At 45.8% G+C, this 47,340-nt stretch carries 38 protein-coding genes (1 of these 38 cut by a window edge); 17 read left to right on the top strand and 21 right to left on the bottom strand.

The window, feature by feature from the left end:
* Positions 1-224 precede the first annotated feature (224 nt).
* From secE to rpoC, 8 genes are all read left to right on the top strand, one after another.
* Positions 225-602, top strand: coding sequence for a preprotein translocase subunit SecE (gene secE, locus OW495_RS23810; RefSeq protein ID WP_017096511.1), 378 nt, complete (start codon positions 225-227; stop codon positions 600-602).
* 13 nt (positions 603-615) lie between these two features.
* The gene (gene nusG / locus OW495_RS23805) at positions 616-1,164 is read left to right on the top strand and encodes a transcription termination/antitermination protein NusG (RefSeq protein WP_012605006.1); all 549 of its coding nucleotides are present in this window, start codon (positions 616-618) and stop codon (positions 1,162-1,164) included.
* Between the two features lie 213 nt (positions 1,165-1,377).
* Positions 1,378-1,806, top strand: a complete 429-nt coding sequence (gene rplK, locus OW495_RS23800) for a 50S ribosomal protein L11 (RefSeq protein ID WP_010435555.1) — start codon at positions 1,378-1,380, stop codon at positions 1,804-1,806.
* A 4-nt stretch (positions 1,807-1,810) separates the two neighbouring features.
* On the top strand, positions 1,811-2,515 hold the full coding sequence (rplA, locus tag OW495_RS23795; protein WP_017104577.1) for a 50S ribosomal protein L1: 705 nt from the start codon (positions 1,811-1,813) through the stop codon (positions 2,513-2,515).
* A gap of 251 nt (positions 2,516-2,766) precedes the next feature.
* Positions 2,767-3,261, top strand: coding sequence for a 50S ribosomal protein L10 (gene rplJ, locus OW495_RS23790; protein ID WP_010435550.1), 495 nt, complete (start codon positions 2,767-2,769; stop codon positions 3,259-3,261).
* A 57-nt stretch (positions 3,262-3,318) separates the two neighbouring features.
* Positions 3,319-3,684, top strand: coding sequence for a 50S ribosomal protein L7/L12 (rplL, locus tag OW495_RS23785; protein WP_004729770.1), 366 nt, complete (start codon positions 3,319-3,321; stop codon positions 3,682-3,684).
* A gap of 234 nt (positions 3,685-3,918) precedes the next feature.
* Positions 3,919-7,947: a DNA-directed RNA polymerase subunit beta gene (rpoB, locus tag OW495_RS23780; RefSeq protein WP_017104578.1), complete on the top strand. Its 4,029-nt coding sequence runs from the start codon at positions 3,919-3,921 to the stop codon at positions 7,945-7,947.
* An 89-nt stretch (positions 7,948-8,036) separates the two neighbouring features.
* Entirely contained in the window at positions 8,037-12,239 is a 4,203-nt protein-coding gene (rpoC, locus tag OW495_RS23775; RefSeq protein ID WP_029223217.1) for a DNA-directed RNA polymerase subunit beta', read from the top strand.
* Between the two features lie 376 nt (positions 12,240-12,615).
* On the opposite strand, the gene OW495_RS23770 is transcribed toward rpoC, so the two are convergent.
* A complete protein-coding gene (locus tag OW495_RS23770) occupies positions 12,616-13,113 on the bottom strand; it encodes an Rsd/AlgQ family anti-sigma factor (protein WP_017104580.1) in 498 nt (165 codons plus the stop codon).
* A gap of 165 nt (positions 13,114-13,278) precedes the next feature.
* On the opposite strand from OW495_RS23770, the gene nudC reads away from it, so the two are divergent.
* A complete protein-coding gene (gene nudC / locus OW495_RS23765; protein WP_102279269.1) occupies positions 13,279-14,088 on the top strand; it encodes an NAD(+) diphosphatase in 810 nt (269 codons plus the stop codon).
* 299 nt (positions 14,089-14,387) lie between these two features.
* On the top strand, positions 14,388-15,455 hold the full coding sequence (hemE, locus tag OW495_RS23760) for a uroporphyrinogen decarboxylase (protein ID WP_029223216.1): 1,068 nt from the start codon (positions 14,388-14,390) through the stop codon (positions 15,453-15,455).
* Positions 15,456-15,562: 107 nt separating this feature from the next.
* Here the strand turns inward: hemE and OW495_RS23755 are convergent, their stop codons facing one another.
* Together OW495_RS23755 and OW495_RS23750 are read right to left on the bottom strand one after the other, a co-directional pair.
* A complete protein-coding gene (locus OW495_RS23755; RefSeq protein ID WP_102514317.1) occupies positions 15,563-16,156 on the bottom strand; it encodes a uracil-DNA glycosylase family protein in 594 nt (197 codons plus the stop codon).
* On the bottom strand, positions 16,156-17,082 hold the full coding sequence (locus OW495_RS23750) for a D-2-hydroxyacid dehydrogenase (protein WP_102514316.1): 927 nt from the start codon (positions 17,080-17,082) through the stop codon (positions 16,156-16,158). The genes OW495_RS23755 and OW495_RS23750 overlap by 1 nt, the downstream gene beginning before the upstream one ends.
* A gap of 71 nt (positions 17,083-17,153) precedes the next feature.
* On the opposite strand from OW495_RS23750, the gene OW495_RS23745 reads away from it, so the two are divergent.
* Complete coding sequence (locus OW495_RS23745; RefSeq protein WP_029223215.1) at positions 17,154-17,741, top strand: DUF416 family protein; 588 nt, start codon at positions 17,154-17,156, stop codon at positions 17,739-17,741.
* Positions 17,742-17,855: 114 nt separating this feature from the next.
* Here the strand turns inward: OW495_RS23745 and OW495_RS23740 are convergent, their stop codons facing one another.
* Positions 17,856-19,019 (bottom strand): hemolysin family protein, encoded by a 1,164-nt coding sequence (locus OW495_RS23740; RefSeq protein WP_017108608.1) that lies wholly within the window; start codon positions 19,017-19,019, stop codon positions 17,856-17,858.
* Between the two features lie 270 nt (positions 19,020-19,289).
* Here OW495_RS23740 and hupA point away from each other — a divergent pair, with 270 nt between their 5' ends.
* Together hupA and OW495_RS23730 are read left to right on the top strand one after the other, a co-directional pair.
* On the top strand, positions 19,290-19,562 hold the full coding sequence (hupA, locus tag OW495_RS23735; RefSeq protein ID WP_017108607.1) for a nucleoid-associated protein HU-alpha: 273 nt from the start codon (positions 19,290-19,292) through the stop codon (positions 19,560-19,562).
* 47 nt (positions 19,563-19,609) lie between these two features.
* On the top strand, positions 19,610-20,308 hold the full coding sequence (locus tag OW495_RS23730; RefSeq protein ID WP_017108606.1) for a DUF1481 domain-containing protein: 699 nt from the start codon (positions 19,610-19,612) through the stop codon (positions 20,306-20,308).
* Positions 20,309-20,443: 135 nt separating this feature from the next.
* Here the strand turns inward: OW495_RS23730 and purD are convergent, their stop codons facing one another.
* Positions 20,444-21,733, bottom strand: a complete 1,290-nt coding sequence (gene purD, locus OW495_RS23725) for a phosphoribosylamine--glycine ligase (RefSeq protein ID WP_017108605.1) — start codon at positions 21,731-21,733, stop codon at positions 20,444-20,446.
* 283 nt (positions 21,734-22,016) lie between these two features.
* Positions 22,017-23,609, bottom strand: coding sequence for a bifunctional phosphoribosylaminoimidazolecarboxamide formyltransferase/IMP cyclohydrolase (purH, locus tag OW495_RS23720; RefSeq protein WP_102514499.1), 1,593 nt, complete (start codon positions 23,607-23,609; stop codon positions 22,017-22,019).
* 323 nt (positions 23,610-23,932) lie between these two features.
* Here purH and zntR point away from each other — a divergent pair, with 323 nt between their 5' ends.
* Positions 23,933-24,364 carry a Zn(2+)-responsive transcriptional regulator gene (zntR, locus tag OW495_RS23715; protein ID WP_029223214.1) on the top strand — a complete coding sequence of 144 codons (432 nt, stop codon included), beginning with the start codon at positions 23,933-23,935 and terminating at the stop codon, positions 24,362-24,364.
* A 192-nt stretch (positions 24,365-24,556) separates the two neighbouring features.
* Here zntR and fis read toward each other — a convergent pair whose 3' ends face one another.
* From fis to OW495_RS23670, 9 genes are all read right to left on the bottom strand, one after another.
* Positions 24,557-24,853, bottom strand: a complete 297-nt coding sequence (fis, locus tag OW495_RS23710; RefSeq protein ID WP_004729744.1) for a DNA-binding transcriptional regulator Fis — start codon at positions 24,851-24,853, stop codon at positions 24,557-24,559.
* A gap of 23 nt (positions 24,854-24,876) precedes the next feature.
* Positions 24,877-25,845, bottom strand: a complete 969-nt coding sequence (gene dusB, locus OW495_RS23705; protein WP_017104592.1) for a tRNA dihydrouridine synthase DusB — start codon at positions 25,843-25,845, stop codon at positions 24,877-24,879.
* A gap of 141 nt (positions 25,846-25,986) precedes the next feature.
* Positions 25,987-26,874: a 50S ribosomal protein L11 methyltransferase gene (prmA, locus tag OW495_RS23700; protein WP_065113620.1), complete on the bottom strand. Its 888-nt coding sequence runs from the start codon at positions 26,872-26,874 to the stop codon at positions 25,987-25,989.
* A gap of 206 nt (positions 26,875-27,080) precedes the next feature.
* Positions 27,081-28,424, bottom strand: a complete 1,344-nt coding sequence (accC, locus tag OW495_RS23695; protein WP_017104594.1) for an acetyl-CoA carboxylase biotin carboxylase subunit — start codon at positions 28,422-28,424, stop codon at positions 27,081-27,083.
* 15 nt (positions 28,425-28,439) lie between these two features.
* Positions 28,440-28,892, bottom strand: a complete 453-nt coding sequence (gene accB, locus OW495_RS23690; RefSeq protein WP_004729736.1) for an acetyl-CoA carboxylase biotin carboxyl carrier protein — start codon at positions 28,890-28,892, stop codon at positions 28,440-28,442.
* 74 nt (positions 28,893-28,966) lie between these two features.
* Complete coding sequence (gene aroQ / locus OW495_RS23685; RefSeq protein WP_004729735.1) at positions 28,967-29,416, bottom strand: type II 3-dehydroquinate dehydratase; 450 nt, start codon at positions 29,414-29,416, stop codon at positions 28,967-28,969.
* 322 nt (positions 29,417-29,738) lie between these two features.
* The gene (gene acs / locus OW495_RS23680) at positions 29,739-31,688 is read right to left on the bottom strand and encodes an acetate--CoA ligase (RefSeq protein WP_017108601.1); all 1,950 of its coding nucleotides are present in this window, start codon (positions 31,686-31,688) and stop codon (positions 29,739-29,741) included.
* Between the two features lie 218 nt (positions 31,689-31,906).
* Entirely contained in the window at positions 31,907-32,539 is a 633-nt protein-coding gene (locus OW495_RS23675; RefSeq protein ID WP_102514498.1) for a 3'-5' exonuclease, read from the bottom strand.
* A gap of 11 nt (positions 32,540-32,550) precedes the next feature.
* The gene (locus OW495_RS23670) at positions 32,551-34,383 is read right to left on the bottom strand and encodes a DUF294 nucleotidyltransferase-like domain-containing protein (protein WP_289888654.1); all 1,833 of its coding nucleotides are present in this window, start codon (positions 34,381-34,383) and stop codon (positions 32,551-32,553) included.
* Between the two features lie 229 nt (positions 34,384-34,612).
* On the opposite strand from OW495_RS23670, the gene OW495_RS23665 reads away from it, so the two are divergent.
* Both OW495_RS23665 and OW495_RS23660 read left to right on the top strand, forming a co-directional pair.
* The gene (locus OW495_RS23665; protein WP_065104154.1) at positions 34,613-35,803 is read left to right on the top strand and encodes a 3-phenylpropionate MFS transporter; all 1,191 of its coding nucleotides are present in this window, start codon (positions 34,613-34,615) and stop codon (positions 35,801-35,803) included.
* Positions 35,804-35,914: 111 nt separating this feature from the next.
* Positions 35,915-39,346: a PAS domain-containing hybrid sensor histidine kinase/response regulator gene (locus OW495_RS23660; protein ID WP_076668812.1), complete on the top strand. Its 3,432-nt coding sequence runs from the start codon at positions 35,915-35,917 to the stop codon at positions 39,344-39,346.
* A gap of 112 nt (positions 39,347-39,458) precedes the next feature.
* On the opposite strand, the gene OW495_RS23655 is transcribed toward OW495_RS23660, so the two are convergent.
* From OW495_RS23655 to OW495_RS23640, 4 genes are all read right to left on the bottom strand, one after another.
* Positions 39,459-40,844: a class II fumarate hydratase gene (locus OW495_RS23655; RefSeq protein ID WP_102267873.1), complete on the bottom strand. Its 1,386-nt coding sequence runs from the start codon at positions 40,842-40,844 to the stop codon at positions 39,459-39,461.
* Between the two features lie 12 nt (positions 40,845-40,856).
* Complete coding sequence (locus OW495_RS23650) at positions 40,857-41,243, bottom strand: hypothetical protein (protein WP_017108595.1); 387 nt, start codon at positions 41,241-41,243, stop codon at positions 40,857-40,859.
* 189 nt (positions 41,244-41,432) lie between these two features.
* Positions 41,433-43,136: a sodium:solute symporter family protein gene (locus OW495_RS23645; RefSeq protein ID WP_017108594.1), complete on the bottom strand. Its 1,704-nt coding sequence runs from the start codon at positions 43,134-43,136 to the stop codon at positions 41,433-41,435.
* A 10-nt stretch (positions 43,137-43,146) separates the two neighbouring features.
* Positions 43,147-43,413, bottom strand: a complete 267-nt coding sequence (locus tag OW495_RS23640; protein WP_009844701.1) for a DUF4212 domain-containing protein — start codon at positions 43,411-43,413, stop codon at positions 43,147-43,149.
* 449 nt (positions 43,414-43,862) lie between these two features.
* Here OW495_RS23640 and OW495_RS23635 point away from each other — a divergent pair, with 449 nt between their 5' ends.
* Positions 43,863-45,614 (top strand): potassium/proton antiporter, encoded by a 1,752-nt coding sequence (locus OW495_RS23635; protein ID WP_102250552.1) that lies wholly within the window; start codon positions 43,863-43,865, stop codon positions 45,612-45,614.
* On the opposite strand, the gene OW495_RS23630 is transcribed toward OW495_RS23635, so the two are convergent.
* Both OW495_RS23630 and OW495_RS23625 read right to left on the bottom strand, forming a co-directional pair.
* Entirely contained in the window at positions 45,611-46,240 is a 630-nt protein-coding gene (locus OW495_RS23630) for a response regulator transcription factor (RefSeq protein WP_012604978.1), read from the bottom strand. The two genes, OW495_RS23635 and OW495_RS23630, sit on opposite strands and share 4 nt — an antisense overlap.
* A 212-nt stretch (positions 46,241-46,452) precedes the next feature.
* Positions 46,453-47,340: the 3' end of a protein-disulfide reductase DsbD gene (locus tag OW495_RS23625; RefSeq protein ID WP_102514496.1), read on the bottom strand. The gene runs 978 nt beyond the window's last position; only the last 888 of its 1,866 coding nucleotides appear in the window; the start codon falls outside the window, past its right edge; it ends in the stop codon at positions 46,453-46,455.

The following is a 47,340-nucleotide window of genomic DNA, read 5'->3' as shown; positions in this document are numbered from 1 at the left end:
AGATTTGACGAACCACTAGTAAAAAGGGCATCATTTGATGCCCTTTTTCTGCGCTGAAAAAAGAGTTGGGTGTTTTGACATCAATTTTAGCTCTTAGCAAAGAATTAAACGGTCTTTTTGACTAAAATGACTGTTAGATGTGTTGTTTTGCAACGCAAAGGAATGTGCCCTGCAACAGCGGGGTTATTGTCGTCTATATTTAAGACTTATCACAGGTTGGTTTTATGAAAGCAAACGCTGAAACTCCTGATAGCTCAGGTGCAGCAGATACAATGAAGTGGGTAGTCGCTTTTGTACTGTTGGCTGCTGCTGTTGTGGGTAATTACCTGTATGGTGAATTGTCTGTTGTAATTCGCGCTGCAGGTGTAGTTGTGCTGATTGCTGCCGCACTAGGCGTTGCAGCAACAACAACTAAAGGTAAAGCTGCGATCGATTTTGCAAAAGAATCTCGTATGGAGATTCGTAAAGTTGTTTGGCCTACTCGCCAAGAAACTATGCAAACTACATTGATCGTTTTAGCTGTATGTATTGTTATGTCTCTAGTGCTTTGGGGAATTGACGGCATTATGGTCCGTTTAGTTTCTCTAGCGACTGGGGTGTAGAGGGTTCTGATTCATGAGTGAAGCTCCAAAAAAACGTTGGTATGTAGTTCAAGCCTTTTCTGGCTATGAAGGTCGTGTATCTCAATCGTTACGCGAACATATTAAAATGCACGACATGGAAGAATTCTTTGGTGACGTTTTAGTACCTACTGAAGAAGTAGTGGAAATGCGTGCAGGTCAACGCCGTAAAAGCGAACGTAAGTTCTTCCCTGGCTACGTATTAGTGCAAATGATCATGAATGATGAATCATGGCACTTAGTACGCAGCATTCCTCGTGTTATGGGCTTCATTGGTGGTACCTCTGATCGTCCTGCACCAATCACTGACAAAGAAGCTGATGCTATCTTGAACCGTCTAGAGAAAGCGAGCGAGTCTCCACGTCCTAAGACAATGTTCGAAGCGGGTGAAGTGGTTCGTGTGAACGATGGTCCATTTGCTGACTTTAACGGTACTGTTGAAGAAGTGGATTACGAGAAGAGCCGCATTAAGGTATCTGTATCGATCTTTGGTCGTGCAACACCTGTTGAGCTTGAATTCGGTCAGGTTGAAAAACTAGACTAAGACTCGGTTAGTTTGAGTAAGCTGTTGATAACTATTTAACAAGCTGTTCAAAATGAAAGAGTATAAAAAATCACCTTTTTAGGGTTGTTAAAGGCGCGAATTATGATTATAATTTCGCGCCTTTTTACTTCTTAGGAAGTGAAAAGTAATTTATGAAATTAAGGGGAGCTCGCCTAAAGGCTAGCGCATGTACCCAAATATTTAGGAAATATCATGGCTAAGAAAGTTGAAGCTTATATCAAACTGCAAGTTGCAGCTGGTATGGCAAACCCAAGTCCACCGGTTGGTCCTGCTCTAGGTCAACACGGCGTGAACATCATGGAATTCTGTAAAGCGTTCAACGCAAAAACAGAATCTGTTGAGAAAGGTCTACCTACTCCAGTAGTTATTACTGTATACAACGACCGTTCTTTCACGTTCGTAACTAAGACTCCACCTGCTGCTGTTCTTCTTAAGAAAGCTGCTGGCGTTAAGTCTGGTTCTGGTCGTCCAAACACTGAAAAAGTGGGCACAGTAACTGACGCTCAAGTACAGGAAATCGCAGAAACTAAAGCTGCTGATATGACTGGTGCTGACATCGAAGCAATGAAGCGTTCTATTGCTGGTACTGCTCGTTCAATGGGCCTAGTGGTAGAGGGATAAGATCATGGCAAAACTTACTAAGCGTATGCGCGTAATCCGCGACAAAGTTGAAGTAACTAAAGAATACGAAATCAACGAAGCTATTGCTCTTCTTAAAGAACTAGCAACTGCTAAATTCGTTGAGTCTGTAGATGTTGCTGTTAACCTAGGCATCGATGCTCGTAAATCTGACCAAAACGTACGTGGCGCAACTGTGCTACCTCACGGTACTGGCCGTGAAATCCGCGTTGCTGTGTTCACTCAAGGTGCAAACGCAGAAGCAGCTAAAGAAGCTGGCGCAGATATCGTTGGTATGGAAGATCTTGCTGAGCAAGTGAAAAAAGGCGTAATGGACTTTGACGTTGTTGTTGCTTCTCCAGATGCAATGCGCGTTGTTGGTCAACTAGGTACAATCCTAGGTCCACGCGGTCTAATGCCAAACCCTAAAGTTGGTACTGTAACTCCTAACGTTGCTGAAGCAGTTAAAAATGCTAAAGCTGGTCAGGTTCGTTACCGTAACGACAAGAACGGCATCATCCACACTACTATCGGTAAAGCAACTTTCGAAGCTAACCAGCTTCAAGAGAACCTAGAAGCACTTCTAGTTGCTCTTAAGAAAGCTAAGCCTTCTTCAGCGAAAGGTACTTTCCTGAAGAAAGTAAGCATCTCTACTACGATGGGTGCTGGTGTTGCTGTTGATCAAGCTAGTCTTGACACACAAGCAAACTAATTTGCTTAGGCGCAGATTTAGTGTATACTTCTGCGCCTAATATTTGTGGTTGGGTGATTTTTGAAGCAATTCATAATCGTCTATCCCAAGACCGTAGGCGCTGTCGATTTTCTTTAGATTATTGATGGCTTAATAAAACCTACGTAGGCGATGTTGTGGTTTGAAGTGAATTTATTCATTTTTAAATAACATCGTAAACGCTCAATACATTTTGTATTGAGTGCTGTAATCACAACCAGAGGTTAATCCAAATGGCTTTAAATCTTCAAGACAAAAAAGCAATTGTTGCTGAAGTCAACGAAGCTGCCAGTGGTGCACTTTCTGCAGTTGTAGCTGATTCTCGTGGCGTTGAAGTTGGCGCAATGACTTCTCTACGTAAACAAGCTCGCGAAGCGGGTGTTTACATGAAAGTTGTTCGTAACACACTAGCACGCCGTGCGGTTCAGGGTACAGACTACGAGTGTCTAGTAGACACTTTCACTGGTCCAACTCTGATCGCATTCTCTAATGAGCACCCTGGTGCTGCTGCGCGTCTTTTCAAAGACTTCGCTAAAGAGAATAAAGATTTCGAGATCAAAGCTGCTGCATTTGAAGGCGCAGTTACTGATGCTGAAGTACTAGCGACACTACCAACTTACGACGAAGCTATCGCACGCCTAATGATGTGCATGAAAGAAGCTTCTGCTGGCAAGCTGGTTCGTACTATCGCTGCTGTTCGCGACCAAAAAGAAGAAGCTGCGGCATAAGCCTTGCTTTTCACTGGTTGCTATTTAAACTTATTGTTGACTTAAAAGAGAATTGTTATGTCTATTACTAACGAGCAAATCCTAGACGCAGTTGCAGAAATGTCTGTAATGCAAGTTGTTGAGCTTATCGAAGCTATGGAAGAAAAATTCGGTGTTACTGCTGCTGCTGCAGTTGTAGCTGGTGGTGCTTCTGCTGAAGCTGCTGCTGAGCAAACTGAATTCGACGTTATCCTTACTGGCGCTGGCGCAAACAAAGTACAAGTTATCAAAGCTGTACGTGGCGCAACTGGCCTAGGTCTTAAAGAAGCTAAAGGTCTTGTAGACTCAGCTCCTGCAGCGCTTAAAGAAGGCGTTGACAAAGCTGAAGCTGAAGCTCTTAAAGCACAGCTAGAAGAAGTTGGCGCTTCTGTTGAAATCAAGTAATTATTACTTAATTTCCTAGCCGCAAGGCTATTGGCTGGTGGTTTATTAACCACCGGCCTTTTTGCGCTGTAGGGCTATGATGAATTTCCCGCTGTTTAAGCGTCATAGTCTGAGCAAAAAAACGGTTATTTCTTCGAAATAATTGTTAACCACAATAAACAGCTGTTAGTCACTGTCCCACTCTAATGAGCGTTTGGACAGTTTGGGTCACTTATCAGCGAGCTGAGGAACCCCATGGTTTACTCTTATACCGAGAAAAAGCGCATCCGTAAGGATTTTGGTACTCGTCCACAAGTTTTGGACATTCCATACCTGTTATCGATCCAGCTTGATTCTTTCGATAAATTCATCGAACAGGATCCAGAAGGTCAATACGGTCTTGAGGCTGCTTTTCGTTCTGTATTTCCAATTCAGAGCTACAACGGCAATTCTGAGCTGCAATACGTTAGCTACCGTCTTGGTGAGCCAGTATTTGATGTTAAAGAATGTCAAATTCGTGGTGTAACTTACTCAAAGCCACTACGCGTTAAACTGCGCCTAGTTATCTTTGATAGAGATGCGCCTGCAGGTACTGTAAAAGACATTAAAGAACAAGAAGTCTACATGGGCGAAATTCCGCTTATGACAGACAATGGTACTTTCGTAATTAATGGTACCGAGAGGGTTATCGTATCCCAGCTGCACCGAAGCCCAGGCGTGTTCTTCGACAGTGATAAGGGTAAGACCCACTCATCTGGTAAAGTTCTTTATAACGCACGTGTAATTCCTTACCGTGGCTCATGGTTAGACTTTGAGTTCGATCCTAAGGATAACTTATTCGTACGTATCGACCGTCGTCGTAAGCTACCAGCATCGATTATCCTTCGTGCACTTGGTAAATCGACAGAAGAGATCCTAGATCTGTTCTTCGACAAAGTGAACTTCGAAGTGAAAGACCAAACTCTACTTATGGAGTTGGTTCCTGATCGTCTACGTGGTGAAACTGCGTCATTCGACATCGAATCAAATGGTAAGACTTACGTTGAGACTGGTCGTCGTGTAACTGCTCGCCATATCCGTCAGCTTGAAAAAGATGGCGTTGAGCACATCGAAGTACCTGTAGAGTACATCGTTGAAAAGATTGCTGCGAAAGATTACATCAACGAAGCAACTGGCGAGATCATCGTTGGCGCGAACCAAGAGATCAGCCTAGAGGCACTTGCTAACTTATCTCAAGCAGGTCACAAATCTCTAGAAACTCTGTTCACGAATGACCTAGACCATGGTCCATTCATGTCAGACACTCTACGTGCAGATAGCACAGTAGATCGCATCTCTGCATTGGTAGAAATCTACCGCATGATGCGTCCTGGCGAGCCACCAACAAAAGAAGCTGCAGAATCATTATTCGAAAGCCTATTCTTCTCTGAAGATCGTTACGACCTATCAACTGTAGGCCGTATGAAATTCAACAGCTCTATTGAGCGTGAAGAAGAAGAAGAGCGCGGTACTCTGGATGAATCAGACATCATTGAAGTGATGAAGAAACTGATTGGCATCCGTAACGGTAAAGGCGAAGTGGACGATATCGACCACCTTGGCAACCGTCGTATCCGTTCTGTAGGTGAAATGGCAGAAAACCAATTCCGTGTTGGTCTAGTTCGTGTAGAACGTGCCGTTAAAGAACGTCTAAGCCTTGGTGACCTTGATGCAATCATGCCTCAAGACCTTATCAACGCTAAGCCGATCTCTGCTGCAGTTAAAGAATTCTTTGGCTCTTCACAGCTTTCACAGTTTATGGACCAAAACAACCCATTGTCAGAAGTTACGCACAAACGTCGTATCTCTGCTTTAGGTCCAGGCGGTCTAACTCGTGAACGCGCAGGCTTTGAAGTACGTGACGTTCACGTAACTCACTACGGTCGTCTATGTCCGATCGAAACGCCTGAAGGTCCAAACATCGGTCTGATTAACTCGCTATCTGCGTTTGCGCGTTGTAACGATTACGGTTTCCTAGAAACTCCGTACCGTCGCGTTGTAGATGGTGTAGTAACAGAAGAAGTTGATTACCTGTCTGCAATCCAGGAAGGTCAATTCGTTATCGCACAGGCAAACACGGTTCTTACTGAAGAAGCGACGTTTGCTGATGAGCTAATCACTGCTCGTCAAAAAGGTGAATCTGGTCTTCACCCACGCGATCACGTTGACTACATGGACGTTGCGACAAACCAAGTAGTATCTATCGCTGCTTCGCTTATCCCGTTCCTAGAACACGATGATGCGAACCGTGCATTGATGGGTGCGAACATGCAACGTCAAGCTGTACCAACACTTAGAGCTGATAAGCCTCTAGTAGGTACTGGTATTGAACGTAACATCGCAGTTGACTCTGGTGTTACAGCGGTTGCTAAACGTGGTGGTCAAGTTCAGTCTGTTGACGCTTCTCGTATCGTAGTTAAGGTTAACGAAGATGAATTGGTACCTGGCGAAGCTGGTATCGATATCTACAACCTAACTAAGTACACGCGTTCGAACCAAAACACATGTATTAACCAACGTCCAACTGTACTTCCTGGTGAACCAGTTGCACGCGGCGATGTTCTAGCTGATGGTCCTTCAACTGACCTTGGTGAACTTGCTCTTGGCCAAAACATGCGTATCGCGTTCATGCCTTGGAATGGTTACAACTTCGAAGACTCGATCTTAGTATCTGAGCGCGTAGTTCAAGAAGACCGCTTCACGACAATCCACATCCAAGAACTATCTTGTGTGGCTCGTGATACTAAGCTGGGCTCTGAAGAGATCACAGCTGATATTCCAAACGTAGGTGAGTCTGCTCTGTCTAAACTAGACGAGTCAGGTATCGTTTACATTGGTGCTGAAGTTAAGGGTGGCGACATCCTAGTTGGTAAAGTGACACCTAAAGGTGAAACTCAACTGACTCCTGAAGAGAAGCTACTACGTGCTATCTTCGGTGAGAAAGCATCTGATGTTAAAGATACTTCTCTACGTGTACCAAACTCTGTTTCGGGTACTATCATCGATGTACAAGTCTTCACTCGCGATGGCGTAGAGAAAGACAAACGTGCACTTGAAATCGAACAGATGCAGCTTAAAGAAGCTAAGAAAGACCTTACTGAAGAGTTCCAAATTCTTGAGGGTGGTCTTCTTAACCGCGTTAAAGCTGTACTTCTGTCTGGTGGTTACTCTGAAGCTAAGCTTGATACGATCGGTCGTAAGCAATGGCTAGAGCAAGTTCTAGAAGACGATGCGCTACAAACACAGCTTGAGCAACTTGCTGAGCAGTGGGATGAGCTAAAAGCAGACTTCGATAAGAAGTTTGAAACTAAGCGTCGTAAAATCACTCAAGGTGATGATCTAGCGCCTGGCGTTCTTAAGATTGTTAAAGTTTACCTAGCGGTTAAACGTCGTATCCAGCCTGGCGATAAGATGGCCGGTCGTCACGGTAACAAAGGTGTAATCTCTAAGATTAACCCTGTTGAAGACATGCCATACGATGAAAAAGGTCAGCCTGTAGACATCGTACTTAACCCACTGGGTGTACCATCGCGTATGAACATCGGTCAAATCCTAGAAGTACACTTAGGTTTGGCTGCTAAAGGTATCGGTGACAAGATCAACCAAATGGTTAAGGAACAACAAGAACTGCATAAGTTCCGTGAGTTCCTACAGAAGGTTTATGATCTTGGTGATACTCGTCAGAAAGTTGATATTGCTGAACTGTCTGATGATCAAGTTCGTACACTGATCAAGAACCTACGTGGCGGTCTACCGATTGCTACTCCTGTGTTCGACGGTGCTTCAGAAGCGTTAATCAAAGAACTACTTAAACTGGGTGATCTGCCAGAATCTGGTCAGCTTAAACTGTTTGATGGTCGTACTGGTGATTCGTTTGAGCGTCCTGTAACTGTTGGTTACATGTACATGCTGAAACTGAACCACTTGGTTGATGACAAGATGCATGCTCGTTCAACTGGTTCTTACAGCCTAGTAACTCAGCAACCACTTGGTGGTAAAGCTCAGTTCGGTGGTCAGCGTTTCGGTGAGATGGAAGTATGGGCACTAGAAGCATACGGTGCTGCATATACTCTACAAGAAATGCTAACAGTTAAGTCAGATGACGTTAACGGCCGTACTAAGATGTATAAGAACATCGTAGATGGTAACCATAGCATGGAACCTGGCATGCCAGAGTCGTTCAACGTACTGTTGAAAGAGATTCGCTCGCTAGGTATCAACATCGAGCTAGAAGACGAAGAGTAATCCCTCTTTTTTAAAAGAAGATTGGATTACTTGGTAAAGGGGGCTCACTTTAGTCGGTGAGCTCCTTTAACTCCTTACAGGAGCTGAACGTGAAAGACTTATTAAACTTTCTAAAAGCACAGCATAAGACCGAAGAATTTGATGCAATCAAAATCGGTCTATCTTCACCAGACACGATCCGTTCGTGGTCTTTTGGTGAAGTTAAAAAGCCAGAAACAATTAACTATCGTACGTTCAAACCTGAACGTGATGGTCTGTTCTGTGCTCGTATTTTTGGTCCAGTTAAAGATTACGAATGTCTTTGTGGCAAATACAAGCGCCTGAAGCACCGTGGTGTTATCTGTGAGAAGTGTGGCGTTGAAGTTACACAGACTAAAGTTCGTCGTGACCGTATGGGCCACATCGAGCTAGCTTCACCAGTTGCTCACATCTGGTTCCTAAAATCACTACCGTCTCGTATCGGTCTACTAATGGATATCCCTCTGCGTGATATCGAACGTGTTCTTTACTTCGAAATGTACGTAGTAACTGAACCGGGTATGACTGATCTAGAAAAATCTCAGATGCTTACTGAAGAAGAGTATCTGGATCGTCTAGAAGAGTGGGGTGACGAATTCACTGCTAAGATGGGTGCTGAAGCGATCAAAGATCTGCTTTCAACAATGGACCTTCATCAAGAAGTGGAAGAAATGCGCGAAGAGTTAGAAACAACTAACTCAGAAACTAAGCGTAAGAAAGTTACTAAGCGTTTGAAGCTAGTTGAAGCATTCATCTCTTCAGGCAACAAGCCTGAGTGGATGATCTTAACTGTACTTCCAGTGCTACCGCCAGATCTACGTCCTCTAGTTCCACTAGATGGCGGTCGTTTTGCGACTTCAGATCTGAACGACCTTTACCGTCGTGTGATCAACCGTAACAACCGTTTGAAGCGTCTTCTAGAGCTAGCTGCTCCGGACATCATCGTACGTAACGAAAAGCGTATGCTGCAAGAGTCTGTTGATGCACTTCTAGATAACGGTCGTCGCGGTCGTGCGATCACTGGCTCTAACAAGCGTCCTCTGAAATCTCTTGCTGATATGATCAAGGGTAAACAAGGTCGTTTCCGTCAGAACCTTCTAGGTAAACGTGTAGACTACTCTGGCCGTTCTGTAATCACAGTTGGTCCATACCTTCGTCTACACCAGTGTGGTCTTCCTAAGAAGATGGCACTTGAGCTATTTAAACCATTCATCTACAGCAAGTTAGAAACTCGTGGCATGGCTACGACAATCAAAGCTGCTAAGAAAATGGTAGAGCGCGAAGAAGCGATCGTTTGGGATATCCTAGACGAAGTTATCCGCGAACACCCAGTACTGCTTAACCGTGCACCTACACTTCACCGTCTAGGTATCCAAGCGTTTGAACCAGTACTAATCGAAGGTAAAGCGATTCAGCTTCACCCACTAGTTTGTGCGGCATACAACGCCGACTTCGATGGTGACCAAATGGCTGTACACGTGCCTCTAACTTTAGAAGCACAGCTAGAAGCTCGTACCCTAATGATGTCGACGAATAACATTCTGTCGCCAGCATCAGGTGATCCGATCATCGTTCCTTCTCAGGATGTTGTATTGGGTCTTTACTACATGACACGTGACAAGATCAACGTGAAAGGTGAAGGTATGTACCTTGCTGGCCCTGAAGAGGCTGAAAAGGCATACCGTACTAAGACTGCTGAGCTACACGCTCGCGTTAAAGTACGTATCACTGAAACTGTAGTAGACGAAGACGGCAACAGCACAACGAACACTGGCCTAGTTGATACGACTGTAGGTCGTGCAATGCTTTGGCAGATCGTTCCTAGAGGCCTTCCGTACAGCATCGTTAACCAAAAGTTAGGTAAGAAGCAGATCTCTACTCTTCTTAACGAGTGTTACCGTAAGCTTGGTCTAAAAGACACAGTAGTCTTTGCTGACCAAATCATGTACGCAGGTTTTGCATACGCAGCACTTTCAGGTGTTTCTGTTGGTATCGACGATATGGTTGTTCCAGCGGCTAAGTACACTGAAATTTCTGATGCAGAAGAAGAAGTTCGCGAAATCCAAGAGCAATTCCAATCTGGTCTTGTTACTGCGGGTGAGCGTTACAACAAAGTTATCGATATCTGGGCGTCTACGAACGACCGTGTTGCGAAAGCAATGATGGATAACCTTTCTTCTGAAACAGTTATTAACCGTGACGGCGAAGAAGAACAGCAAGAATCGTTCAACAGCATCTACATGATGGCCGATTCAGGCGCACGTGGTTCTGCAGCTCAGATTCGTCAGCTGGCAGGTATGCGTGGTCTGATGGCGCGTCCAGATGGTTCTATCATCGAAACGCCGATCACTGCGAACTTTAAAGAAGGTCTAAACGTCCTTCAGTACTTTATCTCAACGCACGGTGCTCGTAAGGGTCTTGCGGATACAGCACTGAAAACAGCTAACTCGGGTTACCTAACTCGTCGTCTAGTAGACGTAGCACAAGACGTTGTAGTACACGAACATGACTGTGGCACGCATGAAGGTATCGACATGATGCCTCACATCGAAGGTGGTGACGTTAAAGTTGCACTTTCTGAGCTTGCTCTTGGTCGTGTAGTTGCTGAAGATGTTCTTAAGCCTGGTACTGAAGATGTACTGATTCCACGTAATACTCTGATTGATGAGAAGTGGTGTCAAATCATGGAAGACAACTCTGTAGATAGCATGAAAGTGCGCTCAGTTGTTACCTGTGATGCAGACTTCGGTTGTTGTGCACAGTGTTACGGTCGTGACCTAGCACGTGGCCACCTAGTGAACCAAGGTGAAGCAGTTGGTGTTATCGCTGCACAATCTATCGGTGAACCGGGTACACAGCTTACAATGCGTACGTTCCACATCGGTGGTGCGGCATCTACTGCAGCAGCAGAGAACAGCATCCAAGCTAAGACAACTGGTACTGTGAAACTTCACAATGCTAAGTTTGTAGTTAACAAAGATAAGAAACTGGTTATCACTTCTCGTGCATCTGAGATGACGATTATTGATGAATTCGGCCGTACGAAAGAGAAGCACAAACTTCCTTACGGTTCGATGCTAACCAAAGGCGACAACGCAGCAGTTACTGCTGGTGAAGTTGTAGCTAACTGGGAAGCGCATACCATGCCAATCATCACTGAAGTGGCAGGTCGTATCCAATTCGTAGATATGATCGATGGTATTACAGTTTCTCGTCAAACTGACGATCTAACTGGTCTTTCTTCAAGTGAAGTAACAGACGCAGCAGCTCGCCCAGCAGCAGGTAAAGATATGCGTCCAGCTATCAAACTTGTTGATGAGCAAGGTAACGATGTAATGATCCCTGGTACTGATATGCCAGCTCACTACTTCCTACCTGGCAAAGCGATTGTAAACATCGAAGATGGCGCTGAAGTTGGCATTGGTGACACACTATCTCGTATCCCTCAAAAATCGAGCGGAAACAAAGATATCACCGGTGGTCTACCACGCGTAGCTGACCTATTCGAAGCTCGTAAGCCTAAAGAGCCTGCGATCCTTGCTGAGCACACAGGTACTGTGTCGTTTGGTAAAGAAACGAAAGGTAAGCGTCGTCTAGTAATCACTCGTGAAGGCGGTGACGCTTACGAAGAGATGATTCCTAAGCACCGTCAATTGAACGTGTTCGAAGGTGAGAAGATTGAACGTGGTGATGTAATCGCCGACGGTCCTGAAACTCCACACGATATCCTGCGCCTACGTGGTATCCACGCAGTAACTCAGTACATCGCGAACGAAGTTCAAGAAGTTTACCGCTTACAAGGCGTAAAGATTAACGATAAGCACATCGAGACTATCGTTCGTCAAATGCTACGTAAGTGTACAATCACTCATTCTGGTGACTCTCCGTTCCTACCTGGCGAACAAGTTGAGTACCACAATGTCAAGATTGCTAACCGTAAGCTAGAAGCTGAAGGTAAAGAACTAGTACGTTTCGAACGTGATCTACTAGGTATTACTAAAGCATCTCTTGCAACTGAGTCATTCATCTCAGCTGCATCGTTCCAAGAAACGACTCGCGTACTAACAGAAGCTGCGGTTTCTGGTAAGCGTGATGACCTTCGCGGTCTGAAAGAGAACGTAATTGTTGGTCGTCTGATCCCAGCTGGTACTGGTTTCGCATACCACCAAGAGCGTCAAAAGCAACGTGAAGAAGAGCAAGAAGGTCCTTCAGCTGAACAAGCTACTGACAATCTAGCAGCACTTCTAAACGCTGGTTTCTCTTCAGAAGAGTAAGCTCTACGAGTAGTCTCTAAGAGATAAGAAAAAAGGCACCTTCGGGTGCCTTTTTTGTATCTGTCGTTTGGCTTAAATTGGATTCATCTTGCAGGGGGGCAAGCTTGTCTCTTTGGTACAAGTTCCAAGTGAGTTATGTGTTTCATGTCTGGAATGGGGTTAATTACGTTGCTGTCTCTACGGATTTATATAGAGAATCGTAAGCTAGATGCGTAAGTTGCTGATATGCGGGAATGTGCGCGGATAGATAGCAATAGGAGAGTATCAATGGGTTGCAGGCTATCAAGCTCTAGGCTTCTGGAGATAGATGATGTTCATGATTCATAGACAAAACAAAAAGCTTGCACAGAGGCAAGCTTACAAGATAGTTAGCCAACTATGCTCCTGGCGGAACCGCTAGGCTATCGGCAATTTGCTGTATCAGTTGATCTTCAACCTCAAACCTCGCCTCAATAATCTCACCAATCAAAGATAAATCACTGTCAAAGCTCTCTAATGCATCGCTGGCTTTGATGGCGGCGTACTTATCGGTAAAGTTAAGTAGTGGCTCTGTGGTAAGGACGATATGACCATAAGATTGGTTAATTTCGTCTGTTGCTTTGAAGCCTGTAGACTGCCACTTGTCCATCACCATGTCATAGATTTTGAAATGACCTTCGGAGATGTAATCAACAAGATGTTGGCTGAATTTTTGGAGCGCTTCTGGAGAAGGCAGTTCGGTAATTGCCGTTGCTTTCGACGATGAAGGCTGTAGAGCGGCAAGCTTACAATACTCAACGATTAGAGACTGTCGAGTTTCGAGCCAATGATCGATGACCTCATTAGAGCCACCCCATTGTTCTTGTATTTGTTTGAATTTATTTAGCATGACCATGTCCTCATGATCTGATCACAACCTTGTGATCATGGTAATTGCCTAAGCAAGGTCCGTTTATTGGTAACTACTAAAAGTAATAGCTTGAAATATTCTCTGCTACAACTCTAGTATGAAATTAGATTGCCAGTAAAATGAACGAACTGCAAGCAATGAGGCATAGGGATGTTAAAAAAAAGTGATACAAAAATGACAGAGCAAGCTTACTGGTGCGTCGTTTCTGGTAGTGATATTTGGGTTAATAATGATCAGTTTCCTTATGGCTCGGCTGATGAGTTAGGGCTCAGTGTTGAACACGCTATCTGTATTGGTCAGCATCAAGGTCGTCAGGTCTATTGGCTCAACGACTGCGATGTCGAGAGTGAACTGACCATGGTCAACCTACGTGAGTTATTGCACTGGTCTGAATCGAGCTTTCTTATGGCAAGTAAGGCTATCCAGTACGGGCACATGACTCAAAGTATGCGTTTTTGTCCACAGTGCGGCGGTCGCAATCACCTGAATCACAATCAGGTTGCGATGCAGTGCGGAGACTGTCGAACTCTTCATTACCCTCGTATCTTTCCGTGCATCATTGTCGCTGTGCGAAACGACAACAAGATATTGCTTGCGCAGCACCCAAGGCATAAAACAGGCATGTATACCGTGATAGCGGGCTTCCTAGAGGTTGGAGAAACACTAGAGCAGTGTGTGGCGCGAGAAGTCAAAGAAGAAACGGGTATCGATGTGAGTAATATTCGTTACTTTGGTAGCCAGCCATGGGCGTTTCCATCGAGTATGATGATGGCCTTTCTTGCTGACTATGCTGGTGGAACGCTCAAACCAGATTACAGTGAACTGTCGGATGCCCAATGGTTTGACGTAACAAGCCTGCCGGATGTCGCTCCAGTTGGAACCATTGCGAGACAATTGATTGAGAAAACAGTCGATGACGTGATGAAAGATACAGTGACGGAGCAGGCGCTCGAGCACTAATTGGCCTGTGATGGTATTTGGCCTATGGGTGGTCAAAAGCTAAAAAAAACCCTCCACAAGTGGAGGGGGTAAGTAAGATGTCGTTATGAGATGCTGAGTAGTGACTACTCAGATGTTATAATTGTAATTTTCGCTAGCGGACAAATTTTTAACATGCGCCTGCAATTGGGTGCAAATTAAGCATTGATTTAAAAGTTAATAACTTGATCTAGGTTGCAAAGCACACAGCTTTTACCCCTCAATCAGTGTTAGAATACTTGCCATCAAAACTAGACAAGATTGAATTGGAATTGAACGGAATGACCGAATTAAAAAATGATCGCTATTTACGCGCACTTTTAAAGCAGCCTGTTGATTGCACTCCTGTATGGATGATGCGCCAAGCGGGTCGCTATCTTCCTGAATACAAAGCAACGCGTGCAGAAGCAGGCGATTTCATGTCTTTGTGCAAGAACGCGGAACTAGCATCAGAAGTAACACTTCAGCCTTTGCGTCGTTTCCCTCTTGATGCGGCAATCTTGTTCTCTGACATCCTAACTATCCCAGATGCGATGGGTTTAGGTTTGTACTTCGAAACAGGTGAAGGCCCTAAATTTGAGCGTCCGATTACTTGTAAAGCTGACGTAGAGAAAATTGGCCTACCTGATCCAGAAGGTGAACTTCAATACGTAATGAACGCTGTTCGTCAGATCCGTAAAGACCTGAAAGGCGAAGTACCACTGATTGGTTTCTCTGGTAGCCCTTGGACATTGGCGACTTACATGGTTGAAGGCAGTAGCTCGAAGGCGTTTACTAAAATCAAGAAGATGATGTATGCAGAACCACAAACGCTGCACTTACTTCTCGATAAGCTTGCTGACACTGTTATTGAATACCTGAACGCGCAAATTAAAGCGGGTGCACAATCGGTAATGGTATTCGACACATGGGGTGGTGTACTTACTCCGCGTGACTACAACCTGTTCTCACTGCAGTACATGCACAAAATTGTCGATGGCCTAATCCGTGAAAACGAAGGTCGCCGTGTACCGGTTACTCTGTTCACTAAGAACGGTGGCATGTGGCTAGAATCTATCGCAGCGACTGGCTGTGATGCAGTTGGCCTAGACTGGACAATCAATATTGCTGATGCAAAAGCACGTATTGGCGATAAAGTGGCTCTACAAGGCAACATGGACCCATCAGTACTTTACGCGCAACCTGAGCGTATTCGTGAAGAAGTCGGCACTATCCTTGAAGGTTTTGGTGACGGCGGTACTGGCCACGTATTTAACCTTGGCCATGGTATTCACCTAGATGTGCCACCAGAAAATGCTGGTGTATTTGTGGACGCAGTTCACGACCTATCTAAGCCATACCACAAGTAATTCAGTATGTGTTTTTAGAAAAAGCGCTGTCGAGAAATCGGCAGCGCTTTTTATTATCTTTTTATCCGCACCCAATATCGGCTTAATCATCGTTGATGTGCAGCTAATTAGGTATTTGGATCATGGTAGGCCAAATGCTCTGATACGTGCTTCCTGATATAGGGAATGACTTCACTTTCGAACCATGGGTTTTTCTTGAGCCAGATATTATTACGTGGTGAAGGGTGGGGAAGTGGCAAAAATTCTGGAGCCCAAGCCTGCCAGTTACGCACCGTTTCAGTGAGTGTGCTGGTGGCTTTATCTTTTAGATAATAGTTTTGCGCATACTGACCAATCAGCAAGGTCATTTGGATGCTGGGCAGTGATTGCAGCACTTTTTGGTGCCATAGCGCGGCGCACTCTTTTCGTGGCGGTAGATCGCCACTTTTGCCCTTCCCTGGATAACAAAAGCCCATCGGGACAATCGCGACTTTTTGTTCGTCATAAAACGTATCGCTATCCATTCCTAGCCATTCTCTTAATCGCTCGCCACTGGTATCATTCCAAGGGATAGATGATTCATGAACCTTGATACCGGGCGCTTGGCCTATGATTAACAAGCGCGCGTTTGGGTGTGCCTGAATTACTGGATTTGCACCGTGTGATAAATGAGGCTCACAAGCGGTGCATTGTCGTATCTCGGTGAGCAGTGACGAGAACATCAGTAGCCTTTATCAAAATCAATGGTGTGATTAAGTGTAAAACCATCTCGCCATTGTTGGTAATTATTGGCGAAGATCTCCACGACCTGTCTTGGCTCACTTAGAGCCGCAATGTGTGGTGTGATGGTGACTTGCGGTAATTTCCAAAACGGGTGTTCTTGGGTGAGAGGTTCGCATTCAAAGACATCCAAGAAAGCGTGTTCAACCCATTTATTCTTAATCGCAAGCAGTAACGCTTTATTGTCTACGCCTTCTCCTCGACCCACATTAAACAGCAATACGTTAGAGCAGTAGCTTAAGGTGGTTTGATTCAGTAGTTGGTAGGTCTCATCCGTTGATGGCAGTGTGTTCACCACAATATCCGCTTGTTTGAGGGCGGCTTCTAATTCATTAATGTGGAAAGTGTCTTTGAAGGTTTCTTGCTTTGATGGGATACCTGTCCGGTTGACCCCAATGGTATGGATACCAAACGCAGAAGCGGCTTTCGCCAAATGGCTGCCAATTGAACCTGTTCCCAAAATCACCATGGTTTTGTCGGTTAGGCTGGTATAAAGCTGCGGCTGCCAGTTTCGTTGTTGTTGTTGTTGGTGGTAATGAGTGAAGTGTCTAAAGTGGCTGATTGTGTAACCCAATACGTATTCGGCAATGGCAGGGCCGAAGATGCCTTTGACGTTGGTCAACGTGTAGTCCTGACGCAAATTCGGTTGGGTTAATTTGTTGATCCCTGCATAGGTACTTTGCACCCAATCCAGATTCTTAAACTCATCAAGACGTTCTGCTATGAGGGGAGGAGAGGCCAAGACGATCTCCGCTAACTCTGGGTTTGTGGTGATTTCTAGGTCAGGTAAATCTCGGTTTACAATCAGTTGCGTGTAAGTATCGTCATGCTCGGTAAGAATATAGAGCTTATTCGTAAAATTGTTCATCGGCTTACCTTTTCCCCCCAGGGTTTATCAAGTACACTTTCGCTGTCTTTTTCTGCAATTATTGAGTGACTATGCTTCAGAATCCATTGCAGGTTCGTCTTGAAAAGTTAGAACCTTGGCAACAAATTACCTTTATGGCGTGTCTATGTGAGCGTATGTATCCTAACTATGCCATGTTTTGTGAGAATACAGAATTTGCGGAAGCTCGAATCTATCGTGATGTTTTGGATAGCATTTGGGAAATCCTAACGGTTAAAACGGCAAAGGTGAACTTTGAGCGTCAACTTGAGAAAGTAGAAGAGCTATTCCCTAGCGGTGATGATTTTGATTTTTATGGTGTTTATCCAGCAATGGACGCATGCCAAGGCTTAGCAACGTTAATACATGGTCTGCTTGATCGTGAACACATGCTTGAATCGGTAATTAAAGTGAGCCAACAGTCGGTGAAGACGGTTGCAGAACTTGAATTCGCTCAAGGTGCTGAAGAAGTCACGAACGAAAACCAGAAAGAAAATGAAGCGGTATGTGAAGAGTGGGACGTTCAATGGGCGATCTTCCGACCACTTCGTGAAACGACAGAGCGCGACCTTGAATTGATTAAAGATCTGCGTCATGAACTGCGTGAAGACCCAGTGAGCAACATTGGTGTTGCGTTATAACGGATGTTGAGTTGTAGCGAATAGAATAAAAAACAAAGGCTCCCTAGGGAGCCTTTGTTGTATCTGACGCTATCAAGTTTCGATTAAGCGTTTTTTTCTTTTGTTTCTTAGCTGTTAGTTCTGAGCTTTGTCTTTTGAGGCATTATCTTTTGATGCGTCGTCATCATCCGCTGATTTTGAATCTGAGGCATCGTTGTCTGCTGGAGTTTCTTTTTCTAGCTCGTCCTCTTCATCGCGGTTTTCGATAACACCGTGTGTCTCTTTCCATTTTTCCCAACGCTGAAACGCAAGTTCTTGCATGTCTGTGGTCTTGTCCGCTTCATCAACGATCTCTTCGCCAACTAAATGCTCAAAGATGTCTTCTAGGGTGATGATGCCCTGAATTGTGCCGTATTCATCAACAACCAAAGACAATTGCAGGCGATTTGCCATCATTTGGTCAAAGGCTTTAGCGAGGCCCATGTTGTTCAATAAAACGTGGATAGGGCGCATGACTTCGCCTAACGCTTTTTCGCCGCAACCCGCTTGTTGTAATCTAAACAGCTCCAGACGGTGAACAAAACCAATGATATTGTCACTTTGTTCGCTGTAGACCAAAGGACGTGAGAACGGCGTGTCTTTGTGTTTTTCAAGGAACACATTGACGCTCATCTCTGCATCTACACGGAATACAACCGGTCGAGGTGTCATGACCTGGGTAACAGGAACGTCTTGAATGCCTAATAAGTTGCTTAGGATTTTTGATTCGCCTTCTGCGAACTCGCCACTCTCTTTTGCCAAAATAGCCATCGCTGATAGCTCGTCACGCATCTTAGGTGCTTGGTGACCACGAGCTAGACGTTTAGTAATTTGCTCTGAGAACCAAACAAATGGCGTTAGGAAGAACACCATCCAACGGAGTACCGTTGACGATGCTGGAGCAAGTTGACGCCAGTAGGTCGCACCAATCGTTTTTGGAACAATCTCAGACAACACCAGAATGCCCAGAGTGAGCACGGCAGAGAAAACACCTAGCCATTGGCTACCAAAAACAACGGCGGCTTGTGCACCTGCGGTTGCCGCACCAATAGTATGTGCGATGGTGTTGAGCGTTAAAATTGACGCGAGCGGGCGATCAATATCTGTTTTCAGTTTGTCTAAAGACGCGGCTGCAGGGTGCCCATTTTGTTTTAGTTGAGCGATGTAGCTCGGACTAATACTCAAAAGTACAGCTTCCAAAACAGAACAAATGAAAGAAACTCCAATAGCAATGGAGACGTAAATAGTTAGCAGCAGCATGTTTGCCCTTAAATTAAATTGTACGCTTTGTCAGCGATTCAAGATGGATTATAGAGAATAAGTAGTGGCTAGGTCATCATTAATTTCACTCTCAGCCCCTTTTAAACAAGGGCTTACTCAATAAAATCAGTAACAAATTGTGAGTTATTACTCATATTATGGCTAAAACTACGGCATTAGAGCTAAAGATCGACGACAAACCTTTGCCAGATAGGGCATTTATGTTTTAGAGTTAATTGAATTCGAAAATACTAAGAAGGGAAACCTAAAATGAACAAGACTCAATTAATCGACTTTATTGCTGAAAAAGCGGACCTTTCGAAAGCACAAGCTAAAGCGGCTCTAGAAGCAACTCTTGGCGGCGTGACTGAGACTCTTAAAGATGGCGATCAAGTACAGCTAATTGGTTTTGGTACTTTTAAAGTAAACCACCGTGCAGCTCGCACTGGTCGTAACCCAAAAACTGGTGATGAGATCCAAATCGCTGCTGCAAATGTTCCAGCATTTGTTGCAGGTAAAGCGCTGAAAGATTCAGTAAAATAATCTAAACTGTACCGAGGTAGTTTTACTCTCACCTCGGTACAGGTTTTATGAAAAAAGCATTTCTTCTCGTTTCACTCTTATCTACATTTCTTCTCGGCTGTTCTTCAACAAGCCCCGGCAAAAACCTAGAGCAATTTGAAACCTATACCGGCGGCCAAGTCATGGGCGACGCGACAAGTTTCTTCTGGGTCACCAACAAGCTAACACAACCACACACTTCTGCTGATTACGTCACAATGGGCGACTATGGTTGGTACAAAACCGATTATGCTTGGTCCGGTGGTGTACTGCGTGAATTTATTCGTGAAGGCGAGCTACGTGACGATTCACAAGCGTTAGCACCTTATCGTGTTCATGTGCGCTTTAATCAGTCTGGCGAGGCCGTGTATCAACAATACCGAATCGGTAGCAAAATCTTGCCACTTCAATCAGAGCAGCTGGATAACTACCAAAAGCAGGCGATTTCGGTTCTCGATATCACAGAGAAGCAAAATGATGAAGGATTAGAGCTTCTTCAGGGCTACTGGAATGGTGAGATTTTTGAGACGTGTTCTGGCGATCAATTCGAGTACTTTGAATTTAACAAGACCTTACCAAGAATCGTTGTCAATCGTCTTGCTTCAGTAGAGAGTTATGGTGCTCTTGTGGGTAAAGTGTCGTCACGTAAAGTGTCGGTTGCTGAGTTATTGGTATTAGCCGATGAAAACCATCAATGTATTCAAAGGCCATCACTTCTCAGTGAGTAGAGAGCTTTTGACCTACGATAGGCCAAACGCTTGGTAAGCGAACATAATGTATTTTAAATATTAAAAAAGGCGCCCTAGGCGCCTTTTTTGATTCCACTAACTGCAATGAGTTAGAGATAGATTGTTCGAGAGAGATTACTGCTCTTGCTCGCGCGCAATCGCACGGTAACCAATGTCATTGCGGTGGAACATACCATTCCAGCTAACTTGCTTAGTTAACGCGTAAGCGCGCTCCTGAGCTTCAGAAACCGTGTTGCCCAGTGCAGTTGCACATAGCACGCGGCCGCCGTTTGTAACAACGTCGCCAGCTTCGTTATTTGTGGTACCTGCATGGAAAACCTTTTGGCCTTCAACTTCGCTTGTCGGCAGTGAAATAACGTCACCTTTTGCGTAATCAGCAGGGTAACCGCCAGCCGCAAGAACAACACCGATAGAAGCGCGTGGATCCCACTTAGATTCTGCTTCGTCGAGTTTCTCGTCGATAGCCATTAGGCAAAGCTCAACAAGGTCTGACTCCATACGCATCATGATAGGTTGCGTTTCTGGATCGCCGAAGCGGCAGTTGTATTCGATAACTTTAGGTGTGCCGTCAGCATCGATCATTAGGCCAGCGTAAAGGAAACCAGTGTAAGGTGCGCCTTCTGCATCCATACCACGTACCGTTGGGTAGATAACTTCCTCAAGGATGCGGTTATGAATTTCTGGAGTTACCACTGGAGCTGGGGAGTAAGCACCCATACCGCCAGTATTAGGGCCAGTGTCTTTGTCGCCAACACGTTTGTGGTCTTGGCTGGTGGCCATAGGAAGAACGCTAGAACCGTCAACCATAACGATGAAGCTTGCTTCTTCGCCTTCAAGGAACTCTTCGATAACCACGCGGCTGCCTGCTTCGCCAAATGCGTTGCCTGCTAGCATGTCTTTGATTGCGTCTTCTGCTTCTTCAAGGGTCATCGCAACGATAACGCCTTTACCTGCAGCAAGGCCGTCAGCTTTTACTACGATTGGAGCACCTTGCTCGCGAACGTAAGCGATAGCTGGCTCAATCTCAGTGAAGTTTGAGTAGTAACCTGTTGGGATCTCATGACGAGCTAGGAAGTCTTTGGTGAATGCTTTAGAGCCTTCAAGCTGTGCTGCCGCTTGAGTTGGGCCAAAGATTGGTAGGCCGACTTCGCGGAATGCATCAACCACACCAATAACCAATGGTGCTTCAGGACCAACGATAGTCAGTTCGATTTTTTTCTCTTGAGCAAACGCCACTAAACCTGCGATGTCTTCAACACCGATGTTTACGTTCTCAAGTTTAGGCTCAAGCGCAGTACCTGCGTTACCTGGAGCAATGAATACTGTTTCAACGTTTGGGTTTTGTGCCGCTTTCCAGCCAAGTGCATGCTCACGACCGCCTGCACCGATAATCAATACATTCATGTTTTAAAATCCTTATAGCTGCTTCAGAGCCTTTATTTCTGTGTCAAACATGCTTACTTATGGTCATAAGCTCCGCGTGTTTTCCTTGAACTAAAGTCACTGACTTGCTCTACGTATTTCAAATATCGGAATATTCAAAAAAACAAAATTATAAGTCTTGCTCAAAGTAGCTGGTGATGTGGCTAGCCAGCAATTGAGCCCATCCCCGGGAGCATAGCCAGCTATGTGACCGGGGTGGGCGAAAGCAGCTAACGACGCCACAGTGCCAAATACGAAGAGGAAATTAGTGGCGGAAGTGACGCATGCCCGTAAAGATCATCGCCATGCCGTGTTCGTCTGCTGCTGCGATAACTTCGTCATCACGCATAGAGCCGCCCGGCTGGATAACACACTTGATGCCAGCTTCTGCTGCCGCGTCGATACCGTCACGGAATGGGAAGAATGCATCTGATGCCATCACGCAACCTTCAACCTGTAGACCTTCGTCTGCCGCTTTGATGCCTGCGATTTTCGCAGAGTAAACGCGGCTCATTTGGCCAGCGCCCACACCAACCGTCATGTCACCTTTCGAGTAAACGATAGCGTTAGACTTAACGTACTTCGCTACTTTCCAGCAGAATAGAGCATCTTTTAGCTCTTCAGCCGTTGGTTGACGCTTAGAAACTACTTTTAGGTCGTCTTCAGAAACCATGCCTTGGTCGCGGTCTTGAACTAGCAAACCACCGTTAACGCGTTTCACGTCAAAACCAGTTGTCTTAGTTGTCCACTCACCACACTCAAGCAGACGAAGATTTTTCTTAGCCGCTACGATTGCTACTGCTTCAGCAGAAACAGATGGTGCAATGATAACTTCAACGAATTGACGCTCAGTGATAGCCGTTGCTGTTGCAGCGTCTAGTTCACGGTTGAATGCGATGATGCCGCCAAATGCAGACGTTGGGTCTGTTTTGAATGCGCGGTCGTAAGCTTCTAGGATGTCTTCACCTAGTGCAACACCACATGGGTTAGCGTGCTTAACAATTACACATGCTGGCTGGTCGAACTCTTTCACACATTCAAGCGCTGCATCAGTGTCAGCGATGTTGTTGTAAGAAAGCGCCTTGCCTTGGATTTGGCGAGCCGTAGAAACTGATGCTTCTTCAGGGTTTGCTTCAACGTAGAAAGCTGCTGCTTGGTGGCTGTTCTCACCGTAGCGCATGTCTTGCTTCTTCTCGAACTGTTGGTTGAACGTGCGAGGGAATTTAGACTCTTCGTCGCCTTCTTTGTTCTCGCCGTAGCTAGGAACCATAGTGCCGAAGTAGTTAGCGATCATGCCGTCGTAAGAAGCCGTGTGTTCGAATGCTGCGATAGCGAGGTCGAAGCGAGTCTCTAGTGTTAGAGATTTCTCGTTCGCGTCCATTTCAGCCACAACGCGCTCGTAGTCGTGTGCGTTTACAACGATCGTTACGTCTTTGTGGTTTTTAGCAGCAGAGCGAACCATTGTTGGGCCACCGATGTCGATGTTCTCAACAGCGTCAGCAAGGGTACAACCTTCTTTAGCAACGGTTTCTGCGAATGGGTATAGGTTTACAACAACCATATCGATAGGGTTGATACCGTGAGTTTCCATCACGCCATCATCTTGACCACGACGGCCTAGAACACCACCATGAACTTTCGGGTGCAGAGTCTTAACACGGCCATCCATCATTTCTGGGAAGCCAGTGTAGTCAGATACTTCTGTTACAGAGATGCCTTTTTCAGCAAGCAGGCGAGCAGTGCCACCAGTAGATAAGATATCTACACCACGGTTAGCAAGAGCTTGTGCAAATTCAACGATACCAGTTTTGTCTGATACGCTGATGAGAGCGCGGCGAATTGGACGAGCGTTATTCATGCTTCCATTTCCTCAAATTCATGGGGTTAAAATAAAGATATTTGCCAAAAAAGAACTTGTTTCTATCTTCTCAGCGTGGAGTATCTTAGATACCAGTAAGAGATAAAATATTGGCCAGTTTTGGTAAAGACCTTTTGGGTGTTCTTATAATCAAGCTATAAGATAACCAACTCCAAATTTGATGGCGCAGATTCTAACTAATTTATTACAAAAAAGCTCGCGCAATCGTTTGGCATCTCAAAATTAATTATGAAAAGTGCCATTTCAGCCTGAAAAGTAACAACAAGGTAAATAGTGGAATGGATGAAAGAATAGGAAAAAACATGTTTCAGATTGGTGAATTGGCGAAAAGATGCGGTGTGACAGCCGATACCTTGCGTTTTTATGAGAAGAATAACCTGATTGCACCAGCCAGTCGCAGTGAGTCGGGTTATCGTCTGTATGATGAAAATAACCAAAAGCAGGTGACGTTTATTCTCAAATCTAAAGAGTTAGGGCTGAGTTTAGATGAAATCAAAGAATTGTTAGAGATTCGTCTTGAAGCGACTCAACACAGTTGCGCTGAAGTGAAGTCGATTACTTCTTCTAAGTTAGAGATGATTGATGAAAAGATAACGGAGCTTACTAAGATTCGAACGGCCCTCAAAAAGATTAATGATGCTTGTTGTGGCCACATAGATGACGATGCGAGCCATTGTTCGATTCTGGCTGCCTTGGACTCAGCAAACCTTGAGAAGGGACGTTGTTGTAGCTAACCAGGCCGATAGCAGCTGATTTGCATTCGTTAGGTATGTTGCTTTGTTGTCTTACAGCGTTATTACCTATTGTCTTACTACCTGGTTACTCAGCGAGGCAGTCTTGTTCAGCGACATAATCAATAAGCCAAAAAAAAAGCCAAACTCAATAAATGAGCTTGGCTTTCAATTCAATTAATTACGAAAGAACGATTAGTTCATGCCGTATTTTTTAAGTTTCTTGCGAAGAGTACCGCGGTTAATACCCATCATGGTTGCTGCGCGAGTTTGGTTACCGCGAGTGTACTGCATGATAGTGTCTAGTAGTGGCTGTTCAACTTCAGCTAATACTAATTCGTATAACTCGCTGACTTCTTGACCGTTTAATTGAGCAAGGTAATTTTTCAATGATGCTTTAACTGAGTCACGTAGAGGCTTCTGCGTGATTTGGTCTTGTGATGTAACTGTAGTTACTGTCAATGCTTCTGAAGTCAGATTTTGTTCGAACATATTCGGTCTAGCTCTTCTCGTAATTATGGTGCAACGTTATCAAAAAAACCTTCTAGCGCTTCAAGCTGCAGATCACCTGCTTCGAATGCGTTGAAGGTACGGCGAAACTCACTCGCTTGTTCATGTTCTTTTAGGTACCAACCCACATGCTTACGAGCAATACGGGGGCCTAAAAACTCGCCATAAAATTCATGTAGAGCGTTAACATGGCCAAGCATGATGTCTTTCACTTCCGAAGTCGGGAGCGGGTCCATCGTGGTGCCGTTTTCCAAATAGTGTAGGATTTCGTTAAAAATCCAAGGGCGTCCTTGGGCAGGTCGACCTATCATTAAAGCATCAGCGCCAGTGTACTCCAGCACAAACTTAGCTTTTTCCGGGCTATCGATATCACCGTTAGCGATAACCGGAATAGATACTGCTTGTTTTGCTGCTTTAATGTGTTTGTATTCTGCCTCACCTTTGTACATACAAGCGCGGGTTCTCCCGTGAAGGGCAAGAGCTTGTATGCCGCAGTCTTCGGCTATTTTAGCGATTTGGACACAGTTTCTATTGTCTGTATCCCAGCCTGTGCGCGTTTTCAACGTTACTGGAACGTCGACAGCATTTACCACAGCCTTCAGAATATCTTCAATGAGTTCTGGATGCTGAAGTAGGGCTGAGCCCGCAAGCTTCTTATTCACTTTTTTGGCTGGACAACCCATATTGATATCGATGATTTGCGCACCGTTAGCAACATTGAATTGAGCAGCCTCGGCCATAAGCTGTGGATCTGCACCAGCGATTTGTACTGAACGAATGCCCGATTCGCCTTCATGTACCATACGCTGCTGAGACTTTGACGTTTTCCAAACTTTCGGATTGGAGGACATCATTTCACTGACTGCCATCCCCGCACCGTAACGAAGACACAACTCACGGAATGGTCTATCCGTTACGCCAGCCATAGGAGCGACGATTAGATTGTTCTTAAGTTGATAATTTCCGATTTTCAAAAAATGTCATCACAGTTCTGTACCAGCAAGGGCGCGCATTTTACGCATTTTTTCGCTGCGTGAAAAGACTAATATTTGAGCATTTACAATTTGTTTTTGTAATTTGCTTAAAATTCAGTCAATTAGCGCCCAAAGTCTTGTCTAGCCTTGCTTGCGACCAGAGATTCGACACCATTCTTGTTGTTCAATGATTGGATCAATGTGAAGCTCATCACGATAATAAGTCGCAACATCTTCTGCTTGTGTATCCAAAACACCCGACATCGCAAGCACGCCAGTTGGCTTAATTAGGCCTTTAATGATGCCTGAAAGGTCGCGTAACGGACCTGCAAGAATGTTAGCAACGACAACGTCAGCAATCAGACCTTCAGGTTGATCTTGAGGTAGGAACACCTCTAACTGCTCAGCAACACCATTGCGTTGTGCGTTGTCTTTTGAAGCAAGCAGAGCTTGAGGATCAATGTCGATCCCGACAACTTTTGCAGCGCCCAGTTTGATCGCAGCGATCGCAAGAATGCCTGAACCACAACCGAAGTCGATCACGGTTTTACCTGTCAGGTCTAAGCCTTCCAGCCATTCAAGACACAATGCTGTTGTTGGGTGAGTACCCGTACCAAATGCAAGACCAGGGTCTAGCATGACGTTCACAGCGTCAGGTTCTGGGATATCACGCCAGCTCGGGCAGATCCAAAGACGCTCACCAAACTTCATTGGGTGGAAGTTATCCATCCATTCACGTTCCCAGTCCTTGTCTTCAATTTGCTCTACTTTATGAGCAAAGTCTGCAGGGAACATGTTGCTTGCTTTAATCTGCGCTAGAACGACACCAGTATCAGTCTCAGCATCGTAAAGCGCGAGAATGTCAGTATCACCCCAAAGGCGAGTTTCACCCGGCAGAGGCTCAAATACAGGGGTATCTTGTGCATCCAGGAAAGTTACAGAAAGAGCACCAGTCTCTTCCATTAACATGTCGCCGATTTGTTCGGCATTTTCATTGGTCGCATTAAGCTTGATTTGAATCCAAGGCATGGCTGCATCTTCTATATGAGAAAAATTGGATGGGGAGTCTAGCAGAAAATATGAGCAAATTCACCAAAACACCGCGGATTATAAGAGGGATTATCGATTGATTTTTGCGAGTGTTTAAAAACAAAAATGCCCACCGAAGTGAGCATTTATTACTGTTCTACAGAGAACGTATTATGGAAGACCTGCTTCTGTTGCAGACCAAGCTTCTATTGCAGACCAAGCTTCTTCTCAAGGTAGTGGATGTTTGCACCACCGTGTTGGAAGTTTTCGTCGTTCATAATCGCTAATTGCAGCTCAGTATTGACGTTGATACCTTCAACAATCATTTCTGCTAGAGCGTTCTTCATACGTGCAATCGCTACGTCACGGTTCTCACCGTAAGTGATCAGCTTGCCAATCATTGAATCGTAATGCGGTGGCACTGTGTAGCCAGTGTAGATATGAGATTCCCAACGAACACCCATGCCGCCTGGTGCGTGGAAACGTTCAATCTTACCTGGTGAAGGTAGGAAGCGAACTGGATCTTCAGCATTGATACGACATTCGATTGAGTGGCCGCGCAGCTTAATATCATCCTGTGTGAATGATAGAGGCTGACCAGCAGCAATGCGAAGTTGCTCTTTCACTAGATCGATACCCGTTACCATTTCAGTAATCGTGTGCTCAACCTGAATACGAGTGTTCATTTCGATGAAGTAGAACTCACCGTTCTCGTATAGGAATTCAAATGTACCTGCGCCGCGGTAACCAATCTCAAGACATGCACGAGTACAACGGTCGCCGATGTATTTACGCATTTCTTCAGTGATACCTGGAGCTGGCGCTTCTTCCACAACTTTCTGGTGACGACGCTGCATTGAACAGTCACGCTCACCTAGGTGGATAGCATTGCCTTGGCCATCTGCAAGCACTTGTACTTCAATGTGACGTGGGTTTTCTAGGAATTTCTCCATGTAAACCATGTCGTTGTTGAAACATGCTTTTGCTTCAGCACGAGTCATCGCGATAGCTTCTGTTAGTTCTGCTTCAGAACGAACAACACGCATACCACGACCGCCGCCGCCGCCAGATGCCTTGATGATAACTGGGAAGCCAATGCGCTTAGCGTGCGCTTTGTTTTTTGCTTCGTCGTCGTCAAGAGGGCCGTCAGAACCTGGTACACAAGGTACGCCAGCTTTCTTCATTGACGTGATAGCTGACACTTTGTCACCCATCATGCGAATGGTTTCAGCTTTAGGGCCAACGAAGATAAAACCACTGCGCTCTACCTGTTCTGCAAAGTCTGCATTTTCAGATAGGAAGCCGTAGCCTGGGTGAATAGCGACTGCACCTGTAACTTCAGCTGCGCTGATGATACGAGGGATGTTCAGGTAGCTATCGATACCGCGAGCTGGACCAATACAAATGGTTTCGTCAGCAAGAAGTACGTGCTTAAGATCACGGTCAGCGGTTGAGTGAACCGCTACCGTTTTGATGCCAAGCTCTTTACATGCTCGCAGAATACGCAGTGCAATTTCACCACGGTTCGCGATTACTAATTTATCTAACATAATAAGTGCTCTCTATTATTCGATAATTACTAGAGCTTGGTCGAATTCTACTGGTTGACCGTCTTCAACTAGGATTGCTGTTACAACACCAGACTTATCAGCTTCGATTTGGTTCATCATTTTCATTGCTTCAACGATACATAGAGTTTCGCCAGCAGTTACAGATTGACCAACTTTAACGAATGGTTTTGCATCTGGGCTTGGAGCGCCGTAGAAAGTACCAACCATTGGAGAAAGAACTTGGTGACCAGCTGGAACTGCAGGAGCTGCTGCTTCTGCTGCTACAGGTGCCGCCGCAGGTGCTGCTGCCGCTACAGGAGCTGGAGCCGCTGCATATTGAATAGGCGCTGCAGATACAGGGCTGTTACGACTGATTCGTACTGACTCTTCACCTTCAGAGATCTCTAGCTCAGAAATGCCAGACTCTTCAACCAATTCGATTAGCTTTTTGATTTTGCGAATATCCATTGTTTCTTTCTCTTTATCTGTTGATTGAACTTACTCTTTGACTGAGTAGGTTAGTAATAGTTCGTTGTTTTTATTTACTTTGCGTTGAGCTTGTTGAGCGCAGCCGTCAAAGCAAATTGATAACCTTGGGCACCTAAGCCACAAATCACACCTTCTGCTTTATCAGATAGGTATGAGTGGTGACGGAATGGTTCACGTGCGTGAACATTCGATAGATGAACCTCAATAAATGGGATAGCAACACCAAGTAGTGCATCACGCAACGCCACACTGGTATGTGTAAAGGCCGCTGGGTTGATAATAATAAAATCAACATTTTGATAAGCACTATGGATAGCTTCAATCAGTTCATACTCACGATTTGACTGTAAGTGAGACAGCTCAACATCTTGTGTTTTCGCTTGCTCGGTCAAAGAGCTAATAATCTGGTCAAGTGTTTGAGAACCGTAGTGTGCAGGCTCTCTAAGGCCTAACAGGTTAAGGTTTGGGCCATTTAAAACTAGAATGCGAAACTTTGTAGACATTGTGGGGCTATCTTCCTTTATCGTGTTTACGAATGTGAATGTTGCCATTTTATTGAAAATTTGGGGTTAATTTCCAGTAAGAAAAACCCAAATTTAAAAATTAGAACCAGATTATAGCTAATTCAGCGCAAATCGCAGCAATTTACTGGTCTAATCTCCTATAAGTACGGTATGGAATTGTTATCAACTTAACAAAAAACCGCGATTGCCTTAATTTTATCGAAGATATTTGAGATCAAGATCAGCCATAAAAAAACCGCCACATAGGTGACGGTTTATTAATGGCTGTTTTAAACAGTGATAAGCTAATGTAACGGGTTGCTTATGCCAATTCTGCTTTCTCTGCAATCAGCTTATCGACCACGCTTGGGTCTGCCAGTGTCGACGTATCGCCTAGGTTGCCAGTATCGCCAGTGGCAATCTTACGCAAGATACGACGCATGATTTTACCTGAACGAGTTTTCGGCAGAGAGTCTGTCCAATGCAGAACGTCTGGTGTTGCGATTGGGCCAATCTCTTTACGTACCCAGTCTTTCACTTCTTTATGAAGCTCTGCGGTTGGGAACTCACCATCATTAAGCGTGATGTAAGCGTAAATTGCTTGGCCTTTAATATCGTGAGGAATGCCCACAATCGCTGCTTCTGCAATCTTATCGAACGCCACTAGCGCAGATTCAATCTCAGCGGTACCCATACGGTGACCTGATACGTTAAGCACGTCATCGACACGGCCCGTAATCCAGTAATAACCGTCTTCATCACGACGAGCACCATCACTGGTAAAGTACATACCTTTAAAGGTAGAGAAGTAAGTTTGTTCGAAACGGTCATGATCGCCATGTACGGTACGCATTTGTCCCGGCCAAGAGTCAAGAATCACAAGGTTGCCGTCAGTCGCGCCTTCAATGATGTTGCCCATGTTGTCGACAAGCGCGGGTTGCACACCGAAGAATGGACGAGTCGCTGAACCCGGTTTTAGGTCTGTTGCGCCCGGTAGTGGAGCGATTAAGATGCCGCCCGTTTCTGTTTGCCACCATGTATCGACAATTGGAGACTGTTCGTTACCAATTGTTTTGTAGTACCACTCCCACGCTTCTGGGTTGATAGGTTCACCTACCGAGCCCATGACTCTTAGGCTGTCACGAGAAGTGCCTTCAACGGCTTCATTGCCTTTCGCCATCAATGCACGAATAGCCGTTGGCGCAGTATAAAGAATATTAACTTGATGCTTATCAACCACTTCACTCATTCGGCTTGTGTTCGGGTAATTCGGCACGCCTTCAAACAGGATGGTTTTCGCACCATTGGCAAGAGGTCCGTAAACAAGGTAAGTGTGACCGGTAATCCAGCCCACATCGGCTGTACACCAGAAGGTTTCACCTTCTTGGTAATCGAATACGTATTTGAAGGTCATGGCTGCATAAACAAGGTAACCACCTGTGGTGTGCATTACACCCTTAGGTTTGCCTGTTGAGCCTGATGTATAAAGAATGAATAATGGATCTTCTGCATTCATCTCTTCTGGTGGGCAATCTGCCGATACGTTTGCGATAGCATCATGCCACCACACATCACGGTGTTCGTGCCAAGCAACATCGCCGCCAGTACGTTTGAAGACCACAACCTTTTCGATGTTCTTCACTTCAGGGTTAGTCAGTGCTTCATCGACATTTTTCTTCAGTGGAACAGCACGGCCGCCACGCACGCCTTCATCGGCAGTGATAACGACTTTAGAATTTGAATCGATAATACGACCAGACAGTGCTTCTGGAGAGAAACCGCCAAATACCACAGTGTGAACCGCGCCGATACGGGTACATGCCAGCATCGCAACCGCAGCTTCTGGAACCATTGGCATGTATAAACAAACCACATCGCCTTTACGTACGCCTTGCTCTTTCAGAGCATTAGAAAACAGGCACACTTCTTTGTGTAGTTCGTTAAAGGTTAGGGTTTTATCATCAGCAGGGTCATCGCCTTCCCAGATGATAGCGACTTCATCACCGCGCTCAGCAAGGTGGCGGTCGATACAGTTAGCCGAAACGTTAAGCGTGCCATCTTCAAACCAGCGAATATCAATGTGGCCTGGGTCGAAAGAAGTATTTTTTACCTGTGTGAAAGGTTTAATCCAATCAACGATTTTTCCGTGTTCACCCCAAAAGCCTTCAGGGTCAGAAACAGATTGCTGGTACATGGCTAGGTAAGTGTCATTATCCGCGTGTGTGGTTGATTTAATATTTTCTTTTACCGGATAAACGTGGGCTTCACTCATTTCATCTCTCCTTGTGCCTACATTCTTAATGAACTGGCAACTTCCTTTGTGTTCAGTTTCTAAGTCTATTACAGGACCGTCGTTGTGCTATCACTCTCGGCTAGGACGGCGATTTCCACAATTAGACTTTAGGATGAGACGCCGCTTTTCACTTACAAAATAGCGAGTTAAGTTCATTTTTGCGATATTGCTCTCTATGTAGGGAGGCAATGGTTGAATTAAGAATAAGAAGAGTTGAAACGAGGTAAATCACCGTGTTTAAGGCGAACAAAGATCAGGGCGGCGGAGATAGCGTCTTGTAATGCATCATGTTTATTGATCGGGATAGGTAGATCCAGCTGGCGACAGATGGCGTCCATACTGAGATCAAAATAGGCATTGGGTAGCTGTCTTTCGAGTTTTTCTTGATAGAGCTGGCTCACTTCGACTAACCGGTTAGGCAGTGGAAATCCGAGTTGTTTTAAACAGGCGCGGTCGAGAATTTTCTTGTCATAGCGGATATGATAGCCAACTAAAGGACGATTACCGATGAAGCCGAGCAGTTCGATTAAGGCCTGTTTTTCTTCGATACCGTGCTTGAGATCTTGATGGCGAATGCGATGAATTTTGATTGAATTGCAATCGAGCGATTGAGGGGCACGCAGCCGGACCTCGAAAGGTTGGCTAGTAATGATTCGATTACCAATGATCTTGGTTGCGGCAATGGTGACTAATTCCGCCTGATTGGGGTCGAGGCTGGTGGTTTCACAATCAAGAGATACGTATTCGTGATTAGCAGGCGCAGCAAACAGAGGCTGATAAGCAGAGCCTTTGAGCTTGTGATGCCAGTAATAACGAATCAATCTATTCATCGTTCAGTCACCTAATCTCTGATTTGATAGTGGTAGCCGAGCCATTGCTTGAACTTTTTGACCACATGCAGGCTATGACGAAGTAAGTCTCGGTCTGCCCGTTCCATCAGTTTGACGTCGATTTTATTGCTGCTGTGTTGTTGTGAAAGTCGCTGAGCTAAACGCCATTTAAAGAACTGTTTGAGCGCTTCATTGAGGTTGTCCGCGGTACTTTGCTCTAATACCTTCTTGCTAACCAGTTGTTCAATACGCTCAAAGGTGTTGTTCACCGTCACACCGTGCTCAAGGCAAAGTGCTCTCACACCGTGGACTATCGGGAAAATACCACCTTGCTTGATATCGAGCCCTGACTTGGATTTTTTCACATTACCAAACAGGGTGAGGGGAACTGAAAAGTTAAGAGCAGGGCGGCAGAATTCAGTCAGAATCAATTCCTGTCCTAGCATCAAATCACTCAGGTGCTGCTTGACCGGTTTTAAAAGTTCTCTGTTACCTGCAACGGCATGTGCATCTGCCATGATGGCAATATCCATCACGGTATCAGGCGTGGCTTTTTTTACCCAACGGGTGAGCGTTTGTTTCCACTCTTGTTGTGAATGAACCCATTTCGGGTTGTTGACCATCACGTTGCCCGGGCAGAGTGGGTAGCCCAATTGTTGCAATGTATGCGTTAGGTCGTTCATGGCACTCTGGCATTGGTGCCACTCCAAGCCATCTTGAATTATTAGCGCGTTGTCTTGATCGGTTTTGAGAATTTGTTCTCCACGGCCTTCGGAACCTAATACGATCAGGCAGCAATGATTATGCAGTGCGGGTGGGATAACCAACTCAAACGCTTTCTCTATTATCTGTTCATTAACGGCTGAAATTAGCTCCATGATGAAGCGCGTACGAATGCCGTTACTGAGTAGGCTTTCGACCAGTTGACGTTGCTTGTTGGAGGCTAATGCGAGCTCTTCAATGCTGGTGGCTCGTGCAATACGCAAAGTAAGAACGTGAGAATGAGTAGAGAATGCACTCAAAATTTGCGTCATGTCCACCATACCGACAGCATTTGGACCATCACAAACCATCAGCCTTTTTACGCGATTTCGGGTCATGGTGATCATGGCGTTAAACAAGAAGTCCCCTTGATTAACGTGCAGTACCGGGAACGTTGCTATCTCGCCAACCGCGGTATCGAGCGGATGATTGTCGAGCATCACCGCGTGCAATAAATTGGTTCTTGTGACGATTCCATACGGAAAGGAACATGATGATCCAAAAGCTTTTAGATCATTATGTTCCAAATGAACCAGAGCTGAGTCCAACCCTTGTTCTTTAAGGGTTTGAGTGACTTGGTTAATAGGTTGGCCGGGTTCCAGTATCAGTGGAGGGTGATAGATCGACTCGTCCACTTTGGTCAGTATGAACTCGGCAAGATTTTGTTGCTGTTGGGCAGCTTCAATTAGCGCTTTTCGTTTCGAAAGGTTGCTATCAAAGTAAGCGGCAAACTGGCCATTGGCGTGGTACAGATCGAGAAAGATATCGGTTGGTAGTAGATAACTTAGCGTATCTTCAAGTGCGATATATTGGTGTTTGGTGTGAGGTTCAAACTGACTGCGTACATCGAAGATATCGTCATTGGCATAATGTGCGTAGATTTCCCCATCGCTGCTCGCGCGCTCCTCCACGGCTCCTTTAATCAGAATATGCAGATGGCGACTAGGGCGGTCTGCCTCCAATATCACCTCGTGTGCTCGGTAATAAACCACATCCAATGAGGAGCGCAGCGTTAACTGCTCCGTGTCGGACAGGCTATCGAAAGGCGGGTGCTGCATATTAAATTTATCAGGCATAAGCATCGAAAGAAGTAGGAGTCTCTTTTCAGTCTGACAAATTACCAGCGAAGCTCCAGACGACTTTAGTCTAAATGCGATCGTGGGTGAGGGTGAGCGCCGGATACCTCACTCAAATGGGATATCGATATTCATTGAATACAGGAATACTATCTCTTCAATAATTCCCTTTTTCATCGTATGCGACGTAGGCATAATTGGTTTTGCCTTTTTCCGCACACTTTATAGGTTATTTATGTTTAGCCCTTCTCCCTATGGCTGGATCTCCCAGTATTTTCTTGGTTTCTTTTTTGCCTATGGCGTTTATTTGCCATTTTGGGCGCTGTGGTTTGAAGACCAAGGTGTCTCTGCGGGTGACATTGGTGTCCTGATTGGTATTGGCTTTGCGACGCGTTGTGTTGCCAACCTAGTGATCACCCCACGTATCCATAAAGTTGAGCATTTAATGCCGGCTTTGCGTTGCTTGAGCTTCGCGGCATTGCTGTTTGTTGGCTTCCACTTCTTCACAGGCGGTAGCTTTTTATTGATGCTGCTTGCCACAGTATTGTTCAACCTATGCTGCGGCCCGATCATTCCATTGTCTGATGCAATGGCGAACCATTACAGCCGCCTTAATATGCTTGATTACGGGCGTACTCGCTTGTGGGGGTCGATTGCATTTATCGCGGGCTCCACCGTGGTGGGCTTTTTGGTTGCGAAGTTTGGCACAGATATGATTTTGTATACCGCGTTTGCTGGTGTGCTGATGTCATTAGTATTGGCGATGAGAAATCCTAATGTGATGCCGGTGACACACTCTGAGCAACAAGCGGTACGACCAAAATTAGGTGAGCTGCTGCGTGAATCGTCAGTAGTTAAATTTTTGGCCTTGATGGCGCTGTTGCAAGGTAGCCATGCTGCGTATTACAGCTTTAGTGCGATTTATTGGAAAGAGGCGGGTCACTCTGAAGCGATTATTGGTTACTTGTGGAGTTTAGGTGTTGTCGCTGAGGTGGCCGTGTTTGCTTTAAGTAAACGCTTGTTCTCTGGTTGGTCACTGCGCACGCTGTTCGTGGTAGCGGCAATCGGGGTAATGGCTCGCTGGGGTATTACCGCGTCAACGACGGCTATTTTTGCATTGGTGATGGTGCAACTGCTTCACGGCGTGACATTTGCCATGGCGCATATTGCTGCGATTCAATACATTCAATCTGAAGAACAGAACAAGATGGTCGCCCTGCAAGCTTTGTATAACGCGATTCCATTAGGTGCATTTATTGCTCTGATGACAACCCTGAGTGGTTGGGGCTATGAGCTTTGGGGTGCGAATATTTTCTGGGGCATGGCCGCAATGGGCGCACTTGCACTGTTCATTAAGGTTGATGAAAGAAGTTCAGTGGTTGAAGTCAATCAAACAGCCTCAGCTCAATCTGATGCTCAGAATTAAAGCCCAAAGCACAGAATTTAAGCGATGCGATTGAGTTAAACGCACTTCCCTAGTTAAATGAAACCTCTCCAATATGGAGAGGTTTTTTTATGGATGAAAAAAGGGTTTTCAATGCAAGGATGGGTAGTAATTCCAGTCTCTTTAGCTTATTTGGGCGTGTTATTTCTGATCGCATGGTATGGAGATAGGCAAGTTCGTTGGCTATCACGCTGGCGTCCATGGATATATAGCCTTTCTATTGCGGTGTATTGTACCTCTTGGACCTTCTATGGAACGGTCGGGCAGGCCAGTAATAACCCTTGGTCATTCTTACCCATCTACCTCGCCCCCATTTTAGTTTTCACGTTGGGGTGGCGGATCTTAGCTCGGCTGATCCTCATCGCGAAGCGTGAACACATCACCTCTATTGCCGACTTTATCGCGGCTCGTTATGGAAAATCTCAGGGCTTGGCTGTAGCCGTCACCGTGATTGCAGTGGTCGGTATTCTTCCTTATATCGCGCTACAGCTGCGTGGTATTACGATGGGCTTGGAGATTGTCGCCCCCGATCTCGCCGAAGATTTTGGATATCAGAATTATCACGTCTCTTGGTTTGTGGTCGGTGCATTAGCGATTTTTACGATGCTGTTTGGCACGCGGCACATCGATAACACAGAACATCACCGTGGCATGATGATGGCGGTGGCGTTTGAGTCGATTGTAAAGCTGGCGGCCTTCTTGATTGTTGGTCTGTTTATCATTTACCTCGCAATGAGCAGCGATAAAATCGACTTGCTTGATGTCGCGGCCTCCACTTATGAATCACCCAATATTCCCACCTTAGTGATTCACACCATTCTTACGATGTTGGCGATTGTCTGTCTGCCGCGTCAGTTTCACACCATGGTGGTTGAAAACGAACGACCTCAGGACTTACACACCGCTCGTTGGTTATTTCCTCTTTATCTCATCTTAATGGGGCTGTTTGTTCTACCGATTGCTTGGGCAGGTCAGGGATTACTTACGGGTATGCCGGCTGATACTTATGTGATTAGCGTGCCGATGGCAGAAGGGGCCAATCATATTGCCTTGCTGGCTTTTCTTGGGGGGACTTCGGCGGCGAGTGGCATGGTGATTGTCTCGACCATCGCATTGGCGATCATGGTATCGAATGATCTGGTGATGCCACTGTTGTTGCGTCGTATGCGTTTGACGCAAAGAACGCATAAACATTTTTCTGGCTTGTTATTGGTGATTCGTCGTGGGCTGATCCTATTACTGTTGCTGGGTGCTTGGGCATTTTATCAGGCGCTCGATACCATTCATTCTCTGTCGGCGATCGGCTTTCTCTCCTTTGCGGCGATTGCGCAGTTTGCCCCCGCCTTGATCGGTGGTTTGTATTGGCGTTTGGGTAATCGAAAGGGCGTTTATGTTGGCTTATTAGTTGGCTCAGTGATTTGGCTGATTACCCTAATGAGCCAAACCAGTATGTTGGCGGGCGATAGCGACAGTAATTTACTGTTGTGGATTATTACGCCTCCAGAGTTACTGAGTAGTTGGGATGTCAGCAGTTCAAACTGGGGTATCGTGATGAGTATCTTACTCAATACCCTGTGTTATGTAGTGGTCTCGATGACAACACGCCCAAGCCTAAGTGAGCGCTTACAATCGGCGGCATTCGTTGGTACGCCTCTGCCTGAAAATGAAAATATTAGCCTCTATCAGAACCGCGTTACGGTGGCTGAATTGGAGATGCTCGCCTCGCGTTTTGTAGGTCGCAAGCGAGCGAAAAGTGCCTTACACAGTTATTGGCAGCAGCACGGCCAGCCGTTACTTCCCAACCAACAAGCGCCCGCGAGCTTGATTCGACACGCAGAGCGTGTACTTGCTGGGGTATTCGGTGCTTCGTCTGCTAAGTTAGTACTCACTTCTGCTTTGCAAGGCAGAAACATGCAGCTTGAAGAGGTGGCGACCATTGTTGATGAAGCCTCGGAACTGTACGACTTCAGCCGTGGTTTGCTGCAAGGCGCGATTGAACATATTGGCCAAGGCATTGCTGTAATAGACAAACAAATGAGGCTGGTGGCGTGGAATCAACGTTACTTAGAACTGTTTGAGTTCCCTGCTGGTTTGATTCAGGTTGGCCGACCCATTTCAGATGTGATTCGTCACAATGCTGAGCAAGGTTTGTGTGGTCCGGGTGACCCAGAAGATCACGTTCGACGTCGTGTTTATCACCTTGAGCAAGGCACGCGACACACCTCATCTCGTATTCGTCCTGATGGTCGAGTGATTGAGGTGCAAGGTAATCCAATGCCGAGTGGCGGGTTTGTCATGAGCTTTACCGACATCACGGTTTTCAGACAAGCAGAGCAAGCGCTAAAAGATGCTAACGAAAGCTTGGAGTCGAGAGTTCATGAGCGGACTCAAGAGCTCGAAAAGCTTAACCAACGTTTAGTTAAAGCCACTCAAATTTCGGATCAAGAATCTCAATCTAAGAGTCGTTTTCTTGCTGCGGTGAGTCATGATTTGATGCAGCCGCTCAATGCTGCACGTCTATTTGCTTCGTCATTGTCTGAGGTGGCAAAAGAACAAGAGGAGAAGCAGCTTTCTTCTCATATCGAAAGTGCGTTGGGTGCGGCTGAAGATCTGATTGGCGACCTGCTTGATATCTCTCGATTGGAGTCAGGAAAATTAGAAACCAACATTCACGCGATTGCCGTGCATGATGTGCTGACCAACTTGAATGCTGAATTTAGCGCTTTGGCAACGCAGCAGAAGATCCAATTTCAGATGATCCCATCATCACTGTTTATTCACTCTGATCCTAAATTATTGAGACGTGTGATTCAGAACTTTTTGACTAATGCGTTCCGCTATAACCCTGAAGGAAAAGTTGTCCTCGGTGCGAGACGAGTGAATGGTCAGGTGCGAATTGATGTGTGGGATAACGGAACCGGTATCGACGAAGACAAGCAACAAGAGATCTTCGAAGAGTTTACACGTGGTAGCCAAGTTCGTGCTGATCAAGGTCTGGGATTAGGGTTGGCTATCTCGAAAGGGATTGCTCATGTGCTTGGTCATCAAATATCGATGCGTTCATGGCCGGGAGAAGGCAGCGTCTTTTCCATCACCTTAGCGAGAGCAGAGCAGGTGGCTCCGGTTGTACAAGCTTCGACGCCAATGGCGACAAGCGACATCGAGCATCTGAAAATACTGTGTGTCGACAATGAGCGAGAAATTTTAGTCGGAATGGAGAACTTGATTGGTCGTTGGGGTTGTGAGGTCAAGACCGCTGTCGACTTAGTCGAAAGCTTGAAGTGTCTCGATGATGATTGGCAACCGGATGTGATTTTCTCTGATTATCGCCTCGATAATGGCCGAACTGGACTCGAAGTCTTGCAGCAGTGTCGTTTGCGTCTTGGGGACTCTTTTGAAGGTGTCATCATCAGTGCTGATAGAACCGATGACATGTTGGCTGCGATAAAGGCCAACAGCTTCAGCTTTATTGCTAAGCCAGTGAAGCCACTCAAGTTAAGGGCGGTCTTAAATCGGGTGAGTTAATTAGGAATAATCAGATCTAATTCCTAATTAATGAACGGATGTAAAAAAGGCCTCAGATGAGGCCTTTTCTGTTTCAGTAAGGATCGTTAATACCTATTCGCTTTTTAACTAACTAGCCCGCAATACCGCCCTGCGTCAGTGTGCTTGGATCAAGCAGCTTGCTGAGTTCTTCTCGGCTGAGATCAGTTTCTCTTTCTGCCACATCAAGAATCGGTAAGCCCTCTTTGTAGGCTTTCTTGGCAATATCAGCCGCTTTTAGGTAGCCAATCACAGGGTTAAGTGCGGTCACCAGAATTGGATTCTTTGAAAGCGCTAAATCGAGATTGTCTTGGCGCACCGTGAAGGTGGCAATCGCTTTATCAGCCAGTGCGACTGAGCTGTTGGCTAACAACTCTATACTTTCTAGAACGTTATGAGCAATAACCGGCAGCATCACATTCAATTGGAAATTTCCAGACTGCCCAGCCACCGTAATGGTGGTGTCATTGCCAATCACTTGCGCTGCCGCCATGGCAGCTGCTTCTGGAATTACAGGGTTTACCTTGCCAGGCATGATAGACGAGCCCGGCTGGAGAGCTTGCAACTCAATTTCCCCTAAGCCAGCCAACGGCCCTGAATTCATCCAGCGAAGATCGTTTGAGATCTTCATGATCGCAACTGCTGCAGTTTTGAGCTGACCTGACAATGCAACGATCGCGTCTTGGCTGCTGAGGTTAAAAAAGAAGTTTTCACTCGAGGTAAAACTGATCTTTGTCGATTGAGAAAGGTTACTTGCAAACTTATCGGCAAAGCGTGGGTCGGCATTGATCCCTGTACCTACCGCTGTGCCACCTTGAGCAAGCGCCTTGACTGCTGGCAAGCTGCTTTCTATCGCTTGCTTGGCATGTTCAATCTGATATTTCCAACCACCAAGCTCTTGAGCAAAGGTAATCGGCATTGCATCCATTAGATGAGTACGGCCAGTTTTGACTACCTCAGCAAGTTCATGCTGTTTTACGGTAAGTGCCGCAGAAAGATGGGTAAGTGCAGGCAGCAGCTTATTTTCTGCCATCAAAGCGACACTGACTTGAATTGCTGTTGGCACGACATCGTTACTGCTTTGCCCCATGTTTACGTGATCATTCGGGTTCACGTCTCCTTGCAGGCTTCTTGAAGCGAGTGTCGCAATCACTTCGTTAGCATTCATGTTAGAGCTGGTGCCAGAGCCCGTCTGATAGACATCAATAGGGAATTGCTCGAGGTGTTTACCATCGATGATCTCTTGGCTGGCTTCGGCTATCGCGTTGGCAATATCACCTTCCAGTAAACCTAGCTGAGCATTAGTATCGGCGGCGGCCAGCTTAATTAACGCCAGTGCTTGAATGAAGCTGGTTGGCATCTTGTGTGAACTAAACGCGAAGTTATCCGCGGCACGTTGAGTTTGTGCTTGGTATAGCGCATCGGCAGGAACTTTCACTTCGCCCATGCTGTCTTTTTCTATCCGAAATTGTAGGGTCATGTTCTATCCTTGTTAGCCAAGTGGGGCTTGGACTTGTTGTAGTGTTTGGCTGAGATTCAAAAAACGCGCTTGGCCTTGTGGTTGCTGGCAGTAGTGGCGTTTCAAATAAAACAATGGAGAGTGAATAGAGTCTAGGCAGATATGACGAAAGGTGAAACTGCGGTCACGAGACTCAATCGCTTCTATCAAATGAAAGAAAACTTGGCGCAGGTACAGCTCGCATAACAAGATGTTTTCTTGGGCGGCATGCTTTTCGTAGTAAGCCGAAAGCGTTAGTGCGCACTCGATATAGTCTCGAATCACAAACGGCTCGTGGCCTTGAACTTGTTCTAATGAAGCAAAGCGATCTTGTGCTTTGTAAAACCTCGAGTAGAGACCCTGCTGTTCTTTCATCATCATTTGCATCTCTTTAATGGATGTTAATGATAATTATTATCAAATGATATTTTAAAAACAACCCTTTATTTGGTCTTTTTATAAAATATAAGACAAAAGAAAAAGCCGATACATAATGTATCGGCTTTCTTGGAACCAGTACCTAATCCCTACAATGTAAGTACTGATTCATTTTTTGCTAAACATCTTTGTTTAGTGGTCGTGAGCTTCACCAGCACCTTTCGGGTAACGGATGTTCTCAACCATATCTTGTACATCTTGTGGAACTTCAGCAGTTACTTTGTTTACAGCAATTGATACTACGAAGTTTAGACACATACCTAGCGTACCGATGCCTTCTGGGCTGATACCAAACCACCAGTTTTCAGGTGTGCTTGCTGCTGGGTTAATGAACTTGAAGTAGATGATGTAGCTTGCTGTGAAGGCAATACCTGACAACATACCTGCAATTGCGCCTTCCTTGTTCATCTTCTTGTAGAAGATACCTAGGATGATGGCAGGGAAGAAGGATGCTGCGGCTAAGCCGAAGGCAAACGCTACTACCTGAGCTACGAAGCCTGGTGGATTAATGCCTAAGTAACCTGCGCCAACAATCGCGACCATGGCGGCCAAACGAGCGGCTAACAGCTCCTGCTTGTCGGTCATGTTTGGTCTGAAGCCTTTCTTCAACAAGTCATGTGAAATCGACGTTGAGATTACCAATAGTAGACCAGCGGCTGTTGATAGTGCTGCGGCTAAGCCACCGGCTGCCAGTAGTGCTACAACCCAGTTTGGTAGTTTTGCTAGCTCTGGAGAAGCCAGTACGATGATGTCACGGTTAATCTTCATCTCGTTGCGTTCGTCGCCCGAGTAGAACATTTTGCCATCGCCGTTCTTATCTTCCCAACCAACTAGGCCAGTGCTTTCCCAGTTTTTGTACCAGCTTGGTGCGTCTGCTGCTGCGACACCTTGCATGTCTGGGCCGTTAATCGTTTCGATCATGTTTACACGAGCGAAAGCTGCAACACCAGGTGCTGTTGTGTATAGCAATGAGATGAACAGTAGTGCCCAACCTGCTGAGATACGAGCATCACGTACTTTTGGTACCGTGAAGAAACGAATGATTACGTGTGGAAGACCGGCAGTACCTACCATTAGAGCTGCACAGATGAAGAATACATCTACCATGCTCTTGTTACCTTCGGTATAGGCGGTAAATCCGAGTTCTTCTGTTAGTCCATCCAGTTTATCAAGTAGGTATACATCTGTACCTGATAGAGTCGAGCCCATACCAACTTGTGGAAGTGGGTTACCTGTCATCATGATTGAGGTAAAGATTGCTGGAACAAGGAAGGCGAAAATGAGGACACAGAATTGAGCTACCTGCGTATAAGTGATGCCTTTCATGCCACCAAGCACTGCGTAGAAGAACACAATACCCATACCAATGATGATGCCTAGGTTAATATCAACTTCTAGGAAACGAGAGAATACAACGCCAACACCACGCATCTGGCCTGCAACGTACGTAAATGATACGAAGATTGCACAGAATACCGCTACCATACGTGCTGTTTTCGAGTAGTAACGTTCACCGATGAAATCAGGAACCGTAAACTGACCGAACTTACGTAGGTAAGGTGCTAAACATAGCGCAAGTAGTACATAACCACCTGTCCAACCCATTAGGTAAACCGCACCGTCGTAACCAACGAATGAGATGATACCTGCCATTGAGATGAATGATGCTGCCGACATCCAGTCAGCGGCCGTTGCCATGCCGTTTGCTACTGGGTGTACGCCGCCGCCAGCAACGTAGAATTCACTCGTTGTTCCAGCGCGAGCCCAGATTGCGATGCCGATATAGACTGCGAAAGTAATACCGACGAGAATAAACGTCCAAGTTTGAATATCCATGTTCTAGCCTCTAGTCTTCCTGTACGTTGTATTTTTTGTCCAGCTTATTCATGCGAACAACGTAAATAAATATCAACGCCACGAAGGTATAAATTGAACCTTGTTGAGCGAACCAAAAACCTAGCTTAAATCCGCCAAATTGAATGGTATTTAGGACATCCACAAATAAGATGCCAGCGCCATAAGACACCACAAACCAGACTGCGAGTAGTGTTCCCATTATTCCCAAGTTTTCCTTCCAGTAGGCTTGAGCATGTTCCGTAGATTCGAACGCCATTGCCTTCTCCTTTAATTCCGTTTTCGTAGAAACCGTTTTGTGAAACCGTTTTTGTAAAATAGCGTGTTAACGTAATGTTACGATTTAGAATGTAGCAAGGATAAGTCAAGGGATCTGTGCAACTTTAGTCGGGACGCTATTAGCGCTAATGTACTGAAATATGGGAGCTAGGAGACAGAACCATAGAAAAACGTGATGTTGCAATGATGTTAAATTAGCCAAAGGTCTAACAAAAAGGGATGAATTAGAGTGCGAGTCATAAAATTTAACAACTAAATGACTGAGAAACGGTATTTAGTCCTACCTATGACACGAAGCGAAACATAAGTTTGTTATAGTAACTACGGTACTTTTACTGGCCGTGACTTGCTTAACGGCAGAAGATCAACAAGCTAGTGGCAAAAGATCAACAGGCTTAAAGCTCGGGTTTTATTCTTTGGGGGAACGAATTGGACGCAATAACCATTAACCACTTATTTTTGACTGGTGCGGTACTCATCGCCATCAGTGTACTTTTCTCACAAGTGTCCTCTCGATTGGGCGTTCCGATTCTTTTAATCTTTTTGTTCGTTGGTATGTTGGCGGGCGAAGATGGCCCCGGTGGCATTAATTTCAATGATTACTCGCTGACCTACTTGGTGAGTAACCTTGCGCTGGCTGTGATCCTGCTTGATGGTGGTATGCGAACCAAGGTCGCGAGCTTCAAGGTCGCTTTTTGGCCGTCGCTTTCGCTGGCGACGATAGGTGTGGCCTGTACCGCAACCCTAACCGGTTTAATGGCGGCTTGGCTGTTTGACCTATCACTGATGCAGGGCATTTTGGTTGGTGCGATTGTGGGTTCGACCGATGCAGCTGCGGTATTTTCTTTGTTGAAAGGGCAGAGCCTCAATGAACGTGTTGGCTCAACCTTAGAGATCGAATCCGGTACCAATGACCCAATGGCGGTCTTCCTGACAGTGACTTTAATTGCGCTACTGGGTACCCCAGATGCCGAGATGGGAATGAACTTCCTACTCAAAAGCTTCGCGATGCAGTTTGGTATCGGCACCCTTGTTGGTATTGGCGGCGGTTGGGTTCTATGGAGTCTAATTAACCGAGTGCAGCTGGCCGATGGCCTTTACTCGATTCTGGTGCTCAGCGGTGGTGTGGCACTGTTTGCGTTCTCTAACATGCTTGGCGGCAGCGGTATCTTATCGATCTACCTTGTAGGCCTGTTCATTGGTAATCGTCCGACGCGCTCTCGACACTCTATCCTTAATGTTCTTGATGGCATGACGTGGCTAAGCCAGATCGTGATGTTCTTGGTATTGGGTTTATTGGTGACGCCATCAACGTTGATGGACATTGCACTTCCTGCGTTAGCATTGGCTTTCGGTATGATCTTGTTTGCTCGCCCGTTGTCTGTTTGGTTGGGTTTACTGCCGTTCAGAAGCTTTACCACCAAAGAACGTTGGTTTGTTTCTTGGGTAGGTTTACGTGGTGCTGTGCCGATCATTTTGGCGGTGTTCCCGATGATGGCTGGCCTGCCTAATGCTCAACTTTACTTCAACATCGCCTTCTTCGTGGTTATGGTTTCGCTGATTGTTCAGGGCGGTAGCTTGATGAAAGTTGCGAGGTTGGCTCAGGTGACCTTACCACCGACACCAACACCGATTTCTCGTACCGGCATGGAGATTTATCCGACCAGTGAGTGGGAGATGTTTGTCTACAAGCTGAAAGAGGAAAAGTGGTGTGTTGGTGAACCGCTTAAGCGTTTGTCTATGCCTGAAGGGACACGAATTACTGCACTGTTTAGAAAAGATGCTTTGCTTCACCCATCGGGTAGCACCGTGTTAGAGGCGAACGATATTCTCTGTGTACTTGGCCAAGATAAAGACCTAGATAGCTTAAGTGCGCTATTCAGTGAAGCTCCTCTAGCTGAAGAGGCCGCTCGATTCTTTGGTGATTTCTTCTTGGATGTCGAACTATCGGTTGCAGCAGTCAGTGATTGTTATGGCATTGAACTGGGCTCGGAAGAAGAGCGAGAAATGACGCTAAAACAATTGGCTGAGCGAGAGCTTGGTGCCCACCCTGTATTAGGCGATAGTTTTGTGTGGCATGACATTACTTGGGTGGTTGCAGAGATAGATGATCATAAAGTCGTCAGGTTGGGTTTATGTTTACCAAAGACGACTTTAGAAGAGGATATAAGCGAAGCTTAGTTGTGGACTTCTTGTAGCAAGATAACTGCTTGAGTTCGGTTTTTCACATCCAGTTTACGGAAGATGGCTGTCATATGTGCCTTGATGGTCGCTTCCGAAACATTCAATTCATAGGCGATTTGCTTGTTCAGCAGGCCGTCTGAAAGCATCCCTAATACCTTGTATTGCTGAGGCGTCAGTGTGGAAAGCTTTTCCGCAAGGTCGCTACAGGCTGCATTGTTGGTGATAAGCCCTTCAGGGAAGAACGGGTCGCCATTCAGCACTTGATTCAGTGCGCTGACCAATTCACGCATATCACTCGACTTAGGAATGAAGCCAAAGGCACCATGGCTCTTCACTTGAGTGACAACGCTGGCATCCTCGCTGGCTGAGATCACCACAATCGGTAAATCTGGATATTCAGCACGCAGTTGAATTAAGCCCGACATCCCGTTTGCTCCCGGCATTTTAAGGTCGAGAAGTAACAGATCTGGTTCATCTTCTTTTTTTAGTAGAGTCAGTAAGGCATCGAGAGAATCAGCCTCAAGCAGGTTCGCACCGCTGATAGCCATATGAACTGACTGAAACAGGGCGTTGCGAAAGAGAGGGTGGTCATCAGCAATGATGATGGTATAGGTCGAGTCCATGACGTTCATACTTTTAACAATTTAGTTAATATTTATTATCATCCTGATTGAGTATGTGGACAATATCTATGCATGAAAAGTCTGAACCATATCGACTTTTATCCCCGGAATAAGAAAGCGTTACTCTGAATAGCAAAAAAGCCGCACTGCCATCTCGTTACGGAGGGGCGGTGCGGCTTTCGTTTAGGCGGATATTCCGGTGAATATTGCCGTTATAGCTGGTGGTCTTGCATGTGTTTTAAGAATACATCTGCCGGCATAAAACCAGTGACACGAGCATTTGGAACATGGTTACCCTCGCTATCCCAGAACTCTATGGTTGGCAAACCGAGTACCTGCAATTGTTTAAGCAGTTCAATGTCTTGAGGCATGTTTCTTGTCACGTCAGCCTGAAGCAGGACGAAATCAGAAAGCTTGTTCTCAACATCAGCTTGGTGGAAGGTGTACTTCTCGAACTCTTTACATGCCACACACCAATCGGCGTAGAAATCGAGCATCACTGGCTTGCCGAGTTTCTTGGCTTCGATGAGCTGGATTTCTAACTCTTCAACCGTGTTAACGCGTGCAAATTGGATTTGTTGCTCAACCACAACGCTCTTTTCTGCGAACCAGTAATTCAATGCTGGTTGCGCTGAAGCGAATAGTCCGAGCATCGCGATGATACCCACAGCACTTTGCTTCCAGCCACCGAATGGCAGTGCATTCTTACTGTGGTAAAGCCAACCAAAGGCGATGAAACCTAATCCAGACCAAAGTACCGTTGCCCACAATTCAGGAATAATTCGCTCTAGCAGGAAGATAGGCGCTGCTAGCAAGATAAAGCCGAATACGATCTTCACTTTGTCCATCCAGCTGCCTGCTTTCGGCAGCAGCTTATTACCAAACACCGCAACCAAGATCAGCGGGATACCCATACCCATCGCTAACGCATAAAGAGCGATTGCTCCGGTTAATAGGTCGCCACTTTGAGCCACATACAGCAGTGCACCTGACAATGGCGCTGTGGTACAAGGTGAACATACCAAGCCAGAGATAGCGCCCATTGCGAACACGCCCAAGGTATTGCCACCTTGTTGCTTGTTGCTTTGGTTGTTAAGCCA

Origin of the sequence: Vibrio sp. 14N.309.X.WAT.E.F5 (assembly GCF_030397615.1) — a bacterium.
GTDB lineage: Bacteria > Pseudomonadota > Gammaproteobacteria > Enterobacterales > Vibrionaceae > Vibrio > Vibrio lentus.
Note: the sequence above shows the minus strand (reverse complement) of the source record. Positions and strands in the feature narration are given on the sequence as shown.

Excerpts from the sequence above, each read along its gene's own strand:
- rplK (WP_010435555.1), top strand. The coding sequence starts at position 1,378 with ATGGCTAAGAAAGTTGAAGCTTATATCAAACTGCAAGTTGCAGCTGGT.
- hupA (WP_017108607.1), top strand. The coding sequence starts at position 19,290 with ATGAACAAGACTCAATTAATCGACTTTATTGCTGAAAAAGCGGACCTT.
- purD (WP_017108605.1), bottom strand. The coding sequence starts at position 21,733 with ATGAATGTATTGATTATCGGTGCAGGCGGTCGTGAGCATGCACTTGGC.
- OW495_RS23740 (WP_017108608.1), bottom strand. The coding sequence starts at position 19,019 with ATGCTGCTGCTAACTATTTACGTCTCCATTGCTATTGGAGTTTCTTTC.
- rplL (WP_004729770.1), top strand. The coding sequence starts at position 3,319 with ATGTCTATTACTAACGAGCAAATCCTAGACGCAGTTGCAGAAATGTCT.
- purH (WP_102514499.1), bottom strand. The coding sequence starts at position 23,609 with ATGAATAACGCTCGTCCAATTCGCCGCGCTCTCATCAGCGTATCAGAC.
- aroQ (WP_004729735.1), bottom strand. The coding sequence starts at position 29,416 with ATGTCTACAAAGTTTCGCATTCTAGTTTTAAATGGCCCAAACCTTAAC.
- nusG (WP_012605006.1), top strand. The coding sequence starts at position 616 with ATGAGTGAAGCTCCAAAAAAACGTTGGTATGTAGTTCAAGCCTTTTCT.
- rpoB (WP_017104578.1), top strand. The coding sequence starts at position 3,919 with ATGGTTTACTCTTATACCGAGAAAAAGCGCATCCGTAAGGATTTTGGT.
- OW495_RS23645 (WP_017108594.1), bottom strand. The coding sequence starts at position 43,136 with ATGGATATTCAAACTTGGACGTTTATTCTCGTCGGTATTACTTTCGCA.
- OW495_RS23630 (WP_012604978.1), bottom strand. The coding sequence starts at position 46,240 with ATGGACTCGACCTATACCATCATCATTGCTGATGACCACCCTCTCTTT.
- nudC (WP_102279269.1), top strand. The coding sequence starts at position 13,279 with ATGTTAAAAAAAAGTGATACAAAAATGACAGAGCAAGCTTACTGGTGC.
- OW495_RS23640 (WP_009844701.1), bottom strand. The coding sequence starts at position 43,413 with ATGGCGTTCGAATCTACGGAACATGCTCAAGCCTACTGGAAGGAAAAC.
- acs (WP_017108601.1), bottom strand. The coding sequence starts at position 31,688 with ATGAGTGAAGCCCACGTTTATCCGGTAAAAGAAAATATTAAATCAACC.
- accC (WP_017104594.1), bottom strand. The coding sequence starts at position 28,424 with ATGTTAGATAAATTAGTAATCGCGAACCGTGGTGAAATTGCACTGCGT.
- OW495_RS23750 (WP_102514316.1), bottom strand. The coding sequence starts at position 17,082 with ATGAACAATTTTACGAATAAGCTCTATATTCTTACCGAGCATGACGAT.
- OW495_RS23745 (WP_029223215.1), top strand. The coding sequence starts at position 17,154 with ATGCTTCAGAATCCATTGCAGGTTCGTCTTGAAAAGTTAGAACCTTGG.
- hemE (WP_029223216.1), top strand. The coding sequence starts at position 14,388 with ATGACCGAATTAAAAAATGATCGCTATTTACGCGCACTTTTAAAGCAG.
- OW495_RS23770 (WP_017104580.1), bottom strand. The coding sequence starts at position 13,113 with ATGGTCATGCTAAATAAATTCAAACAAATACAAGAACAATGGGGTGGC.
- secE (WP_017096511.1), top strand. The coding sequence starts at position 225 with ATGAAAGCAAACGCTGAAACTCCTGATAGCTCAGGTGCAGCAGATACA.
- zntR (WP_029223214.1), top strand. The coding sequence starts at position 23,933 with ATGTTTCAGATTGGTGAATTGGCGAAAAGATGCGGTGTGACAGCCGAT.
- OW495_RS23660 (WP_076668812.1), top strand. The coding sequence starts at position 35,915 with ATGCAAGGATGGGTAGTAATTCCAGTCTCTTTAGCTTATTTGGGCGTG.
- rplJ (WP_010435550.1), top strand. The coding sequence starts at position 2,767 with ATGGCTTTAAATCTTCAAGACAAAAAAGCAATTGTTGCTGAAGTCAAC.
- OW495_RS23755 (WP_102514317.1), bottom strand. The coding sequence starts at position 16,156 with ATGTTCTCGTCACTGCTCACCGAGATACGACAATGCACCGCTTGTGAG.
- OW495_RS23730 (WP_017108606.1), top strand. The coding sequence starts at position 19,610 with ATGAAAAAAGCATTTCTTCTCGTTTCACTCTTATCTACATTTCTTCTC.
- OW495_RS23665 (WP_065104154.1), top strand. The coding sequence starts at position 34,613 with ATGTTTAGCCCTTCTCCCTATGGCTGGATCTCCCAGTATTTTCTTGGT.
- OW495_RS23675 (WP_102514498.1), bottom strand. The coding sequence starts at position 32,539 with ATGAATAGATTGATTCGTTATTACTGGCATCACAAGCTCAAAGGCTCT.
- rplA (WP_017104577.1), top strand. The coding sequence starts at position 1,811 with ATGGCAAAACTTACTAAGCGTATGCGCGTAATCCGCGACAAAGTTGAA.
- OW495_RS23650 (WP_017108595.1), bottom strand. The coding sequence starts at position 41,243 with ATGATGATGAAAGAACAGCAGGGTCTCTACTCGAGGTTTTACAAAGCA.
- OW495_RS23655 (WP_102267873.1), bottom strand. The coding sequence starts at position 40,844 with ATGACCCTACAATTTCGGATAGAAAAAGACAGCATGGGCGAAGTGAAA.
- prmA (WP_065113620.1), bottom strand. The coding sequence starts at position 26,874 with ATGCCTTGGATTCAAATCAAGCTTAATGCGACCAATGAAAATGCCGAA.
- accB (WP_004729736.1), bottom strand. The coding sequence starts at position 28,892 with ATGGATATTCGCAAAATCAAAAAGCTAATCGAATTGGTTGAAGAGTCT.
- OW495_RS23670 (WP_289888654.1), bottom strand. The coding sequence starts at position 34,383 with ATGCTTATGCCTGATAAATTTAATATGCAGCACCCGCCTTTCGATAGC.
- fis (WP_004729744.1), bottom strand. The coding sequence starts at position 24,853 with ATGTTCGAACAAAATCTGACTTCAGAAGCATTGACAGTAACTACAGTT.